The 57,671-nt window shown below is 41.7% G+C and carries 53 protein-coding genes and 1 pseudogene (1 of these 54 running past the window's edge); 30 read left to right on the forward strand and 24 right to left on the reverse strand.

What is annotated here, in order from left to right; genetic code table 11:
• Nucleotides 1-436: 436 nt before the first annotated feature.
• From RMY00_RS20710 to cysS, 3 genes are all read right to left on the reverse strand, one after another.
• Nucleotides 437-1,783: a TldD/PmbA family protein gene (locus RMY00_RS20710; protein ID WP_322649340.1), complete on the reverse strand. Its 1,347-nt coding sequence runs from the start codon at nt 1,781-1,783 to the stop codon at nt 437-439.
• An 89-nt stretch (nt 1,784-1,872) separates the two neighbouring features.
• Nucleotides 1,873-3,312: a TldD/PmbA family protein gene (locus tag RMY00_RS20715; protein ID WP_322649341.1), complete on the reverse strand. Its 1,440-nt coding sequence runs from the start codon at nt 3,310-3,312 to the stop codon at nt 1,873-1,875.
• A 169-nt stretch (nt 3,313-3,481) separates the two neighbouring features.
• Nucleotides 3,482-4,948 carry a cysteine--tRNA ligase gene (cysS, locus tag RMY00_RS20720; protein WP_322649342.1) on the reverse strand — a complete coding sequence of 489 codons (1,467 nt, stop codon included), beginning with the start codon at nt 4,946-4,948 and terminating at the stop codon, nt 3,482-3,484.
• 356 nt (nt 4,949-5,304) lie between these two features.
• Between cysS and RMY00_RS20725 the strand changes: the two genes are divergently transcribed.
• The 5 genes from RMY00_RS20725 to RMY00_RS20745 all read left to right on the forward strand — a co-directional run bounded on the left by RMY00_RS20725 (nt 5,305) and on the right by RMY00_RS20745 (nt 10,333).
• Entirely contained in the window at nt 5,305-6,423 is a 1,119-nt protein-coding gene (locus tag RMY00_RS20725) for a GTP-binding protein (protein WP_322649343.1), read from the forward strand.
• A gap of 343 nt (nt 6,424-6,766) precedes the next feature.
• On the forward strand, nt 6,767-7,219 hold the full coding sequence (gene dtd, locus RMY00_RS20730; RefSeq protein ID WP_322649344.1) for a D-aminoacyl-tRNA deacylase: 453 nt from the start codon (nt 6,767-6,769) through the stop codon (nt 7,217-7,219).
• A 104-nt stretch (nt 7,220-7,323) separates the two neighbouring features.
• Nucleotides 7,324-7,665 carry a photosystem II reaction center protein Psb28 gene (psb28, locus tag RMY00_RS20735; protein WP_229454856.1) on the forward strand — a complete coding sequence of 114 codons (342 nt, stop codon included), beginning with the start codon at nt 7,324-7,326 and terminating at the stop codon, nt 7,663-7,665.
• Between the two features lie 156 nt (nt 7,666-7,821).
• On the forward strand, nt 7,822-8,322 hold the full coding sequence (locus tag RMY00_RS20740) for a MogA/MoaB family molybdenum cofactor biosynthesis protein (RefSeq protein WP_416212086.1): 501 nt from the start codon (nt 7,822-7,824) through the stop codon (nt 8,320-8,322).
• 259 nt (nt 8,323-8,581) lie between these two features.
• Nucleotides 8,582-10,333, forward strand: coding sequence for a diguanylate cyclase (locus tag RMY00_RS20745; protein ID WP_322649345.1), 1,752 nt, complete (start codon nt 8,582-8,584; stop codon nt 10,331-10,333).
• Nucleotides 10,334-10,523: 190 nt separating this feature from the next.
• On the opposite strand, the gene mraY is transcribed toward RMY00_RS20745, so the two are convergent.
• Both mraY and RMY00_RS20755 read right to left on the reverse strand, forming a co-directional pair.
• The gene (gene mraY / locus RMY00_RS20750; protein ID WP_322649346.1) at nt 10,524-11,615 is read right to left on the reverse strand and encodes a phospho-N-acetylmuramoyl-pentapeptide-transferase; all 1,092 of its coding nucleotides are present in this window, start codon (nt 11,613-11,615) and stop codon (nt 10,524-10,526) included.
• A 255-nt stretch (nt 11,616-11,870) separates the two neighbouring features.
• Entirely contained in the window at nt 11,871-12,107 is a 237-nt protein-coding gene (locus RMY00_RS20755) for a DUF3134 domain-containing protein (protein ID WP_109011289.1), read from the reverse strand.
• 242 nt (nt 12,108-12,349) lie between these two features.
• Here RMY00_RS20755 and RMY00_RS20760 point away from each other — a divergent pair, with 242 nt between their 5' ends.
• The 5 genes and pseudogenes from RMY00_RS20760 (at nt 12,350) to mdh (ending at nt 16,123) form a co-directional block, all read left to right on the forward strand.
• Nucleotides 12,350-12,934 (forward strand): PAP/fibrillin family protein, encoded by a 585-nt coding sequence (locus RMY00_RS20760; RefSeq protein WP_322649347.1) that lies wholly within the window; start codon nt 12,350-12,352, stop codon nt 12,932-12,934.
• 355 nt (nt 12,935-13,289) lie between these two features.
• Nucleotides 13,290-13,505 carry a photosystem I reaction center subunit IV gene (locus tag RMY00_RS20765; protein ID WP_109011287.1) on the forward strand — a complete coding sequence of 72 codons (216 nt, stop codon included), beginning with the start codon at nt 13,290-13,292 and terminating at the stop codon, nt 13,503-13,505.
• A gap of 250 nt (nt 13,506-13,755) precedes the next feature.
• Nucleotides 13,756-14,610 (forward strand): DNA-formamidopyrimidine glycosylase, encoded by an 855-nt coding sequence (locus RMY00_RS20770; RefSeq protein ID WP_322649348.1) that lies wholly within the window; start codon nt 13,756-13,758, stop codon nt 14,608-14,610.
• Nucleotides 14,611-14,742: 132 nt separating this feature from the next.
• Nucleotides 14,743-14,958 carry an NAD(P)H-quinone oxidoreductase subunit O gene (locus RMY00_RS20775; RefSeq protein ID WP_100899786.1) on the forward strand — a complete coding sequence of 72 codons (216 nt, stop codon included), beginning with the start codon at nt 14,743-14,745 and terminating at the stop codon, nt 14,956-14,958.
• A gap of 172 nt (nt 14,959-15,130) precedes the next feature.
• Nucleotides 15,131-16,123: pseudogene (gene mdh / locus RMY00_RS20780) on the forward strand (malate dehydrogenase).
• Nucleotides 16,124-16,203: 80 nt separating this feature from the next.
• Here the strand turns inward: mdh and RMY00_RS20785 are convergent.
• Nucleotides 16,204-16,593 carry a translation initiation factor gene (locus RMY00_RS20785; RefSeq protein WP_322649349.1) on the reverse strand — a complete coding sequence of 130 codons (390 nt, stop codon included), beginning with the start codon at nt 16,591-16,593 and terminating at the stop codon, nt 16,204-16,206.
• A gap of 94 nt (nt 16,594-16,687) precedes the next feature.
• The gene (locus RMY00_RS20790) at nt 16,688-17,173 is read right to left on the reverse strand and encodes a hypothetical protein (protein ID WP_322649350.1); all 486 of its coding nucleotides are present in this window, start codon (nt 17,171-17,173) and stop codon (nt 16,688-16,690) included.
• Nucleotides 17,174-17,513: 340 nt separating this feature from the next.
• Between RMY00_RS20790 and RMY00_RS20795 the strand changes: the two genes are divergently transcribed.
• Genes RMY00_RS20795 through RMY00_RS20805 form a run of 3 tightly spaced genes read left to right on the forward strand, consistent with a single transcriptional unit; the run spans nt 17,514 to nt 21,617 of the window.
• Nucleotides 17,514-18,197 carry a hypothetical protein gene (locus tag RMY00_RS20795; protein WP_322649351.1) on the forward strand — a complete coding sequence of 228 codons (684 nt, stop codon included), beginning with the start codon at nt 17,514-17,516 and terminating at the stop codon, nt 18,195-18,197.
• Nucleotides 18,198-18,234: 37 nt separating this feature from the next.
• Nucleotides 18,235-20,163 (forward strand): ATP-binding protein, encoded by a 1,929-nt coding sequence (locus RMY00_RS20800; protein ID WP_322649352.1) that lies wholly within the window; start codon nt 18,235-18,237, stop codon nt 20,161-20,163.
• A 2-nt stretch (nt 20,164-20,165) separates the two neighbouring features.
• Nucleotides 20,166-21,617, forward strand: coding sequence for a DUF1802 family protein (locus tag RMY00_RS20805; protein WP_322649353.1), 1,452 nt, complete (start codon nt 20,166-20,168; stop codon nt 21,615-21,617).
• A gap of 188 nt (nt 21,618-21,805) precedes the next feature.
• Here the strand turns inward: RMY00_RS20805 and RMY00_RS20810 are convergent, their stop codons facing one another.
• From RMY00_RS20810 to RMY00_RS20840, 7 genes are all read right to left on the reverse strand, one after another.
• On the reverse strand, nt 21,806-22,048 hold the full coding sequence (locus tag RMY00_RS20810) for a type II toxin-antitoxin system RelE/ParE family toxin (RefSeq protein WP_322649434.1): 243 nt from the start codon (nt 22,046-22,048) through the stop codon (nt 21,806-21,808).
• Between the two features lie 44 nt (nt 22,049-22,092).
• Nucleotides 22,093-22,359, reverse strand: coding sequence for a ribbon-helix-helix domain-containing protein (locus RMY00_RS20815; RefSeq protein WP_322649354.1), 267 nt, complete (start codon nt 22,357-22,359; stop codon nt 22,093-22,095).
• Nucleotides 22,360-22,577: 218 nt separating this feature from the next.
• The gene (locus tag RMY00_RS20820; protein WP_322649355.1) at nt 22,578-22,940 is read right to left on the reverse strand and encodes an aspartyl protease; all 363 of its coding nucleotides are present in this window, start codon (nt 22,938-22,940) and stop codon (nt 22,578-22,580) included.
• The gene (locus RMY00_RS20825; RefSeq protein ID WP_322649356.1) at nt 22,937-23,254 is read right to left on the reverse strand and encodes a hypothetical protein; all 318 of its coding nucleotides are present in this window, start codon (nt 23,252-23,254) and stop codon (nt 22,937-22,939) included. The genes RMY00_RS20820 and RMY00_RS20825 overlap by 4 nt, the downstream gene beginning before the upstream one ends.
• Nucleotides 23,255-23,457: 203 nt before the next feature.
• Complete coding sequence (locus RMY00_RS20830; protein ID WP_322649357.1) at nt 23,458-25,044, reverse strand: glucose-6-phosphate isomerase; 1,587 nt, start codon at nt 25,042-25,044, stop codon at nt 23,458-23,460.
• Nucleotides 25,045-25,315: 271 nt separating this feature from the next.
• A complete protein-coding gene (locus RMY00_RS20835) occupies nt 25,316-25,573 on the reverse strand; it encodes a cytotoxic translational repressor of toxin-antitoxin stability system (RefSeq protein WP_109011274.1) in 258 nt (85 codons plus the stop codon).
• A 68-nt stretch (nt 25,574-25,641) separates the two neighbouring features.
• Nucleotides 25,642-25,839, reverse strand: coding sequence for a hypothetical protein (locus RMY00_RS20840; protein ID WP_109011273.1), 198 nt, complete (start codon nt 25,837-25,839; stop codon nt 25,642-25,644).
• A gap of 208 nt (nt 25,840-26,047) precedes the next feature.
• Between RMY00_RS20840 and RMY00_RS20845 the strand changes: the two genes are divergently transcribed.
• From RMY00_RS20845 to RMY00_RS20855, 3 genes are all read left to right on the forward strand, one after another.
• Nucleotides 26,048-27,181 carry a branched-chain amino acid ABC transporter permease gene (locus RMY00_RS20845; protein ID WP_322649358.1) on the forward strand — a complete coding sequence of 378 codons (1,134 nt, stop codon included), beginning with the start codon at nt 26,048-26,050 and terminating at the stop codon, nt 27,179-27,181.
• Nucleotides 27,171-27,953, forward strand: coding sequence for an ABC transporter ATP-binding protein (locus RMY00_RS20850; protein WP_322649359.1), 783 nt, complete (start codon nt 27,171-27,173; stop codon nt 27,951-27,953). The genes RMY00_RS20845 and RMY00_RS20850 overlap by 11 nt, the downstream gene beginning before the upstream one ends.
• A 100-nt stretch (nt 27,954-28,053) precedes the next feature.
• Complete coding sequence (locus RMY00_RS20855; RefSeq protein WP_322649360.1) at nt 28,054-28,629, forward strand: Uma2 family endonuclease; 576 nt, start codon at nt 28,054-28,056, stop codon at nt 28,627-28,629.
• Between the two features lie 93 nt (nt 28,630-28,722).
• Here the strand turns inward: RMY00_RS20855 and RMY00_RS20860 are convergent, their stop codons facing one another.
• Nucleotides 28,723-29,313: a Uma2 family endonuclease gene (locus RMY00_RS20860; RefSeq protein WP_322649361.1), complete on the reverse strand. Its 591-nt coding sequence runs from the start codon at nt 29,311-29,313 to the stop codon at nt 28,723-28,725.
• Between the two features lie 1,027 nt (nt 29,314-30,340).
• Between RMY00_RS20860 and RMY00_RS20865 the strand changes: the two genes are divergently transcribed.
• The 3 genes from RMY00_RS20865 (at nt 30,341) to RMY00_RS20875 (ending at nt 33,789) form a co-directional block, all read left to right on the forward strand.
• Nucleotides 30,341-31,393, forward strand: a complete 1,053-nt coding sequence (locus tag RMY00_RS20865; protein ID WP_322649362.1) for a permease — start codon at nt 30,341-30,343, stop codon at nt 31,391-31,393.
• 77 nt (nt 31,394-31,470) lie between these two features.
• Entirely contained in the window at nt 31,471-32,244 is a 774-nt protein-coding gene (locus RMY00_RS20870) for a TIGR03943 family putative permease subunit (protein ID WP_322649363.1), read from the forward strand.
• 45 nt (nt 32,245-32,289) lie between these two features.
• Nucleotides 32,290-33,789 (forward strand): Ig-like domain-containing protein, encoded by a 1,500-nt coding sequence (locus tag RMY00_RS20875; protein WP_322649364.1) that lies wholly within the window; start codon nt 32,290-32,292, stop codon nt 33,787-33,789.
• Nucleotides 33,790-33,858: 69 nt separating this feature from the next.
• Here the strand turns inward: RMY00_RS20875 and RMY00_RS20880 are convergent, their stop codons facing one another.
• The gene (locus tag RMY00_RS20880) at nt 33,859-34,917 is read right to left on the reverse strand and encodes a threonine aldolase family protein (protein WP_322649365.1); all 1,059 of its coding nucleotides are present in this window, start codon (nt 34,915-34,917) and stop codon (nt 33,859-33,861) included.
• 192 nt (nt 34,918-35,109) lie between these two features.
• Nucleotides 35,110-35,895, reverse strand: a complete 786-nt coding sequence (locus RMY00_RS20885) for a cupin domain-containing protein (RefSeq protein WP_322649366.1) — start codon at nt 35,893-35,895, stop codon at nt 35,110-35,112.
• A gap of 1,119 nt (nt 35,896-37,014) precedes the next feature.
• On the opposite strand from RMY00_RS20885, the gene RMY00_RS20890 reads away from it, so the two are divergent.
• Complete coding sequence (locus RMY00_RS20890) at nt 37,015-38,565, forward strand: hypothetical protein (RefSeq protein ID WP_322649435.1); 1,551 nt, start codon at nt 37,015-37,017, stop codon at nt 38,563-38,565.
• A 7-nt stretch (nt 38,566-38,572) separates the two neighbouring features.
• Here RMY00_RS20890 and RMY00_RS20895 read toward each other — a convergent pair whose 3' ends face one another.
• Nucleotides 38,573-40,714, reverse strand: coding sequence for a flavin-dependent dehydrogenase (locus RMY00_RS20895; protein WP_322649367.1), 2,142 nt, complete (start codon nt 40,712-40,714; stop codon nt 38,573-38,575).
• A 160-nt stretch (nt 40,715-40,874) separates the two neighbouring features.
• Here RMY00_RS20895 and RMY00_RS20900 point away from each other — a divergent pair, with 160 nt between their 5' ends.
• The gene (locus tag RMY00_RS20900; RefSeq protein ID WP_322649368.1) at nt 40,875-41,108 is read left to right on the forward strand and encodes a hypothetical protein; all 234 of its coding nucleotides are present in this window, start codon (nt 40,875-40,877) and stop codon (nt 41,106-41,108) included.
• Nucleotides 41,109-41,440: 332 nt separating this feature from the next.
• Here the strand turns inward: RMY00_RS20900 and RMY00_RS20905 are convergent, their stop codons facing one another.
• From RMY00_RS20905 to RMY00_RS20915, 3 genes are all read right to left on the reverse strand, one after another.
• Nucleotides 41,441-41,587 carry a hypothetical protein gene (locus tag RMY00_RS20905; protein ID WP_322649369.1) on the reverse strand — a complete coding sequence of 49 codons (147 nt, stop codon included), beginning with the start codon at nt 41,585-41,587 and terminating at the stop codon, nt 41,441-41,443.
• Nucleotides 41,588-41,623: 36 nt separating this feature from the next.
• Complete coding sequence (gene hemB, locus RMY00_RS20910; protein WP_322649370.1) at nt 41,624-42,604, reverse strand: porphobilinogen synthase; 981 nt, start codon at nt 42,602-42,604, stop codon at nt 41,624-41,626.
• 443 nt (nt 42,605-43,047) lie between these two features.
• Nucleotides 43,048-43,407 carry a DUF4870 domain-containing protein gene (locus RMY00_RS20915; RefSeq protein WP_322649371.1) on the reverse strand — a complete coding sequence of 120 codons (360 nt, stop codon included), beginning with the start codon at nt 43,405-43,407 and terminating at the stop codon, nt 43,048-43,050.
• Nucleotides 43,408-43,530: 123 nt separating this feature from the next.
• Here RMY00_RS20915 and prfC point away from each other — a divergent pair, with 123 nt between their 5' ends.
• From prfC to RMY00_RS20940, 5 genes are all read left to right on the forward strand, one after another.
• Complete coding sequence (gene prfC / locus RMY00_RS20920) at nt 43,531-45,159, forward strand: peptide chain release factor 3 (RefSeq protein ID WP_322649372.1); 1,629 nt, start codon at nt 43,531-43,533, stop codon at nt 45,157-45,159.
• Between the two features lie 204 nt (nt 45,160-45,363).
• Complete coding sequence (locus RMY00_RS20925; RefSeq protein WP_322649373.1) at nt 45,364-47,649, forward strand: M48 family metalloprotease; 2,286 nt, start codon at nt 45,364-45,366, stop codon at nt 47,647-47,649.
• Between the two features lie 661 nt (nt 47,650-48,310).
• Nucleotides 48,311-48,817, forward strand: a complete 507-nt coding sequence (locus RMY00_RS20930) for an RNA-binding protein (RefSeq protein WP_322649374.1) — start codon at nt 48,311-48,313, stop codon at nt 48,815-48,817.
• Nucleotides 48,818-49,221: 404 nt separating this feature from the next.
• On the forward strand, nt 49,222-49,662 hold the full coding sequence (locus RMY00_RS20935) for a SufE family protein (protein ID WP_109011258.1): 441 nt from the start codon (nt 49,222-49,224) through the stop codon (nt 49,660-49,662).
• A gap of 88 nt (nt 49,663-49,750) precedes the next feature.
• Nucleotides 49,751-50,659: an alpha/beta hydrolase gene (locus tag RMY00_RS20940; RefSeq protein WP_322649375.1), complete on the forward strand. Its 909-nt coding sequence runs from the start codon at nt 49,751-49,753 to the stop codon at nt 50,657-50,659.
• Between the two features lie 83 nt (nt 50,660-50,742).
• Here RMY00_RS20940 and RMY00_RS20945 read toward each other — a convergent pair whose 3' ends face one another.
• The gene (locus RMY00_RS20945) at nt 50,743-51,057 is read right to left on the reverse strand and encodes a hypothetical protein (protein WP_322649376.1); all 315 of its coding nucleotides are present in this window, start codon (nt 51,055-51,057) and stop codon (nt 50,743-50,745) included.
• A 301-nt stretch (nt 51,058-51,358) separates the two neighbouring features.
• Between RMY00_RS20945 and RMY00_RS20950 the strand changes: the two genes are divergently transcribed.
• The 4 genes from RMY00_RS20950 to RMY00_RS20965 all read left to right on the forward strand — a co-directional run bounded on the left by RMY00_RS20950 (nt 51,359) and on the right by RMY00_RS20965 (nt 55,766).
• Nucleotides 51,359-52,330, forward strand: a complete 972-nt coding sequence (locus RMY00_RS20950; protein WP_322649377.1) for a GTP-binding protein — start codon at nt 51,359-51,361, stop codon at nt 52,328-52,330.
• Nucleotides 52,331-52,410: 80 nt separating this feature from the next.
• Entirely contained in the window at nt 52,411-53,472 is a 1,062-nt protein-coding gene (locus tag RMY00_RS20955) for a hypothetical protein (protein ID WP_322649378.1), read from the forward strand.
• A gap of 79 nt (nt 53,473-53,551) precedes the next feature.
• The gene (locus RMY00_RS20960) at nt 53,552-53,824 is read left to right on the forward strand and encodes a hypothetical protein (protein ID WP_322649379.1); all 273 of its coding nucleotides are present in this window, start codon (nt 53,552-53,554) and stop codon (nt 53,822-53,824) included.
• A gap of 340 nt (nt 53,825-54,164) precedes the next feature.
• Nucleotides 54,165-55,766 carry an NAD(P)H-quinone oxidoreductase subunit N gene (locus tag RMY00_RS20965; protein WP_322649380.1) on the forward strand — a complete coding sequence of 534 codons (1,602 nt, stop codon included), beginning with the start codon at nt 54,165-54,167 and terminating at the stop codon, nt 55,764-55,766.
• A 206-nt stretch (nt 55,767-55,972) separates the two neighbouring features.
• Here RMY00_RS20965 and RMY00_RS20970 read toward each other — a convergent pair whose 3' ends face one another.
• On the reverse strand, nt 55,973-57,355 hold the full coding sequence (locus RMY00_RS20970) for an ATP-binding protein (RefSeq protein WP_322649381.1): 1,383 nt from the start codon (nt 57,353-57,355) through the stop codon (nt 55,973-55,975).
• A gap of 83 nt (nt 57,356-57,438) precedes the next feature.
• Nucleotides 57,439-57,671 carry the end of a methanogen output domain 1-containing protein gene (locus RMY00_RS20975; protein ID WP_322649382.1) on the reverse strand. The gene runs 310 nt beyond the window's last position, so 233 of the gene's 543 nt are visible here — the last part of the coding sequence; its start codon lies beyond the right edge, outside the window — the gene reads right to left on this strand; it ends in the stop codon at nt 57,439-57,441.

Consider the following 57,671-nt stretch of genomic DNA (forward strand, 5'->3'; position numbering starts at 1 on the left):
AAAGCGATGGCACTTTCGGTCAGTATTCTGTAGCTCTGAACAATGCTTTTACTGTCAATGATGGCGGATGGAATACCTTTAACCAATATCCACGTCAGCTTGGTGATATCAACGGTGATGGTCGCAATGATATTGTCGGTTTTGGATTAGATAATGTCTACGTTTCTCTAGCTTAATAGGATGAGACTTCTCATAAATAATAGTTTGTTATTGGCTCCAATATTACCTCCCTGTTAGGGTAGATTTCTAGGTTCTATCGCGCCCCTTATGCTAAAGTGACTTACGCTATTATTAAATACCAAGCTATAAAACTGCAAAACCCTTTCTGCGTAAGGATAATAGGTTTAAAAAAGCATGGATTTAATATTAGGAACCATAAAGGGAGCGATAGAGCTTATTTCTATTTGTTGGCTTTTCAATTACTGTCAAAACTTAATTACAAAGTATATGTAAAATCATTTACCAGCATACCGGGAACTAAACTACCTCCTAGTTGGCGGCTTTCATAAGTTCCTACTTCGGGAATGAATTCTTGAAAATTGGTTAAATCTACTAACTTATCTCCCCAGAAGCGATAGAGACTTTCGTCAAAACGTAAGTTTTCAATGGGGGCAATAATTTCTCCGTTTTCTACCCAAAAACAAGCATAACGAGTCATACCTGTGATTCTACCAGTGTGGCGATCGCTCCAATTCAGGTAATGTAAATTAGATACATATAATCCCGTATCTAAACTTGGAAGAATCTGCTCAAATATCAAATTTCCCGAACTCACTTCTGGCGCTCGTAAAGTCTCTGAGCCATTAGCACCGTTGGCAATTTTTTGATATTCCTTAGCAGTCCGAGAATTCACTAAAGTATTTACCAATTGTCCTTTTTCTATTACAGGTAACTCTGGCGCTGCTATTTCTCCTAATTCATTAAATCGCGGCACTAATCCTCGTTGAAAGTTTTCTTTCAAACTAAATCTTGGAGAAAGTTGTTTTTCTTGACGCGATAAAGCCGCTAAAGCACTGTTTCCTTGTTGGATATCAGCTTCGCTGACTGCTCCCCAAGAAAGCATTGCTAATAAATCTCCAACAGCAGCAGGTGCAAAATAAGTTTTGTATTGTCCCCTTGGTAATTCTTTAGCTGGACGAGCAAGCAATTCAAGTTGCTTTTTAGCTTCGCTAATTTTGGCTATATAAGCAGATATATCCCAATTACTCCCTGCAAATGTACCCTTAACTGCTTGTCCAGAGGAGGAAAATAGAGAATAATCTAAGGTAAAAGAATCAGTAGCAAACCAGTGTTTTTGCCCGTTAGAATCACCATAAGCTTTAACTACCAATCCCCCGGCATATATCCCTGTGAAATCTAATTCAGCAACTAGTTGTAGCAAAGTTGCTACTACTGCCTCATCTGCCAATAAATTTCCGGAATGTATTTCCCGACTGGTATTATTTCCTGATGGCAAAACTAGATACGGATCGATGGGTAATAGACTAAGTTCGTCACGTAACTCCTGCAAAGCAGTATATGCTAATTGCCAATCTATATCCCAATTTCCAGTAAATGGGAATTGCCGAATACTACTGCGCTGGTCTGCCATCAAAGTCAGTTCGATCCAACCATCAGCAACACAACCAGTTTGTCGCACTTTGGCATGATTGAAACGAGTAAATTGGCTTCTTTCACTGCTGAGTTTCACAGTGAATTGTTCAGTTTCAGATTTTTTAATCAGTAAAGTTTCAATCAGTTGATTAAAGCTGACTTCTAACGCAGATAATTCCTCAATTTTCATAGATATTAAATATTAATAGGGAGTGGGGAGTGGGGAATAGGGAGTGGGGACGCGGAGAATGAAAATATCTCTGTGTCCCCGTGTCCTTTTCAAGTTCCTCCACCAAAAATTTCGACATTAGCAAATACACAAACAGGTGAACCATGTCCTACCCAAATAGCCTGATTTGGTTCTCCTTTACCACAATAAGGAGTACCATACATTTGCCAGTTGTCAGCATTTCCTACTTGAATTAGGCTGTGCCAAAACTCTGGTGTTGTGGCGCGATAGTTGGGATTGCGGAGGGTTTTGGTGAGTTTACCGTTTTCAATTAATTTAGCGTACTCGCAACCAAATTGGAATTTGTAGCGGCGATCGTCAATTGACCAAGAACGGTTAGATTCCATATAAACGCCGTGTTCTATGCCGCCAATAATGTCTTCAAAGCTAGCATTTAGAGGTTCTAAATTTAAGTTTGCCATGCGATCGATCGCAGGCCGATTCCATGAGGAAGCACGCGCACAGGCAACTCCTGCTACACCTGCTCTTGCTTGACTCTCTAGACTGCCTAAACCCCGTTGGAGTACTCCTTCTTTAACCAAATATTCTTTTGTTGCTACAGCACCCGTATCATCAAAGCCATAGCTAGAAAATTCACCAGGCACGGTGGGATCAAAGGTAATGTTCATCAGTGGCGAACCATATACTAGGTTGCCAAAATCACTTTTATTAACGAAGCTGCCTCCAGCATAGTTACGCTCATCTCCCAAAATTCGGTCAATTTCTAGGGGATGCCCGACACTTTCATGGATTTGCAGCATCATTTGGTCTGGGGCTAAAACTAAATTGGTACGGGTGGTTGGGCATTCCTCTGCTGTCAATAGTTCTACTGCTTGTTCGCCTATTTGCCGCACCCGATGCAATAAGTTTTCTTGTTTTAAAAGTTCTAGTCCACCTTGGTAATAGTTTGCGTGAGAACCGTTGTGACTGCGCTGCTGTACAACTGCACCATCTTGGGCGGTGGCTCCATAATGAGTGCCTATAGATAAAGTTTTTTGATAGACTTCTGAGCCGTTGCTGCTAATAAACCAAGACTCTCTCTCAATGGTGCTAGCACTGGCTATGGTTTGCACAATCTTGTCGTCAACTTTCAGTGTTTGGCAAATCCGAACCAGTAAATCGTTGATTTCTCCCGGACTCAGAGCATCCAATGGCTCAAGGTATGGAGATTTATATTCACCAACGACTTTAGGCCGCTCACTTTCACGGAAGGGATGTATCCACCATTCACTGGCTGCTAGCGCCTGTTTATAGGCTGTTTCGGCAGCAGCTTGTAGAGAAGACAGTTCCAGAGAGTTAGTTGCTGCATAACCCAGACAGCCATTTACCAAAACCTCTAGCATGGCTCCAACAGTGAAGGATTTGCCGTTTAGTTGGGGTAAGCCGTCACGGACTGAACGGGTTGTAGAAGTTTCCTTTACGGCTCTAATACCAATCCAATCAGCAGGAATGTTGAAACTAGCGATCGCTTTTTTGAGTTCAGACCACATAATTTAAGGGAATGGGGAATGGGGAATGGGGAATGGGGAATGGGGAATGGGGAATGGGGAATGGGGAATGGGAATTGAAAAGAGGCAGAGGGGCGGAGGGCAGAGGGGAATATTCTTCTCCCTTGCTCCCTGCTCCCCTGCTTCTTCCCCACTCCCTACTCCCTAATTCCTAATTCCGATGCCAGCGCGTGCCATCACGGCTATCAATTAGCGTAATACCTTCTGCTTGGAGTTCGTCACGAATGCGATCGCTTTCGGCAAAATTCTTGGCTTTACGTGCTTCTTGCCTTTGCTGAATTTTCGTTTCAATTTCCGCATCGCTTAAACCATCATTCTTGTCAGGTTCTGCTTCTATCTCGGCTTCTAAACCTAAAACTTCAGCCAATGTGACGAGAGTTTGCCATTGACGCTTTAACTCATCAGGGGAAGTTTCGGTTTTCCCTTCATGCACAATAATATTTCCTTCACGGCGCAGTTCTTTGGCTAATTCAAACAGCACTGTTAACCCACCAGGAAAATTAAAGTCGTTATTTACAACTTCTTGAAAGCGTTCAATAGTTTCAGGAAGTAGTGAGTCAGTTCCTACTCCCCACTCCCCACTCCCCACTCCCCAACCTAGTTTTTTACCGTATTGGTAGCCGAAGAGTAAACCTTCTTTAATCGTGTGCCAACCGTTGGTTGCTGCGGCGATCGCTTCGTCTGTAAAATCTATGGGTGTACGATATTGGGCGGTTAGGACAAATAACCGCACTGCCATCGGGTCAACTCCTCGATCCAGTAATTCTCGAATAGTGATAAAGTTGCCCAAAGATTTGGACATTTTTTCACCATCTACTTTTACCATGCCGTTATGTAACCAATAACGCGCTAAGGGTTTTCCTGTTACAGCCTCAGATTGGGCAATTTCGTTTTCGTGATGAGGAAAAATTAAGTCAGCACCACCAGCATGAATATCTATGGTATCACCCAGGCGATCGCGCACCATTGCCGAGCATTCAATGTGCCACCCCGGACGACCTGCGCCCCACGGTGACTCCCAAGCTGGTTCTCCTGGTTTTGCTGCCTTCCATAAAGCAAAATCGAAGGGGTCTTTCTTTTTCTGGTATTCTGCATCTTCTATGTTGACGCGATCGCTTTTCCCGGCTTGCATATCTTCTAACTTGCGTCCTGAAAGCTTGCCATACTCAGCAAACTGTCGCACTGCATAATACACATCGCCGTCAGCAGGGTAAGCAAAACCTTTATTTTCCAACTCATGAATTAACCGTTGAATGCCATTCATGGTATGGGTAGCACGGGGATATTCATCAGCTTCTTTGATTCCCAATCGCGCCATATCCTCAAAATATGCTTTGATAAAGCGATCGGCTACAGCTTCCATTGAGGAATGTTCAACACAGGCTCGATTGAGAATTTTATCGTCAATATCAGTAAAATTTTGGATATATCGCACTTCATAGCCGATAAACTGGAGGTATCGGCGGATTACATCCCAAACGATGCAAGCTCTCGCATGACCCAAATGGCAGTAGTCGTACACCGTCACGCCGCAGTAATACATCTTAACTTTGCTTGCTTCGACTGTTTCAAACGGTTCTTGACGACGGGTGAGAGTATTGTAAAGGGTTAGGGTCATAACAGAGTAATGCTGAAATAAGAAGATACGTAATAATAGGGTAAAGCAGATGGGATGACAGTCCAGCATCCCTATGCTAGTACGTCATGGTGGAAATCAACATACTATTGGACAAAATCTCGAAAGCTCAGAAATCAAGGGTTTTTGACTTTTGAACGCCAGTTGCTTCTCCCTTGGCGGTAGCTTCTCCCTTTGGGAGAAGGGGAGACGCTGCGCGTAGCTTGCTTCCCCGAAGGGGTACAACGCGGGGAACCCGCGCAATGCACTGGCTCCTTTTAACTTCCGCCTTGCGGTGCTAGTGTTTTCTGGACTATCTGCGCTACATTACTATTTTTTGACTATTAGATAACAGCGCTATGCAATCAGCAGTTACATCCGAATCTTCGGCAATGGATACGCCCAAACAAGGAATGCCAGTAACAATTATTACGGGTTTCCTCGGCAGTGGCAAGACGACTTTACTCAATCATATCCTTAACAATCAACAGGGTTTGAAAACCGCCGTTCTTGTAAATGAATTTGGCGAAATTGGCATCGATAACGAGCTAATTGTTTCCACTGGTGAGAACATGGTGGAGCTAAATAATGGTTGTATTTGCTGCACTATTAATAATGATTTGGTAGATGCAGTTTACAAAGTTTTAGAACGGCAAGAAAATCTAGATTATCTAGTAGTGGAAACAACTGGATTGGCAGATCCACTACCAGTAGCTTTAACATTTCTAGGTACAGAATTGCGAGATTTAACTCGCTTAGATTCGATTATTACCGTAGTAGACGCGGCAAATTACAGCCTAGATTTATTTAACTCTCAGGCAGCATACAGCCAGATTGCTTATGGTGATGTAATTGTACTGAACAAAAGTGATTTGGTTGATGAAGCCACATTGAATGAGTTAGAAACAAAAATTAACGAAGTTAAAGAAGGAGCGAGAATTCTCCGCACGACGCGATCGCAAGTACCACTTCCGTTAATTCTCAGTGTTGGTCTGTTTGAGTCCGATAAATATTTTGACACAGTGGTGGATGAACACGATCATCACGATCATGAACATCACGATCATCACGATGATCACGATCACTCAACATGCGGTCACGATCATCACAACCATGACCACGATCACCACGATCATCACCATCATTCTGACCATTTAGAAAATGATGGTTTTACTTCCATCTCTTTCCAAAGTGATAAGCCTTTTTCTATTAGGAAGTTTCAGTATTTCTTAGATAACCAGCTACCCTCAAATATCTTCCGAGCGAAGGGGATTATGTGGTTTGATGAAAGTCCGAAACGTCATATTTTCCACCTCTGCGGGAAACGCTTTACCTTGGATGATGATGAATGGCAAGGTCAACTGAAAAACCAGTTAGTGCTGATTGGTCAAAATTTGGATCGTGAGACCTTAATTAGTCAACTTGAAAACTGTATTTGTCTACCTTCAAGCTCTCGCGGTAAAGGGTTTGGCAAATAATTAGAGACGCGATTAATCGCGTCTGTACAAAAGTTTAATATTCGTTCCCAGGTAGAACCTGGGAATGTATTCCCAATGGCTCCACCATCGATTTTGAACAATAAAAATGAGAGAATAGCGTAGCCCTAGCCCGTCGTAGACATCGTACTCCCTTGTATTTACGCGCGAGTGAGTGTTTTCGCCAATAATTACGTTAGCGCAGCGTAAAGCCTTCTCTACGAGAGGCTCCGCCAACGGCATGGCAACTCTTGGAGACGCTACCGCGTAGCTTGCTTCTCCGTAGGAGTACGCTTAGAGCGACGTAGGAGCGCCATTAAGAATTACGAATTACGAATTAGTTAAAATGCGCGTTGTTATCCAGCGAGTCAAATCATCTCAAGTTACAGTTAACGGTGAAATTGTCGGCAAAATTGGGCGGGGGCTAAATTTACTCGTAGGCATAGCCAATACCGATACTGATGCCGAAATTGACTGGATAGTGCGTAAGTGCTTGGAATTACGGCTGTTTCCTGACGAGGAAGGAGACGATCGCTGGCAAAAATCTGTACAAGAAATTGGCGGCGATTTGTTAGTAGTTAGTCAGTTTACCCTTTATGGTGACTGTCGCAAAGGTCGCCGTCCTTCTTTTGATCGTTCAGCTGCTCCCCAATCAGCAGCAGATTTATATAATCGTTTTGTTACCAAGTTAAAAGCTAGCGGTTTGCAGGTGGAAACAGGCCAATTTGGTGCAATGATGAATGTTACAATTGAAAATGATGGGCCAGTAACTTTGTTACTTGAAAAAGAAGCAATTTAAGTATTTACACTAAAAAGAATAATAACAGTAGCCTCTAGACCGTGGTGTTCTAATTGATGAGAGAATATTAGATTAACCATCACAAAAGTTTAAATTCAGTCATCATGGCGAAAATCCAGTTTTCTAGAGGTCTTGACGAAGAAGTAATTCCAGAGGTGCGCTTGACGCGATCGCGCACTGGTGACAGTGGCACAGCAACGTTTATTTTTACCAATCCAAAGATTTTAGATCAAGGTAGCACCGAAGATATTACCGGGATGTACCTGATTGACCAAGAAGGAGAGATAATTACCCGTGAAGTTAAAGCTAAATTTATCAACGGGAAACCTGAAGCATTAGAAGCACTTTACGTGATGAAATCTGCCCAAGAATGGGATCGCTTTATGCGCTTTATGGAACGGTACGCTGAAGAAAACGATCTAGGACTGAGCAAAAATGAGGCATAGGATATAGGGCATTGGGTATGGGGGAGCCACTGCGGTCTTGGGGTCTCCCCAAGTGGAGCAAGTGGCGTCATGGAGCATGGGGAATTGTCATGTTCAATAAGTGCGCCATTTACCATGCCCAATTATCCGTTAGTCAAAATTTATGACTGAGCTATAATGTCACAACCGCACCCAGACTCGCCTAGAATGACGGTAACTTGTGCTGTGGTTACTGTTAGCGATACACGCACTTTTGAAACAGACAAAAGTGGCCAGCTAATTCAACAGCTACTCCTTAGTGCTAACCATGCTGTAGGAGTCTACACAATTATCAAAGATGAACCAACACAAATTCAAGAGCAGATAGAAAATCTAGGTAAAAGCTCAAATTTGAATGCTGTAATTTTCAGTGGTGGTACAGGTATTGCACCAAGAGATACTACTTATGATGCCATTGAAAAGTTACTAGAGAAAACTTTACCAGGATTTGGTGAGTTATTCCGTTTTTTAAGTTATCAAGAAATTGGTTCGCGGGCGATCGCTTCTCGCGCTGTTGCTGGTGTTTATCAAGATAAATTAATTTTCTCGCTTCCTGGTTCCAGTAATGCTGTGCAACTGGCAATGGAAAAATTAATTTTACCCGAACTCACTCACTTGGTAAGTCAGGTTTGTAGTTAGTCATTGATCATTAGTCATTAGTATAAGAAAATTACTTAGGATTTCGTAATACTACTAATGACTTCGATTTCCTCATATTTAAAGCTATTAGCTCTCCACCGCGCAAATACTTTGGTGAAATGAGCAGCCTTTGAGAAACTGACTATAAAAACTTTTGTAAACCTAAGACATAAGTTACTAAAATCATCCTTTGTCTACTTACATTTTGAAGATACGAGAATTATAGTGAAACGAATAAAATTTTAATATTAGATTAACAATGAAGCCTATTTACTGGAATTGCATAATTGCTCACGGCATCACTGCATTTTCATACTTTGGCATCCCTATACTAATAGGGGTTTTCTTTGCCAAAACTAAGGCAACCATCCCTTCTAAGTTTTGGCTAGCCTTTTTCTTATCAGGTGGATTCGTACTATCTTGCGGATTTCATCACCTTCTAGCGATCTTTGAGCCACAGATGGCAGTGTCGCTGCTGCACTTAGGCGTACTTGATCTAATGGCGTTTATTTCTTTGTGTGCCTTACTCTACCTGATACCAACTGCTTATCAAATTCTAGAGATGATCGTCAAACATCAAGAAGACACCCGCGAACTTCAACGCAGTCAGCAGATACAACGGCTATTTCTAGATCAGGGCCCGTTTCTAGCCTATATCAAAGATGAGCAATCTAGAGTGCTTTATTACAACCAGGGGATACAGTCTACATTTTCGGTAGATTCACAAGAATGGTTAGGGAAAACCGATAATGAATACTTGCCAGATCCAGAAGAAGGACGGCGGGTTATGGAAAACGATCAAGTCGTTTTAAAGACTCTACGCCCCTTAAAGTTGATTGAAGAGGTAAAAATACCTGGTAAAGATCAGCCGTACTATTGGTTATCGTTTAAGTTTCCCTTTAGCGATGGCGCAACGGGCGCTTGCCGCATCGGTGGCATTAGTATTGATATTACAGAATCTATTGAAGCACAGCGATCGCTCACCGATCTAAATCGGCAGCTAGAAGAAAAAACACTGAAATTAGAGGCAAAAAAACAGGAACTTATATATCTCTCAGATATGGCGGATATGCTTTATTGCTGCGAATCTGAAGATGAGGTGTATCAAGTGGTTGCTTTAACCTGTTCTAAGCTATTTCCTAAGATGAGTGGTTGTATATTTATAATTGCTAATTCTAAGAATTATGTTCAGATGAATAGTTTTTGGGGAGATGAAAGAACTAGTAAAGAAATATTTTCAGCATGTGATTGTTGGGCATTGCGGAGAGGAAAATCAAACCTTTTATTACCTCGTAATTCTGGACTAATATGCAATCACTTAATAGAATCTGTTAGCGGCACACATTTATGTGTTCCATTGTTTGGACAAGGCGAAGTAATTGGGATTTTACATATCTATGCCCTTGAAGAAGTCAGTCCAGAAGATCAACAAATTACTGAGATTATTGCTAGAACTTTAGCTATTGCACTAAATAATCTCTCGATAAAACAACGTCTAGCCTATGATAACTTGCGGGATGGGATGACCCAACTATTCAATCAAAGCTATTTGCAAACCATAACGGAACAGAGGCTAGCAGAGGCTGAACGTTCAAGGCAATCAGTTAGTGTTATTTTCCTTGATATCGATAACTTCAAATCTTACAACTCGCGCTACGGGCATTTGACTGCCAACATTGTTCTCCAGGGATTAGCACAACTACTATTAAAATCTATTCGCTCCTTTGACATTGCTTGCAGATGGGGTGGTGAAGAATTTGTGATTGTAATGCCTAATATGACACTGGAAAACCTGAGAAAGCGAGTAGAACAACTCAGGATAGATGTTGAACAAATGCAAGTCAAGGACGGCGATCGCATTCTCCAAAGCATTACCGCTTCTTTTGGAATAGCTGTATCAGAACCAGGAATTACAGTTAAAGATTTTCTGAATCGGGCAAATCAAGCGATGCTTGAAGCAAAGCGAACAGGCAAGAATCGGGTTATGGAGTATGTAAATAGGTACAATTAATTCATAATTAATAAAATGAGCATTTCTTCAGTCGGCATCAAGGGTCAGACTTTCTAGCATCGAAATCAAAACCTTATTAATTTCTTATATAAAAAACAACTCCCTGGATATGTGGGAGTTGTCATTTTGTATTCGATTGATTTTCTCAAAACATGATTCAGAATGGAGCGATGCCTGCGGCGGGCTGCGCCTACGCCAAACAAATGGCAGCCAAAATAGCAGCGATGACATAAAATACTCCAACCACTTGCAATTCTGACCACCCAGTGAGTTCTAAATGATGGTGCAAGGGTGCCATTTTAAAGAGGCGCTTGCCTTTGCCATCAGGGCCTTTGGTGGCTTTGTAATAACTTACCTGTGCCATCACCGAAAGGGTTTCTACAAAGAAGATACCACTGAGAATAAACAGAGCTACTAGGGTGTTTGTCAATAGCGCTACAGCCGCTAAAGCGCCGCCCAATGCTAAAGAACCGGTATCTCCCATGAAAACGCGGGCTGGATTACGGTTATGGGCTAAGAAACCTAAGCATCCACCACTTAAAGCAGCACAGAAAACCATTAACCCAGGTGCTGTAGGTGCAACTAAAGCCCCTAATGCTAAAAGTGCGATCGCTACTGTTCCTGCTGCCAAGCCATCAATACCATCTGTTAAATTAGTCGCATTACTTTCTGCAACTAGTACAAAACCTGCTAATGGCCAAAATAGAAATCCTAACGGAAGTGTAAAGCTCACCCAAGGCAAAGCAATATTTGTAATATTAGAAGGTTGATTAAACATCAGCCATAGACAAAACACTGCCGCAAAACCCACCTGCAAAGCCAGTTTCGTTCCGGGAGATATGCCTTTATTTGATTTACGGCGCAGAATTTGCCAATCGTCGAGCCAGCCAATCAATCCGTAGCTGATTGTCAATGCCGAAACTGCAAGCACCTCTTTAGAAAAGTTAGATAATATACAGGCAATTATCACGCCTACGGGGATAAAAAATATACCTCCCATAGTTGGCGTGCCTGCCTTTTTTAGATGGGCTTGGGGGCCATCTTCACGAATTATTTGTCCAGTTTTGAGCGATTGAAGTAGGGGTATTACCCAATAGCCAAGTACACCTGAACCCAACGCACACAATATTAGTGGCAGGGTTAAAGACATACTTTGCCAAGGTAGCCTATTGGCCATCGAATCCAAGAAAAATGCTGTTGTAGCTAGCCCTACGGTTAATAAAGAGGCTAGAGCGATTCCAGAAATATTTAAACCTTGCTCAGGAGATAATTTAGCGTCCACAAAAGTTTCCCTTCACTCCACACATATAAAATTCAATATCAGCAACTAAGGATACTACCAAGTCCTTAGCACAGCACGTCGGAAATAAACATACCATTTCAAATGGTGCAAAAGCGCAGAATATAATTCTTTGACTTTTGACTTTTGAACGCCAGTTGCTACCCTGCGGGTTCCGCTTTAGCGGTACAAGTCGGCAGAGCCGCCCAACGCACTGGCTCCTTTTAACTTCCGCCTTGCGGTACTAGCCTAAAAAGGCTAATCTTCGGCGATTCCTATATCGTCATCATCATCCAGGTCGTAGCCAATCCCATCTTCTACACCCATTAGGGAGTCTATTTCTTCTTCGTCATCTTGAAAATCCGGTTCGTGAACGTCACGCGCGATGATCCGGCCGTTGGTTTGCAACCAGTCCAATAAAGAGGATTCTTGCTTTAAGGGGATAACATCGGCTCGCTGATTACGGGGTACTTCACGTAATGGAGAGTTCAACATATCGAGGAGGACAAGAAAATGTATACGTAAGTTGACATTTAGAGTCTATCACTTGGCACGGATTAATTTAGTTATCTTTTCAACCCTTTTGTTGATAAATCCGCATTCAGATAGAAATTTTTTATTTAATAGGCGTATTGCTTACGCAAAGCCTTTATTTAGTAATTTTTATGGTTCTACACATAGGTTATGAATATGTTGTTTATGCTGATGGTAAGGACTGATTTTTTAGGTGACAGGCGATGATCAAAAAAGCGGCTCTAATGGATGCGATCGCTGGGACAAATCGCGGTCTACTGGCGACTCAAGCACAGAAACAGGCTATCTTAGCAGCGATCTCCAATTTAGAAGATTTTAATCCTACACCCCGTCCGGTAGAAGCTAGTAATTTGCTAGATGGTAATTGGCGATTACTATACACCACTAGCAAGGCTCTTTTAAACTTAGATGGTCTACCTTTTTGCAAACTGGGTCAAATCTATCAATGTATCCGGGTTGATACTGCCAGTGTTTACAACATAGCTGAGATTTATGGCTTACCTTATTTGGAAGGATTAGTTAGCGTTGCTGCTAAATTTGAGCCAGTTTCAGATCGGCGTGTCCAAGTTAAATTTGAGCGGTCTATTATCGGCTTACAACGTTTAATAGAATACAATTCTCCGGTAACTTTTATCCAACAAATTGAAGCAGGTAGAAAATTTCCCGCAATTGATTTTCCAATCAAGAGTGATAATCAGCAAGGCTGGTTAGATATCACCTATATAGATAACGATCTGCGGATTGGCAGAGGTAACGAGGGAAGTGTGTTTGTCTTAACTAAAACATAAGCTTTTACAAAATAACCGCTTGCGAACGAAGGTACGCTATAATGTTTGCCTTGTCAAGTATGTTCTAATACCATTTTCAATTTTGGTTAAGAAGTGGGGGAGATGAGGAAGCAGGGGAAGCAGGGGAGGCAGGGGAGCAGAGGGGACAAGGGGACAAGGTGACAAAAGTTTAGAACTTCCAACAAGTCTTTCCCCTTGTCCCTAATTCTCAAGAGTCCCCAAGTCTTCTTTCCCCCGCCCAATGCCCAATTCAGACAAATAACTTAACAAAGACTCTTGCTGCTACCTTCAGGTTGTAGAGTGAAATCAATTAGCCCTCTAGATTGGCGATTGATAACTAAAAGGGAAAATAATCATGGTTCAACGTGGTTCTAAAGTACGTATTCTCCGCCCTGAATCCTACTGGTTTCAGGATCTAGGAACTGTGGCTTCCATTGACCAAAGCGGCATCAAATACCCTGTAATTGTCCGCTTTGAAAAGGTCAATTACGCTGGTATCAATACCAACAACTTTGCTCAGGATGAATTAGTCGAGGTTGAAGCACCAAAGGCTAAAGCACCTAAAAAATAGCAGCAAAGCTACAAAGGGCTTGTTTGATGCGATGATGAAGGGTAGTCTTAAGTCTGAAGTATGAAGTCTGAAAATTTCAGTTCATTCATCTTTCACCCAAGCCTACCCTAATCATGAGAAGCTGACCTGCGGGTATTTACGGTTTCTCTTGGGTAGTAGTACAAGCCATATAAGGCTGTGTAAGTTACTACTCCATCTCTTCTTTATTCAACGCCCAAGTATATCAAAATTGCCTGCTTAATCAGTTTGAATGCCTGAACTGCCTGAAGTTGAAACAGTCCGAAGGGGTCTAAATCAATTGACCCTTAACCAAGAAATTACGGGTGGAGATGTGTTGCTCGATCGCACCATCGCCTACCCGTTTTCTGTTGGTGAGTTTGTTGATGGAATTAAAAAGAATGCGATCGCTACTTGGCATCGTCGCGGTAAATATCTCGTGGCTGAACTCTCTTCCACAGGTTGGTTAGGGGTTCATCTGCGAATGACCGGTCAACTACTATGGCTGCATCGAGATGAACCATTACATAAGCACACGCGGGTTAGATTATTCTTTGGAGAACAGCAGGAATTACGCTTTGTTGATCAGCGTACCTTCGGGAAAATTTGGTGGGTTCCACCTGGTGTTGCTGTAGAAAGTATTATGACTGGTTTGGCAACACTGGCAGCAGATCCATTTTCACCGGAATTCACTGTTGAGTATTTAGCAAGCAAACTCCAAAACCGCCGTCGTCCAATTAAGACTGCACTACTCGATCAATCGGTAGTGGCGGGATTAGGTAACATTTATGCCGATGAAGCCCTGTTTAAGAGTGGAATTTTACCTGAAACTTTGTGTATAGATTTGCAGCTAAAGCAAATTGAGCGTTTGCGAACAGCGATAATTCAAGTTTTAGAAACCAGCATTGAGGCTGGCGGCACGACTTTTAGTAATTTCTTAAGTGTTAAGGGTGTCAATGGCAATTATGGTGGTGTTGCCTGGGTTTATAACCGTGCTGGAGAACCCTGTCGAGTTTGTGACACTCCAATTATGCGGATTAGGTTAGCTGGGCGATCTAGTCATTTTTGCCCCCAGTGTCAAATAGGAGAGACAGGAGAGACGCGATGAATCCAGGAGAGACGCGATGAATCGCGTCTGTACAAGAGAGACGTGATTAATCGTACACGAGTTAGGAGTTTTTAGCTCGGAAGTCTTTTAAAATGCGGATAAGTCTAATTTAGAAATTTGAGAGGGGAATTCATGGCAGTCAAAAAAGGAGATATGGTTCGCGCTATCCGCGAGAAACTGGAAAACAGTCTGGAAGCAAAGGCCAGTGATACTCGATTTCCTCCCTATTTGTTTGACAGTAAGGGCGAAATTGTAGATATCAAAGGTGATTATGCCCTTGTTAAGTTCGGGAAGGTGCCAACGCCAAATGTTTGGTTGCGTGTGGATCAGCTTGAAGAGTTTAAATAATAATAAGAATTCAGGAGTTAGAATTCAGGAGTCAGAATGAATTAGCGGGGATTTGGCAGATAGATTTGGTGTAATGTTTCACCGTTTATTTTCTGCTAGTCATACAGAGTTCTTACTGAATTCTGACTCCTAGATTCTAAATTCTGGTTGATAAAATTGCAATTTAATAATTATGTCTTCTTTGCCTAACTCCCCAATTGTATGTAGTTTACCTCGTGTCACCATCGTGGGTGCGGGTAGGGTTGGCAGTACTTTAGCCCAACGCGTTGCGGAGAAAAACCTGGCTGATGTAGTTTTATTAGATATTATTGCGGGAATGCCTCAAGGTTTGGCGCTGGATTTGATGGAAGCCAGGGGAATTGAAATACATAATCGCCAAATTATCGGCACAAATAATTATGCTGATACATCTGGTTCTCAAATTGTGGTGATTACCGCAGGACTTCCGCGCAAACCAGGGATGAGTCGGGATGATTTGCTGAAAACTAATGCCAATATTGTGGTGGAAGCGGCAAAAAATGCGTAGGCGCAGCCCGCCGTAGGCATCGCTCATTCTCCCAATGCTATTTTTATTGTCGTCACCAATCCGTTGGATGTGATGACTTATTTAGCTTGGCAAGCAACAGGTTTACCACGCGATCGCATTATGGGTATGGCTGGCGTGTTAGATTCCGCCCGTTTTGAAACCTTTATTGCCCTAGAATTGGGGGTTTTACCTGCTGATGTCAAAGCAATGGTATTGGGTAGCCACGGCGATTTAATGGTTCCCTTGTCTCGTTATGCTACCGTTAACGGCATTCCCATCACGGAATTGCTGGATGCAGCCACAATTGAACGCTTGGTAGAAAGAACTCGCAACGGTGGCGCAGAAATTGTGGAATTGATGCAGACGGGAGGTGCTTTTTTTGCTCCGGCATCGGCTACTAGCGTGATGGTAGAATCGATTTTGCTAAATCAGTCGCGGTTATTGCCTGTGGCGGCGTATCTGCAAGGTGAATACGGTTTAGAAGATGTTGTGATTGGTGTTCCCTGTCGGTTGGGATGCGGTGGAATTGAAAGTATTTTGGAATTAAATCTGACCGATCGCGAAAGAGAGGGTTTGCATACTTCAGCCGAATCTGTGCGTAAAAGTATTGAGCGATCGCAAGAAATTTTGGCTGAGTAGATCCTCTTAAATTAAATCCCCCTTTAAAAAAGGGGGACTTTGACTCAGTTACCCCTTTTTTAAGGGGGTTAAGTTTCGCATTAACGGCGGTAATCGTTATCTGCGGGATCGCCGTAGGGATCTTCGCTGGCTGGACGGACGTTACCAAATTCCCCTTGGTCTGCGGGGTCGCCGTAAGGGTCTTCACTGGCTGGACGTACATTACCGTAAGACGCTATATCTCCGGGGTCGCCGTATGGATCTTGGCTGGCTGGAGTAAGGTTGCCGTAAGAGGATATATCTGCGGGGTCACCGTAGGGGTCTTCACTGGCTGGACGTACATCACCGTAGGAAGATATATCTGCGGGGTCGCCGTAGGGGTCTTCGCTGGCTGGGCGGACATTGCGATCGCGATATTCAGCATCTTCAGCTTGATCGCCGTTATTTCCCAACAAGAGATCCTTCGCCTTTCGGAAAAATTCATCTACCATAATCTGTCTCCTGATTTAAGTTCGTGTTTCCGACGTGCGTGATCGGCGTTATCCTCCGGGAAACCCGCTTTCTTATTTACACACGCTTCGCTATCTAGAGTGCTGGAGCTGCGGATGAAGTTATGCCAGTTAGATCGCGACCTGAAGTATTCCCGTTATAGCCTTGGAATTGGCGATATTGTTGGGCTTCAGATTCCGGTACTCGAATTCCTTCTGATGGTGGAGTTACCCAATGAGCGCGATGTTCAGCATCGCGGTAGTATACACGCCCGTTTTTAGAAAGATAGTACTTACCTTGCGCTCCATCTTGTGAAGCATTCTTATGTTGGTTGTACATGTAGTAAAGTGCGGCAGCTCCTGCCAAAAGGGCCACTTTTTGTCCTGTACCCAATCCCTTCTTAGCTTGGGTTTGGGTTTGGCGATCACTGACTGTTCTACCAGCAGTATCATCAACTGGTGGTGGTACTGAAGCGTTTCGGGAACCTCCGCAGCTACTGAGCAAGGGTACGGTCAGCAATGCGGAAAGCACAACTGCTAATAGACGCGAAACTATTTTACGTTCTTTATATACTGTGTTCATCGGATTTCGTCATCACCTGTATTTACTAAAAGCCTTGCTGTTGCAAATACAAAGTTGGAATTCCTGTTATTTCACCTGGAATTGAAAGAACATATACCACTCAAATTTACAACTGCACAGCTACAGCGTTTCACTGTTATGATGATCGATTTTCTCAAGTATTCCATCCTGCCTTCGAGAGAAACTGCATTCATCCGAAGGAAATATATTGTTGATTTTTTATTAATCAATTTAGCCCAAACGCGGAAATATTCAGCAATTTCTCGGTTATGTTTTCGGGACAAATAATTTAGAAAGATACAGTTACTATCATGATCTTTGCCAAATAAATACACTCAATATGACATCACAAAATACAGCCCAAACTAGAACTCGTCTACTTTTGGCTTTGTGGGATTTGGGAGGAACGCAGCAGGAAGTTAAGAAGGGTCAACTCACTAAGCGAATTGTATCCAAAAGTCAGAAGGTAGCAGATTATCAGGGTTCATTTGAAGAATTGCAGAATCAAGGTGCGATCGCAATCTCCAAAAAAGGATATTCTCTGACATCTGGCAAAGGTTTAGAGGTATTGGGTGAGGGTTTGAGAAGTTCTGATTTTAAGTTTGAAGGGACGATTGTCGGTACTTGGGCTGCTAATGCGTTGTTGCGGTGGATTAATCAGATTGATGTTGCGGTAAGTGGTGCAGATGTACCAGTTAATGGGAAGAGTGCGATCGCGGAGCTTTCCAAAGGAATCGCATCTTACGACGAATTTAAATCTGTGGCGTTGGAAGTCTACGACAAGCTGAACCAAAACTACAACCTAGATGATCTTGTACCAATTTATCAGATTAGAAGGGAAGTAGGCGATCAGATCACTCGTGAAGATTTCAATGAATGGCTACTGGAAATGCAGAAGAACGACATTGTTCAGTTAATAGGCGGAGAGATGACAGATATCACTCCTGATAAAGCTGAAGACTCAATCACAACTAAATTAAGTGGATTACGCTATTACGCCAAGCGCCTCAGTTCTGCAAATTAATCTAAATCCTGTTGTTTCTTCTTGCACACAAACCACTATGACTAGTTCTCCCATTTCCTCTATTGAGGATATTAACGCAGCTTTACAAAATCACAATCCCTTTGCACTACCTCCATACGTAGGAAGCCAAGAAGTTTGGGGCAAAGAATTTCCTGATGTAACAACTCTCAATGCTCATGCTTCTGATGCTGTGTTTCAAGCAATTAATCAAATTCGTACTGGTCAGTACCAAAGAACTTCAATTGCTATCACAGCCGAATCGGGTACTGGTAAAACACATATTATCAGCCGTATTCGCCATCGTCTTCAGACTGAGGGTGGTGCTTTATTTATTTACGCCACTGAATTTAGTGATTTAAATAATATTAAGCACGGATTCCAGCGTACTTTGGGAGATAGTCTAGGGAAAACTGGCAGCCAAGGAGTAACGCAGTGGCAAGAACTTGCTTCAGCAATCGCTAATCAAGCTGTCAAGTCTATTCATCCTAACGCTCAAACTTTGTTATCTAAAGATTTAGTACAAAAACTTAGTCGAAATGAATTAAGTAAAAACCGAACTTTAGTTAATCAGCTAACAGAAGCATTCCGTAAGACTAAACCGAATCTTAAAAATCCTGATATTATCCGGGCTATTCTGTGGACACTTGTTGATTCTGAGGCGCTTTATGCGGTCAAATGGTTATCTGGTGATGAACTTGCTCAATATAAAGCTAATGAACTTTGTCTACCGAGTATTAATGGTCAATCTTTTGATGTAATTCAGCAAATTTTGGATCTTATTAGTGACTATTATCAACTGGTAATTTGTTTTGATGAACTAGAATCTACTGACATCAACAATGCCGGGTTTACAAAATCACAGGTTGTTGCTGGGTTGGTTAAAGAGTTGTTTGAAAATCTGAGTAGGGGCGTAATTCTAACCGTAATGATGCCTGCTATATGGACTTATAAAATTAAGCAACTACCTGGTGGTATTCCTAGCAAAGTTTCTGCTTATGGAAATCCTATTGATTTAAAGTACATGAATGGAGATTCAATTATTGAGCTAGTTACTTTATGGTTAACAGAATTCTATGGTAGCAGAAATTTTGTACCACCTCACCGACTTTATCCATTTACTGAACTTCAACTCAGAGACCTAAGTAGCGAAGAGAAACCACCAGTTAGAAAAGTTTTACAATGGTGTCGAGATAATTGTAAACCTGCTGATATTCCCATTGATGAAGGATATCCACTTATAATTCTAAAGGAAGATCCAGTTGAACAAGCTTTCAAAAAAGAGCTTAGTCAAGAATTCACTAATTATTTAGATGATAATTATCTACTGGCTGATGCAATTTTATTTAGCTTTCAGACCTTAATAAATAAAACAGTAGAGCGAGTAAAAATTGAGCAAGTTACAGAAAAAGTAAAACAACGGGGTGGTAAAGACGATTACCTCAATTTCAAGATTATTGGTAAAGAAGATGGGAAATACGTAAGTATTGGCGTTGCTGTTCTCCAGTATGCAGGTGGCAAAGCTTTAGGAGCAGGATTGAGAAGATTAATAGATTACAAAACCTTTGGTCTGACTCGTGGTTGTTTAATTCGCTCTAAATCCAAGGATAAAAAAATTAGTCCTCATTTGCATAAGACTTATATTGAAGTACTGATAGTACAAGGAGGCGAATTTGCAGAACTTAAAGAAGAGGAGATTAGACCGTTACTAGCTATTCGATCTGTCTATAAAAAGCGTGAAATAGACTATGGCTTTACCGAGGAGCAAATTCTTAATTTTATCAATGAAAAGGGTGTTGTATATCAGCTAGGAGCTAGTAACGCTCTACTAAAAGAAATTCTGAGTGACCCATCATATCAAGTACCTGAAGACATTCTTGAAAGCGATGCAGAAATTCTAGATGTAAATAGCTACTCTGAATCATCTGAACTTGCTAACATTAGTGAGTTGGCTGTAGCGGTGGATTAAATATGAGTGAATCAGTGTTAATTGACCAAGCTATATGTCTACCTGCTCAAGAAGTTGAAGCTTTAATACAAGGACGAACTATTGCAATAATAGCCCGAATGTTTATTGATTTGGGGCGACAATTTGCCTTATATCCGACTAATGCCTCAACTCTCCTATTACCACTTGAGCGTTATTACAATGCAAATTTAAACCAAATTGCTATAAATAACGTGGCAAATGTTAATTCTGAAAAAGTTTTAATTAAAGCATGGGCTAAGTGCGAACTATGTCAAATACTGGATGATACTGAACATTTAGATATCTTATCAAAATCCACAGTTTGGAGTATTGAAGCACTAAAGGAGATATTATCACAACATAATTATATTTTTCTGTCATACTTACGGGTTTATGAGTTAGATGAACCAATTGAAGTTAGCATCACTGCTAAAAACCAATTTATCCCTTTATCACGGCCCACAATAATTATTGAGCCTAAGCCGATTTTAAACGATCGCACCTTCGCCCACCGCAAACACCAATTAGAAAAGCTAGAACCCCCTCTGCATCCTGAATTGGAAGAATTGCAGAGTGCGATCGCATCTTTAACCATTAGCCAACCAGCAGCCAAACAATTAGACGACGATATCAAAGTATTCTTAGGTTGGAGTAATGACAAGCTAATTAAGCAACCCGATCCAAATTTAGCTTGGATAAATGATATTGCAAAATTGGGCGATCGCAGCATTGAGCTAGAGAATAAAAAGACTAACCATGAAGCTGGTACAGATTTTGAAATTATCGCACGCCGTAGTCTTGATTTTTTAGGATTCAAAGTTGAAGAAAACTACAAAGGCGGTGCAGGTGGCTTAGACTTATATTGCTCACAACCTTATCCTCTTGTTTGTGAATGCAAAGCAGGTAAAAGCATTCCCGATCGTGCAGTAGAAGAATTAGATAGGATTGGTAGAAGGCATCTAAAAGAAAATTATCTTCAAGCTGTAAGGTTAATTATTGGCCCAGGTAAACCGACTAAAAATTTGAAAGAATCTGCTGAAATATCGAAAATCAGTATTATAAATGTAATGACTCTGCAAAAACTCGTTGAATTAAAAGCAAAATATCCAGGTGCTATTAACTTAGTAGAATTAAAACAATATCTAGAACCTGGGCAAATTGACTATAAAATCGGTGAATATATTGATAAAGCGGACAGAGATATTAAGTTGCGATCGCATCTTATTCAGCTTGTCAAAAATTATTTAGAAAACTCAGGTATAAAATCTGCTGGTGTTGAAGCTCTACATGGTGCGTATTTCGGATCACATCCACCACAGCCAATAAAAACAGCAGAAATGCACGAAATTCTGATTGAACTTTCTTCACCTTTAACAGGCTATTTAGGACGAATAAAAGGTAGTGATTGGAATAGTGATCGATTTTACTTTTTACGCGATTTGCCTACTAACTAAAGATAGCAAAATATCTCTCTTTTATACCCTCTGCGCTCTCTACGCCTCTGCGGCAAGCCACTTTGTGTTTACGTTTAAAAATAACTTAAGTGCGTAGGCGTAGCAAGCGTTAGACATTGCTTTTACCTTCTGAGTTATTTATCAATAGATAATTGGAAGTTAATTAAAACACCAACTTACTCATCTGATTATAAAAATAAAGATTCCAAATTTTGATAACCACTGACTACACGGACAATTTCAATTCCACTATTTACAACTCGATAAAGGATAATATAATTATCCAAAGGAACACCACGCAAATCAGCTTTAATATTTCCGTAGCTGCGTCCCATATTGGGGAAATTAGCTAAATATTTACATTTTTTATCAAATTTCTCAACAAAATGCTCCCCAGCATCAATATTTATCCTAACAAAATAGTCAATAATTTATGATAAATCCTGACTGGCTTTTGGAGAGATAATATGTTGCTTCATGCTTGTAATTTTCTCGCTTTCCGCAATTTATCTCGCAATTGTTCAACTACAACTTCTCCATCAATACCTTCCCCTCTATCCAGTTGTTCAATAGCAACTTCAACTTTTTCGCGTGTTTCTTCAACCCACTGTTGATAACCTTTTTCCCACTCTAATAGCAACTTCAATGCTTTACTAATAACTTCTTCAGGATTCGCATATCTACCTGTAGCAATTTGCGCTTGGATAATTTGCTCTAGTTCAGGTTTAATTTGGATATTCATGATTGATATTCTAGTTTATTGACACCTTTAAGCTCATTTTAACAACATTTAAAGTTAAAGAAATTGAATGGCGTAGGCGTAGCCAGCCGCAGGCATCGCTTTTACTTTCTACGCAATTTGCCTATTAACTAAAAATAAGACAAAATCTCTTTTCTCACCTTCGCGCTCTTTGCGTTCTTTGCGGTTCGTTTAAAAATAACTGAAGTGCGATCGCGCAGTTATCCCAAAGTTAATATACCAGCCTGATAATTTACCACCAACGGCAGAATTTTTAGCCACTCTGAACCTAACAAAAATTCTGTAATTTCATCTCCTGCATAAACAGGGATTTCAAACTCTTGTTCGTTTAATATCAACTTGCCTAAATATATTTTAAACAAGGTTTCACCCTGTGCAGTTCGCAAAGTTTCCTTACCAATATAAAACCAGTCTAGACTATCTAAATCTTGTTTGTTAATAGCCAGAAAACCTGTGAAACCAGTATCTAACATGGCATCTACAGGCAAATTTAATCCATCATTAGTTATTAAATCAATTTCAAAAAATAGTTGACCCTTTTCCCCAAATTTACCCTGAATCATATTGTGCCAGTGGTTCCCGTTTCATTAAAACAAAAAACACAGTGGTCAGTATTTGGGTATTTTTCAAGCGCTTTTTTATGAGCTTGCATTCTATCTGCATCAATCAAGTAATCACCACTATTTGGCTCCACTGCAATATACCAGCCGTAGTGTTCCTTAATCAAATCTGGACGCACACGCTCAAAAATTACTCGACAACGCCGATAAAATACTTCATCTTCAGCTTTGCGTCTAGCAAGTTCTTCAGGGGATAAAGTGCGTTCTGGAAAGATTCTACCCCGACGTGCAGGTTGTTTTGCTCTTGATTCAGTCATAGTATTAATCCTACTTATGGATGCTGCCTTAACTTTATTTTACGGGAAGCAATTAGTTCCTCTGTCCTTAAATTAGGAATTACGAATATACAGTGAAGCATCCTAGACTGAAGATATATCTTCTATCTAGGATGCTTCACAATAAAAAAATTGTTGCTGATACAACAATTAATGAACAAAATGTGATGTTTAGACTAGAACTATCAGCTAGCAGAAACGGTTAAACTGCCGGGTTTGTGAAGATCACCTTGCAAAACCACACCTCTCTGATTGGCATGGATATGACGCAAAATCTTGTAAATTGCCTCAACTTGCTCTGATGCGCCTGCTTTCTTTGCGAGTTCATCAAGAGAAATGGGAGCTTTTTCTTTTTGCAGCACTGCTACCACTCGTGTTTGCAAATCGAGAATAGAGGCGGCTGCTTTTTTGCCAGCTTCTACGCCTGGTTGATGGTAGGCATTGACGTTGACTAAGCTAGCGTATAAACCAACAGCGCGTTCATACAAAGCAATTAATGCCCCTACAGTTCGGGGATTAACTTGGGGAATCGTGACTGTAATCGAATCCCGGTGATTTTCATAAAGCGCTTGTCGGGTTCCTTGGAGAAAACCAGAAAGATAATCGCCTGATGTAACTCCCGGATCTATTTCAGTAGATGGGCCCTGCCGATCTTCCAAGACTTCGATGAAGGTAGCAAAGAAATTTGCTACACCCTCACGCAACTGCTGGACATAAGCGTGCTGATCTGTTGAGCCTTTGTTGCCATAAACAGCAATTCCTTGATGGACAACATTACCGTCTAAGTCTTTTTCCTTACCCAAGGATTCCATCACCAGCTGTTGCAAATAGCGACTGAATAAAAATAAGCTGTCCTTGTAAGGTAGGACAACCATATCTTTTTGGCCCTTTCCGTTACCAGCAAAGTACCAAGACAAAGCAAGTAAGGCTGCTGGGTTCTTTTTCACATCTGGGGCGCGGGTAGCGTCATCCATTTCTTTTGCGCCATCTAGCATGGCACGAACATCAATGCCCTGTAATGCGGCTGGTACTAGCCCCACAGCAGACATTTCTGAGGTGCGTCCTCCTACCCAGTCATACATGGGGAATCTAGCTAGCCAGCCTTCGTCTTTGGCTAGTTTATCGAGGTTGCTGTCAACGCTGGTAATTGCTACCGCATATTGAGCAAATTCCAAATTGTGTCCGGCGTAGGCTTTTTTAACCTCAATCATGCCGTTGCGAGGTTCTGGTGTTCCTCCAGATTTGGAGATTACCAAAACCAAAGTGCTGGCGAGGCTATTTCGTAGATGATTGAGAACGCGATCAATGCCTGCTGGATCGTTATTATCGATAAAGTGAATTTTCAGGGGCGGGAAATCAGGAGCAAGAGCTTCCGCGACGAATTGGGGGCCGAGGGCGGAACCACCAATGCCAATGGAGATAATATCCGTGAAGCGGCTTGCTCTGGGAGGATGAATAGCACCTGTTTGGACTTTTTCCGCAAAAGCTTCGATTTGTTCTAGGGTTTGGACAATTTCTTGTGTAAGTTCTGGAGTTGGCGCTAAATCAGGATTTCGCAGCCAGTAGTGTCCAACCATGCGATTCTCGTCAGGATTTGCGATCGCACCCTTCTCCAGTTGAGCCATATCCGCAAACGCCTTGTCAAACTTCGGCTGCAACGAATCCACAAAGGCATCATCGAACCGTATTCGACTCACATCTAAGTACAGTCCCAATCCCTCGTGGAAATATAACCAGTTTTGGTATCGTTGCCAAAGTGCCCTAGCATCCATAGGGAAATCTCAAATAAAGTGTTTTTCAAAACCAGTTTAATGTAAGGTTATAGCGATCCCTGCCTAGCCTTATACAGTTTACAGTTTTAAGTGTTCTCTTGACCGTGCCAATTTTAGATTTTAGATTTTAGATTTTAGATTAAAAATTATTTCGGTTGATGCCTCGCACTTCTTTACCAGACGCTACCGCGAACGTGCCAACAAAGCGAACGTAGGTGGAACAAATCCAAAATCCGCAATTCCAAAATCCAAAATTGATTGACTCTTCACTTTAAACATCTGGCATAGGGATGACACGCAGAAATTTCACAATTTCACCCCTGATTTCTATACCAATCAAGTAATTATCGAGGGTAAAGCGGTGAAAAATGCCTTCACTATCAAGCTGTCGTAGTTCTTTTAAATCGCTCAACTGCCACTTTTGAGCTAACTCAGTAAACACAAAATCATACACCCGCTCGTAGGCGGCAGGTTCTAAATTCTTCAGGTCTAGCAAAAAAGACCTTGCATAGCGCATTTCCAGAGTCACTAGGCGTTACCTTAACCAAAACTTGAGGGGGGCCACCAAAAGAGTGCTGAGTTGAAAGCGCTGCTGAATCAGAAAAACATCAACAGTCTTACCGCTTCTTCATGGGTTAAGATATCCCACGGTTGCTGCGATCGCTTGACTTGTTGTATCGCTTTAAGCATATAAAAGTCACAATGTAAAGCTTCGAGAACATCCCAAATGTTTTGCAAATCCTCATCGGCTAACTGCTCGATTAAATGATGCATTCTCAGTCGCAGCAAATTCATACGCGTCAACTACTCCCTACCAGCAAACATCAACAATAAATAGTATTCCCATAAAATTAGCTCCGCTCAAGCTACGCTAAAATTTATTCGCTTAGTGAGTGGGAGTAGGGAGTAGGGGCACAAGCGAAAATAACGATTCCCCATTCCCACTTCCCCATTCCCCCTTTCCCATTCCCCATTCCCCCTTTCCCATTCCCCATTCCAAAACATGGTTGACTATCTCATTTTCTTAGCAATTTCTTCAGCACTTTTTGCTCTATTCGCACTAGGACTCAATTTACAGTGGGGCTTTACGGGGTTAATTAACTTTGGTCATATTGCTTTCATGACCCTTGGAGCATATACAACTGTATTGTTAAGTTTAAAGGGCGTACCCCTACCAATCTCGGCACTCGCTGGGTCAATTGTCGCTGCCTTGTTGGGTTTGATAATTGGCTTTGTAACTCTACGCTTACGGGAAGATTATCTAGGAATTGTCACTATTGGTACGGGCGAATTAATTCGTTTGGTAGTAAATAATCAGGAATTACCTGTGGGTGACACCTGGACTTCTGGGGCGTTTGGTGTGCAAAGTTATCCTATACCCCTATCCACAGAGCCGAATTTGTTTGTCAGATTAGTGATGATTGGGCTTTTGACACTGTTGGCTGTTGTAACTTTCTTTACATTGTGGCGATGGATTCGCACCACCCAAATATCTCGGACTACTGATTTAGGCAAAAGGACAACTAGCAAACAAGAATTTGCGTCACGTTTGGGTGTGGGAATTGTTTTAGCAGTTTTGGCAGCAGCAATTTATATTTCTGGGGTAATCGGATTGTATAATTACAACCCAAAAGCAGGTTTAATGCTGGTGTTGCTGTTGGTTTTGGCGTTTGTATACTGGCGCTTAGAAATTTTGGTGCGATCGCCTTGGGGTAGAATTCTCAAAGCCATCCGAGAAGATGAAGAAATTCCCAAGGCACTGGGAAAAAATGTCTTTTGGTATAAATTACAATCTCTCATGTTAGGAGGTGCGATCGCAGGTATCGCTGGTGCATTCTTCGCTTGGCAACTGGCCGCCATTTACCCTGATAATTTCCAACCGCAGATTACCTTTGATACTTGGATTATGGTGATTTTAGGTGGTTCTGGAAATAATATTGGCACAATCTTAGGTGCGGTAATTTTCTTTGCTTACGATGCACTGACGCGGGAAGTCTTACCCAGAATAGTCTCACTTGATGAAGCCCGTTTGGGTGCATTTCGGATCATGGTAATCGGACTAATTTTGATGATACTGATGATTTGGCGACCTCAAGGTATTCTAGGGAAAAAGGAGGAACTTACTCTTGGTAAATAACCAGCCATCGCCACTTCCCCTTTTGGTAGCCACTGGTCTTTCTAAAAGCTTTGGTGGTGTCAAAGCAGTTAACGAAGCAAAAATCGAAGTTGCTAAAGGCAGCATTACGGGCTTAATTGGCCCTAATGGTGCTGGTAAAACCACTTTATTTAACTTACTTTCAAACTTCATTCGCCCAGATAAGGGACGAGTGATTTTTGACGGCGAACCGATTCACAACTTGCAACCATATCAAATCGCCCAGCAGGGAGTAATCCGCACTTTTCAGGTTGCACGGACTCTCTCTCGGTTGTCGGTGTTAGAAAATATGCTGCTGGCGGCGCAAAAACAAACTGGTGAAAATTTCTGGCAAGTGCAATTGCAGCCGCACATCGTAGCTAAGGAAGAAAAGGAACTCGAAGAACGAGCAATGTTTCTATTAGAATCAGTAGGGTTGGCAAAAAAAGCCCACGATTATGCTGGTGGCTTGTCTGGTGGACAACGCAAGCTGCTGGAAATGGGACGGGCGCTGATGACTAATCCCAAGTTAATTTTGTTGGATGAACCAGCTGCTGGTGTGAATCCAAAACTGATTGATGATATTTGCGATCGCATTCTCACTTGGAACCGTCAAGATGGGATGACTTTTTTGATTATCGAACACAATATGGATGTAATTATGTCATTGTGCGATCGTGTTTGGGTACTTGCTGAAGGACAGAATTTGGCTGATGGTACACCCGCAGAAATTCAAACTAATCCCAAAGTTCTAGAAGCTTATTTGGGAAAATAGAGTGGCTTAAGTTTGAGAAAAATTCGCACACCGTGTCAAATCTTCGGAAATTTGTCTCTTGTTAAAATCGAGTTGCACCTCATAGTGGAAAAAGCTTTTTATGTCAATGATGACAGTCAGAGATTTAGAGCAAGTTCAAACAGCTTTTACCGAAGCAGGTTTAGATTACCAGTTGGAACTCGAAAATGGGAAAATTTCAATCATGGGGCCGTCAGATATTGTATCCAGCGAAATCAGTAGTCGTCTCATTGCTTTCCTCTTTGCTTGGATAAATCCTCGTCGCTGGGGAAGAGTATTTGATTCTGCTGGCGGTTTCATCATGCCAGATACAAACCTCAAAGCACCCGATGTTTCCTTTGTTCGCGCTTCCCGACTTCTCCAAAGTCCTCGTTACTTTGGAGAACTTGTCCCTGACTTGGTGGTAGAAATTAAATCTCAGAGCGATAAAATTAAACTTATAGCAGCCAAAATTCTGAAATTTATAGAACTAGGAGCAGTTGTCGGGATTTTGATTGATCCTGATGAAGAGACAGTTACAATTTATCGCTCTACAGGCAAACCTACAGTTTTAGAGAATGGTGATATTTTAACGATACCAGAGCTTTTTCCCGGTTGGGAATTGCCCGTTACTGAATTGTGGCCTCCTATCTTTACCGAGGAAGAAACACAAATTTAGTGAAGAACTTTGGTAGCAAATAAACCGCATTATCACTTGGAACCGTCAAGATTGGATAGACTTTTGTAGGCAAATTAGGAATTATGAATTATTTTAGTCTTCGTTATTTTCTATAAAATTGATTTGTTCGTAAAGGTCGCGCAATTCAATTTGAAAATCAACTGTTTGCAGTGATAAAATTGCGGATTCATGTTCAAGTTCAGCAAATGACCATTGACTTTCCGCAGTTTTTACATACTGCATTACATGATACTGATATTGGTCAATCAAAATATATTCCTTGAATTCTGGAATAGAGCGATAATAAAGAAACTTATCGCCTTGGTCATAATTTTTAGTCGATTTAGATAAAACTTCAGCAATTAACATCGGGTTCATAACCGTTGTTGTGCTGGTTCCCGTATAAATAGGCTGTCCCCCAATCACCATTACATCGGGATAAGTATGCTGCCGATAACGGGGTATCCACAAACGCACATCACCAATATAAACATCATAATTTTTACGCCTTAAAGCAATTTTTAAGGATGCAGCTAAATTCAAAGCAATTTTATTATGATTTGTAGTACCACCCATCATCGGTACAATTTCTCCATCACGATATTCACTTTTATATTCTGCCTTTTCTTCAATTTCTAAATATTCTTCAGGTGTGTAATAGAATTTTTGTGTTTCTAATTGCATAAAAAGACAACTTATAATTGTGCGGTTATTGTGCGACTAAAGCAGTAAGTATTAATTGTACTTCTGCTAAAATCGCTCCTCGAAAGATCAAGTTGCGACCTCGTGACGAATATATGGCACTTGTTGAACGTCGTCACCAACAATAAACTTCATTTGGGTAAAACTACGCACGTCGAGCTAATGTTGAGGGTAATATTTTTCAAGGTGTAGTTAGGTTTGGACTGGCAAAAACACATTTACAGCATATTGCTATTGCTTGTGCTATTAATTTAACGCGGTTTTTTGCCTGCTCAAACAGGAATATACTTGCCTCACTCCGATTTTGATGCTCCTTCCAAGGGGTAGTGACCGAAGAGGCAGGGGACAATTTAATAAGTCCAAGTTTTCAAAGCAAATAAATTTATAGGGTTTCCCCCTTGCTCCCTGCTCTCTGCCCCTTTTCCTCTTCTTTGACTCGCTATCGCTCGACTTTTTACGTCATCTAGACATTCAGGCGATCGCTAACGCCGAAAGATTCACTCAATCAAATACCTGTGTTTGCTAAACTTTAATCTTGCATATTTAGAGTTTTTATAGTAAAAAATCAACCAGAGCTTAGATTATATTTTGCCAGAACTAGCCAAAATCAATGATGCTAGCAACCAAGAGCGATGTCTATGACGGGCTACGCCTACCCCAAATTGTGAATCCTTGATGAAAATACGCCGAGCTAATATCTTCTCCAGCAAATTACTGTAAGTATAAACATAGGTAACTTCAAATCATCTATGCAGCTACTTGCCATCTAGATCGGAACAATTCCTGAACTTAGACAATCTTAGAAATGGTCATCGTCAACAAATGCACTCAGGTAAATATCACTATCTTGGCTGAAGCAAAGGTTTATAGCGCGTAAATGCTACTTGAAACGTAGGATAATTTGCTACTTAAATAATGTTTAATTTTCCCGAACTGCTTTTGATCCCCATTTCGATAGAATGACTAGGCAGAACCCTAAAACTAAAAACCGCTTTTGACTGCGACGCCCATGAATCAACTGAACAATGGTTTTACGATATTTCTAAGTCTGCTAGTCGAGGCGATGCCTTTTTTGCTTCTTGGGGTTTTATTCTCCAGTTTGCTGCTGTTTTTTGTTGATGAGCGCAAATTAGTAGAAAAAATGCCCAAAAATCCATTGCTGGGTGCTTTAGTTGGCAGCATGATCGGCTTTTTATTTCCGGTGTGTGAGTGCGGGAATGTACCTGTAGCGCGGCGGTTCCTAATTCAGGGAGTACCCATGCCAGTAGCAATTGGCTTTTTGCTAGCAGCACCAACAATTAACCCAATTGTAATTTGGTCAACTTGGACAGCATTTCGAGATCAGCCAGAAATAGTAGTCTTACGAGTCGTATTTTCTCTTGCAATTGCCACAATTATCGGGTTTGTTTTCAGTTTTCAAAAGGACTTAAATCCGATACTTCAACCTGCGATCGCTCGGTATATGAAGTTTAATCCACCCGCACAGCCAGAAACCAAGCGCCGTGGTAAACGTTCCCAAGTACAACAGGAAGCAACAGTACCGAATCTGTTACAATCCGGGACTTATATCTTAGGAGGAAAAGCAGGTATACCTCTGCGAATAGATGCGAATTTAGTACCGCCTACCTTAATTTCTACCTCCGATAAACCGCTTGCAGCTAAACTGCGCTTAGTTGTGGATAATAGCGTCCAAGAATTACGAGAATTAGGCGGAGTGATGATTGTAGGAAGTGCGATCGCGGCTGCTATTCAAGTGCTAGCTCCCCGTGAATTAATTCTCAGTTTGGGTGCTGGCCCTATTACTTCAATTGTGGTCATGCTGATACTAGCAGTAGTGGTGTCAATCTGTTCTACAGTCGATTCTTTCTTTGCACTATCTTTTGCATCAACCTTTAGCAGTGGTTCATTGTTGGCATTTCTGGTTTTTGGCCCAATGATTGACATCAAAAGTGTTGGTTTGATGTTATCTATTTTTAAACCCAAAACTATCTTTTACTTATTTGCTTTAGCAGCACAGTTGACATTTGTATTCACCCTGTTTCTGAATTTGCACGTCTTTTAAAAAAATATTAGTCATTTGTCATTTGTCCTTTGTTAATGACTAATGAGCAATGACTAACGACCAACGACTAATAATTAATGACTAACAAAAATCCCAAATTTAAAATTCCTAATCTGTTATTTCCTTGGCTGGATGCTCTAGCAATTACAGCTTGGGGAATTTTGATGTTGAGGTATTGGCTAACTAACAAGCTGAACCTATTAATTCACCCAAATTACATTTGGTTGGCGGTCGTGACTGGTATCAGCTTCATCATTATTGGTTTATTTAAGATGCAGGAACTTTGGCAACGGCGTCGCCGTGATGTTATGTCAAATACCCAGCATATTAGTTTATTTCCCCCTGGTTGGGGCAGTACTTTGTTGTTAACTACAGCGATTCTAGGTTTTATCATTACACCGCAAGTTTTTGCTAGTGACAAAGCACTTCAAAGGGGTGTAACGGCTGATTTATTGGGAAGTACACGCGTCAAACCCCAAGCCTTTCGAGCTACTGTTCTTCCAGAGGAGCGATCGCTTGTAGACTGGGTACGCACTGTCAATGTCTATCCAGAACCAGATACATATACAGGACAAAAAGTCAAAGTGCAGGGATTTGTTATCCACCCCCCAGATATCGGCAAAGAATATTTGTTCTTAGCGCGATTTGTTTTAACTTGTTGTGCAGCAGATGCTTACCCTGTAGGATTACCTGTCAAACTCCCAAATAATCAAGAAGCTTATTCCCCTGATAGCTGGCTGGAAGTAGAAGGACAAATGGTAACAGAAAATTTGGCAGGTAAACGCCAACTCACCATTGCCGCTACCTCTCTCAAAAAGATTCCTCAACCCCAAAATCCTTATAGTTATTAATTATTTGTTGATAACAAATGACTAATGACAAATGACTAATAACAAATGACAAAATCTAAAGCATTTATCCAACCACTAGATCGGATAGCGATCGCACTAATGCTACTGCTAAGTGTGCTGATTGGGTTAATTATATTGCAAGGTGATGTAGTAACTGCTCGTGTCCGGGAATTTACCTGGCAAAATCAACAAATTGGGGCAGAAGATAACTCCTTCACCCTCACCTTCAGCCGCCCAATGGAAGTAAAAAGCGTAGAGGATAACTTAAAAATCGAGCCACCCCTAGCAGGTAAATTCAGTTGGGCTGGGCGGCGGATGGTTTATACACTGTTGACACCAGCACCTTATGGCACGAATTATAAAGTGCAGTTACAGGGAGCCAAAGATAAATTTACCGAGCAAGAAGGTAAAAATCGGGTGATACAGCCCTTTGTTGGTAGCTTTCGTACACGCGATCGCGTCATCCTTTACATAGGAACCGATAAAGAAGAACAGGGACGATTAGTTCTTTACAACTTAACCCAAGAGCAAAAAAGACTACTTACCCCTCAAGACCTGATAGTAATAGACTTTGAGTCCTTTCCTGATGGGGGAAAAATTTTATTTTCGGCTCGCGCGGCTAAAAACCAAGACTTACTTTCAGCCCAACTGTACACAGTGACAACAGGCGTTCCTGGTAAATCTGGACAAGAAGTAGAACCAACAGGCAAAGTTGACTTAGTTTTAGATAGTAAAGATTATCAAAACCTGAAATTTGACTTATCACCTGATGGACAAACTATTGTCATCCAGCGAGGCAATAAAAGTAATCCCGGCGACTTTGGACTATGGTTTATGCCAGCAACTAGTAACAGTTCAGCAGAAAAACCCACACCTAAACGTCTGCAAAGCCAACCTGGGGGAGACTTTATGATCACACCAGATAGTCAAGCTGTTGCAGTTGCCCAAGGACAGGGAGCAGCCATCCTACCACTGCAAGGTGATGCCAGGAAACCCCTAGATTTTCTGCCGCAGTTTGGTTTAGTACAAGCTTTCTCTAAAGATGGCTCTCAAGCAGCGATGGTAAAATTTAATACAGATTACACACGAGATTTGTTTTTAGTGACAAACCAAGGTGTGCAGAAACAACTATTAAAAACAACAGGCTCAATTCTCAGCTGCCAATTTGATATCGCCTCACCCACCCTCTATTGCTTGCTGACACAGCTAGTATCCAAGGAACAATATATAGAACAGCCTTATGTAGTGGCAATTGATCTAAAAACCGGGCAACAGAAACCACTTCTAGTACTGCCTCCCGCTCAACGGAATGTGCAAATGAGTTTATCATCTGATGGTTTGGGCTTATTATTTGATCAAGTAGTACCGCAGGCAAACCCCCCAGCATCATTACCTACAAACACTTTGAAAACTGACGATGGAGATGTTATTGCTACAAGTAGTCTGTGGTTAATGCCTCTGTTGCCCATCGCTGATGCTGCGACTGTTGAAATTAGACCAGAACAACTCCCCTTAGCCGGATTTCATCCCCGGTGGCTACCTTGAAAGAGAGGCAAGGGAGCAGGGAGCAAGGGAGATAAAACAGAATGGTTAAGAATTTTGAGTAGGGGAATGCTACTTCATTATCTTGTGCCATGAGGATTTCGCAATTTTGGAAATAGCATCAACCGCCAAATCGATATCAGCCCGCGAAACATCTAAATGAGTGACTGCCCGAATAGAATGACCAACGGCTCCCATTTTCACACCATGCTCCTGTAACAGAGTGAGAAACATGGCTTTGTCGAGTCCTAATTTTGAAACATCAAAGAAAACAATGTTTGTCTCAGGTTTTGGATCTCGAACTATAATTCCTTCAATTTCACTCAGTCGTTGAGCTAGATAAGTTGCGTTGTCGTGGTCTTCTTGTAGACGTTCAACATGATGGTCAAGGGCATAGAGACAACCTGCTGCGACAATGCCAGCTTGACGCATTGCGCCACCAAAAATGTGTTTATATCGACGTGCTTCAGCAATGAATTCCCGTGTACCTGCAAGAACAGCACCGATTGGTGCGCCTAGCCCTTTAGTAAAGTCAATCCAGACAGAATCAACACAGGCAGCAAAATCTTTGGCTGGAGTTTGAGATGCAACAACTGCATTTAAAAGTCGTGCCCCGTCCATGTGGGTCGCTAAACCTTTTTGACGAGAGAATTCGCAAACCTCACGTAGTTCATTGAGCCGCCAAACCGAACCCCCCCCAAAATTGTGGGTTTGCTCTACACACAATAAGCGGGGAATTGCAGAGTAAAGGTAAGGAGCAGTTGCGACTCTTTCAAGTGATTGAGCCAGAGCATTGATTGTAAAAATTCCTCTATCGCTGGCGATTGGTTCCATCAGCACACCAGAAGTCATCGCTGCACCCCCCGATTCAGCTCGAATAATGTGTGCCATCTGCTCTACTAGCACTACATCAGCAGGGCGAGTATGGGTCTTGATTGCTACAAAGTTACAAATGGTTCCACAGGCAAAGAAAAGAGCGGCTTCTTTGCCTAGTAAATCTGCAACCCGTTCTTGCAATTGATTAACGGTCGGATCTTCTCCTTTTTGCTCATCTCCAACTTCAGCCGTGGCGATCGCTTGTCGCATTGCCTGTGTCGGCTTTGTTTCAGTATCGCTTGTTAGCAGAATCATCGGCACTCCTAGAGCAGGTAAGTAGGTCGGCGTAAATAATTATTGTTGCAATAAGACAGGGGGCAGGGGAGCAGAGGGGACAAGGGAACAAGGTGACAAAAGTTTAGAACTTCCAACAAGTCTTTCCCCTTGTCCCCAATTCTCAAGAGTCCCCAAGTCCTCTTCCCCATGCTCAATGCCCAATGCCCGTGGTTATTTGGTTCTAATCGCATCCAGAACTTTGGCTGACTCTTTCCCAACAAAAGTATTATTTAGCATTGTATGAGAATCATCAGTTGGGCCTACATCAGAATCTGGATGATAGATAATAATTCTTAAGGAATCATCAATTGCACTAAAGCTATGTAACTTGTTTTCTGGAAGACAGAAGACCGTTCCCGCCTCCATTTTGAATGTTCCTTCGTCCACCTGACAAGTTCCACTACCCGCAGCGACAAGCCCGATTCGTAATGAGGGATGGGTATGGGGAGTTTGCGATACACCTGGAGGAACGTAGAGGAAATTCAAGCAGGGTTCTCCACGTCTTAAAGGATTAATCAGAACCGTTGAAGAGCAGCCATCAATATAATTCAATCGCCCTAATGGTTCAATAGGCCCCCCAATTGTAAAAAGTCCAGTGTAGTTGAGTCGCGTTGCGACTAACACTTTTCCTATACCATCTAAAGAAAAGTTCCCTGGAACTGCGGCAAAGCAGTTTTTTCGCAATAAGAACTCTCCGTTACTGCTGTTGAGGGTAACTTCGCCCTCTGAAACAAATAGAAAGTGTGTATCTTTTTTACTCTCATTAACTTTGATCGAATTGATAACCCAACAACCACTTGATGGATGATCCGCCATCGTGTAGTCAAGTTTTGTCGCCTCTAGGAATCGCTGACAGTAAAACTTTTGGTAGTTCCCTATAGGAATGCTAAATAGTTCGGACTCCAGAGAAACATTTTGGGCTTGTTTTTGTAATAGTGTTTCGCTTAAGTGTTGCATAATTTATATTGTTATTTATGTTGCCTTACGTAGTAGAAAACTCGGTTATTCCAATTATTATTTAATAGATGAATTAAAAACTGTATCCGTTTAATTACTTAAGTATTTTTTAATTTTAGTTATTTTTATACAGTGTGATTTTTAATATAAGTAATAAAGTATACTTTAAACAATTTTCTTGTAGTCATTAAAAAAGCTTGACACATTGAAATAAATGGTTAGAAAAAGCCTCTTGCTAAATAAGCTTGAAATTGTTTGCTAGGACTGTATTTACTCAGAAAAACCCCCCTATCAAGTTGAGGTTATTCTTTATAAAAATTTTATTGTATTACTTAAGTGAAATGCTACCTCTTTAATAAACTTTTATAAGTATTTATTCTTAATTATCATGATTTTCTGATATTTAAGTTCTAGCAGAAGCTCTTAGTTGTTTGCTGACATGAAATAGCGATCGCCCAAAATCACAGAATAATACTTAAGTACTTTACATATTGCCCATCATGCAAATTACAAGCTTGTTAAGCTAAAAGTCTTACTCTACCTTGTTCACAGGCTTTACTCTTGTTAAACCGCGAGGCTCTACCTCCTACAAGAGATTACAAAGCTCTGCCTTTTAACTAGATGTAAGTCACAGTTGATTGTCTCTGCCAATACGTAAGTACTAAAAAATTAGCTCACAACAATAAATACTTGTACTGACATCTATCGTAAGTAATAAAAAACTTAGCGTAAAAAAGTGTTGAGGAATACATTTTTAATTTAGATATTAAGGGGGATGCAATTTTAGACAATAATTTATGTGATGAGGCAGTTTTTCCATGTAGAAAAACTTCATCAGCCAATATAGTTTAGTTTTTAAGCATCGGGTTTCTCTTCTCTGCCGCCTATCCCCAAGGCGGCTTGAATTCCGCTTCCGTCTCTTCTTGACGGGTAAGAGCATCGTAGTGTTATAACGGCATCAGTCTAGATACAAAATGGGGAACACCAATTGATAATTAATTGCTGGTGCTTGGAGAGAGTTAAACTTAGCTTCTAGAGCAAACCCTGATTAGACACAGTTAATAAGCAATGCTAATGCCAGCACTGCTGAATATTTTTAAGCAGGTGAGTCAAGTAGTGATGAATGAAGCTAACACCTCAAACAAGGGGGTTGTGATGGAATCCCTAAATTCTGCTAATTCGCCACAATCAGAGCAGGCGAGTTGTCCGTTTTACTCAGTTGTGCCTAATGACAATATGACAGTCAGCAAACTGCCACTCCTCATGCCAGCTGATGATACACAATTTTCAAAAGATACCACCCAGCAAGACTGGGTTGCAGAGCCTGAAAGCGGTAAACAAGCACTTATTGACTCAGAATTTCAGAACCTGCTGGCATTGAACGAAGAATTGCGTGCAGCTAACAATAACTTGTATGAACAAGTAGAGCAGCTAAAAGATAATCTAGCTGAGTCAGAAAAGGTTTTGCAGTGGCAGAAAACTCGTTCTAGCGTTAGTGAGTCGATGCTCAACCAACACGCTCAAGAACTGGCTGCGGCTCAAGAACAAATAAAATCGCTATTTCAAACATTAGAAACTGCTGTACAAACTGCTCAACAGCAGGAAATTCTCGCTGAAAGTTATAAAGCACAGCTACAAATCAGCCAACAACGCCTTGCCCAGCTAGAGCGAGAATGTACGTTGTTACACACTAACAGCAGCGAACAGTCTCAGCAGTTATTGCAATCAGAAACTGTTTGTCGAGAGTTACGTACTAGACTGATGCGACAACAACGCCAGACGCTGCAATTTAAAGCAGCTTTAGAAAAATGTTTAGATACATCAGTTCCTAACTATGACTCGCTAGAAGATACTGCAAAACATCCCAAAGACATAACTAGTAAGCAAGGAAGATTCTCTAGAAAAGCTCGATCTTTGTTTCCTAACGCCCAGCCAATTCAACCTTGGTCAGCAGAACCTGAATCCTTGACTGATGATCTAGATAATTCTTGGGGGGAACCGTCAGCACCAATCCCATTCCAAAGAAATGAACCGACTCCGACGCCATCATCTTCTTGGAACTGGTCAGTTAAGCAAGATTCTTCAACACCAGCAGAATCAGCCCCTCCTCCAAAAATTGATGATCCCCCAGAGACACCGGAAGCTGTTTCAACGTCAGGGTCATCAAATTTAGATCAGCAATTAGATAGTCTCATCCAAATGTTTTTTACCTCCCAGTCAGCATCTGCATCACCACCACCTGCGCCAAAAACGAATGTGGATAATAATCAGGGTGATGCACCTATTTGGGAGACTTTAGCAACAATCCTAGAAGACAATGAGGAATTAGAAAATCCACAGGAGAAGCAGTTGGCAGCAGAAACTAATTCTCCTACAACTACCTCCACTTCTTGGACAATAGATTCTGTAGTCTCACCAGCCAATGAGTTAGCAGTTTCTTTTACTTCACCTCACACTGAGACGCCGCCTGAAGGAACTGAAGATTACTGGTCAGAATCACAATTGACCCAGTTGGAATTGTCGGCAACTGATTTATCTCCAGAGTCATTAGGTGATAACACCAATGATACAAGTTCACCTTCACCAGTGGTTTATCCCCAACGTCCACCCAAGGGGCGTAAGTCATTGGCATCTGTGGAACTGCCAAATTTCCGCCCCAAGAGTCAATAGTTAGTTGTCATTTGTCTAATACTAATGACTTCGGAATTATGGCTTCTGGGTTGGCTTTTACTACTTGAGCGCGCGATCGCGGTTTGCCTGTGGCGATCGCATAATTAATCGCTAGCAGCCACAGCCACAAACTTGGATTCCGGGGTTCTAGCCACAAACCTACTCGGTTTAAGAAGCGTGGGAACCACGGACTCAGCAAAGCACCTACTAGGGCATGACGACCGAAGTTGAAATAACTACCAAGCCATCGCCCTAAATCTCTAGGGCCAGCAAGTTCCCAAATCCATAAAAGTAAGGCAGGATTTCTTCTAGCTGCTTTAAGTGCTAGCCGATTAAAGGTTAACCAATCACACCTATCTTTAATGAAGTTATCTGCTACTTCTTGGGGTTCGTCTGCTAACAGTCCAAAAAAGGTGTTGAGCATAGAGTTAATCCGTTGGGGTGGTAAAAATTTTCCAGTGGGTACCATCATGCCTTTGGAAAATAGCCAAGTCACGGAAACGTTGCTTTGGTAAGCGCGAATTCGGTTCAAGTGGCGGAAACTCAACAAGTCATGTTTGAGAGCAGTATCCAACAGAGTTGTTAAACGCTCTAAGTTACGAACTAGCGAACCAAAACCGGTAAAGACTAGGGGAGACTGGAGTGATGCTGCATCACCGATCGCAATCAATCGATCAAAGGCAACTGTGCGATCGCTACTTCCGACACTAAAATGCCCCGGTATATACCCAAATGTCGGTTTTTTCCACACCAATTTGTCCATATCGCACCTGCGATACTCTGGCAAAATCGTGAAAAAGTCCTCATACATCTCTAGCAAGGAACCGGGATTTTCAGCATTGACCTCATGGTAATGAAATAAATAAATCGTTAGTTCATCATCTGCCCCAGGAAACAGTTCCCAAATCAACTGCCTTCCTCGCGAAATATCTCCATGACTGTAAAGCACGTCTCCATATTGGGAATCCCATACTTCCGGCTCAAATCCACTCTCAATTGCCGCTCCCACCGTCGGACATACACTATCAAAAGCACGACCACCATTTAATTGCCAAGCGATGGGGGATGCAGTTCCCATTGCATCAATTAACAGTCGTCCACTTACTTGCTTTTCAACCTGACTGGGTAAATGCTTGACTTTCAAAAGTACTTGTGATATATCAATATCTGCACGGATAAACTCTGTCTCATCCCAGATTTCACCGCCTGCCGCTTGCAATTTTTGCCCACACATTTCGAGCAATTTTTCGGAATCTAAGCCTATATTTAGCACTGTGGGTGTGTGGAGGACGGGCGATCGCAGTTTAGCTGGATTATTAGCATCAAAAAACTTATTGAATCCGTCTTTGTATTCCCTGGCAATGATGGTTTCTAACTCAGCGGGGGTGAGTAAACCCAGGTTAATTAAGCTTTGAATCTCATCGCGGGAAATATTCCATTCTCGGTTCATCCTCCCAAAGGGCATTCGTTCCACCAGCAGGACTTTATATCCGAGTTTGGCCATCAGTGCTGCATGAATTGCGCCTAGTGCGCCACCGATGTAGATGATGTCGAAGTGGGGATTAGGGATTAGGGATTGGGTATTGGGATTATCTTTTCCCCAGTCCCCAGTCTCCTGTCCCCTATCCCCTCGACTGGAAAAAACCACCTGACGCGGCTGTTGCGGATTCCGTACTCCTTCGCGCCATCGTTGTTCCCACCAGTAGGCACGCGTTAGGTCATATTCACCGTTGGGCATTTTCTGAAAATACTTGACGGTGAGGGGGTAAGCAGAGCCTAGTGCTGCAAATATTGATTGCTTAGATAAATCAATTGCTGGCGGTTCTGGGTAATGATGCGGAAAACGGCTTCTGATTTCTTTGGTTAGGCGTTGCAAAATCTGTCCCTCTTTGGGAAAGGGTTGTTCTGCCCAACGAAACACTTTCAGATAGGTAGTTCGTTGCACCGACCAGACAAATACCGAAAGTTCCGCAGGTAAGTTTTCGGAAATAGTCCCGGTAGCAGTTGTAGTTGCAGTGGGGATTTTGAGGCGAAAACCTTCCGAGGTAAGCACTTTTTCTCCATTTCCGGGTTCAAAATCTGTTTGTAACCAGCTACGCACAGTTGCTATATCCGAAGTTGGAACTTCTAAATAAAGAATTTCTCTCATCGTTTCCTGATATCTCCGATCAATCTACTCACTAAGACAGATTTTATGAAGGCACAAAGTAAGGTAAACTCCGCCCTATTACTTTCGTAAAGATTCAGTGAAGAAATTTTAAGAATGTGTCAAATTTATTGTTCATTTTGTATTTCTGTAAACCCACGCCATGAATTATCCCATTCCAGACAGTCCCCAGGAAATTGTTGCCTTACAACAACAGCCAATTGATGAAGAACTAGTTGCCAGTGCGATCGCTGGAGTAATAAAAATTGTCCGCGCTCAGGGTCAATCTTTGGAAGAATTAACCGCTCAGTTGCTAGCAGACGATCCACTGTTGGATCAGCAACAACGTCGCTGGTTGAGCCAATTAGTTGCCCAATGTTGGGAAAATTTCTCCTAAAACCTTGCATAATAAGATAAAGTTTTTGTAGCAGCATTAGATTTCTAGGTGCAGACCTAAATGTTAGCGATGCCTGAGACGGGCTGCGCCTACGCATTTTAGGTATAGGAGTAACATAAAGTCAGGAATTAGTTATCCTTGCTGTAATTAGGTATCAAAAGTAAATAGTAAATGTGTTCTCTACAAGATATTGAAAGATAGTTTTAGCCAAGAAGAAATTGAAATTTGCGGTTTTTCTAAAACTTGATATACACACAAGTCATTGAATTAGCTAAAAATCTTGAAGAACCTCACCCTATCTTAAGAGCATGTTGGATATGAATAAGAACCTGCTATCCGCAAGTATAAGCGGATAGCAGGTCATGGGTGGCGGTTGTTAAGAGATTGAGCGATCGCTTTCTTACGGTTTGAGTGTTCCCATAAATCCATTGGTCATCTTGCAGCAGATGTTCAAGATATCCACCCCGTCTCTCAACCAAAGTTTGACCCGCTTGTAAGGTTAGCTGGCGTTTGTCCTACTTTAACCATCGCGCTGCATCTTTGGCATGGTAGGTCAAAATCAAATCTGCCCCAGCTCGTTTAAACCCAGTTAAAGTTTCCATAACCACGCGTTCCTCATCAATCCAACCATTGAGAGCCGCAGCTTTTACCATCGCATACTCACCAGAAACATTGTAAGCCGCAACTGGTAAGTTACTTGCTTCTTTCACCCGCCAGATAATGTCCATGTATGCCAAGGCTGGCTTAACCATGAGCATATCCGCACCTTCAGCAATATCCAGTTCAATTTCTTTAATCGCTTCGCGGGCATTACCTGGATCCATTTGGTAAGTTCTTCTGTCCCCAAATTGCGGTGTCGAGTCTGCTGCATCCCGAAATGGGCCATAATAACCCGAAGCATACTTAGCAGCATAAGACAAAATCGGCGTATCTTGAAATCCGGCTTCATCCAAACCCTGACGAATTGCCTGGACAAAGCCATCCATCATTCCCGAAGGTGCGATGATATCAGCACCGGCTTTTGCTTGAGAAACTGCTGTTTTTTTCAACAATTCTAGAGTTGGATCATTTAAAACTCGTCCTGTTAAATCACCAGTTTGTAAATAACCACAATGACCGTGACTGGTATACTCACATAAACAAGTATCAGCAATTACAATCAAATCTGGAACTGCTGCTTTTACCGCAGTCGCAGCTTTTTGGACGATACCGCAATCATGCCAAGCGCCAGTGGCATCCACATCTTTATCAGCCGGAATACCAAATAAAATAATAGAAGGAATTCCTAAGTCGTAAACTTCTTTTGCCTCTTCGATAATTTTATCTACCGAAAGTTGGTAGACTCCGGGCATCGATTTTACTTCGTTAGCGATTCCCTCACCCGGTACAGCAAATAGTGGGTAAATTAAATCGCTTGTTGTCAAAACATTTTCACGAACCATCCGGCGCAGTTGAGGATGAGTACGCAGACGACGGGGGCGATGTGTAGGAAACATAAACTTTTATGAAGAAAAACAACGCAAATGGACACAAAATAAAGCGTCACAAAAGCAGGCTAAAATTTTCCTGCCGTCAGACAGACTACAAACAGTGCTTAACTGTCCTTTGCCCTACTCTTAATCAAGTTGTAGGGCAATTTTGTATTCTACAGCCTGGTTGCATCTATCCGACGGGCTGGAAAAAAAACAACATAGTAAGCAATTCAAAATTCAAAATCGTAAAACCCTCTCAAAAATCCTGGAGAATTGAGGGGTGAAATTTAAACGCATAGGCGCTTCTCTACGAGACGCACTCGCGTTCGCCTTCCCGCAGGGTAGTGGTGTAGAGGTAAACGCAGAGGCACGCAGAGAATTCGCTAGTAATTCATGAAATGTTGTACTTAGTAGCAATAACTGACAATTACCAATGCCCAATACCCCATACCCAACAATAATCTGTATTAAAAAACTCGGAAAATATAGGGATAACGGAAGGGTATATCAGGATTGCTGAAAACTTTTACGAGGGCCCAAATTGTTAATCCCCAGTGCAATATATATCCCAGACCGGCTAATGGCCCGAGCAATAATAGAGGTAACACTAACCAACCGAATAGAAAAAACAGCGCTCCTAGAATTCCTCCATAAAGCCAAACGTTAAAGTGGAAATTAATGGATTCTTTGGCGTTTTCTTTAACAACAGGATCATCAGATACAAAGAAGATGGCGATAGGTATACCTACAGATACCACTGCTGTGCTGAAAAAAATCGCTCCATGCGACAAGGCGGATAGAAGCTTTCGCTTATCTGTGTCGTACATTGCTTTCTCCTATTTAGTCAGATTGTTGCTTATATTACGACCCTATCACGAGCATCGTTGTCTTAAGATTAAAAGACTTACTAGAGTCAAAAAAATTAAGTTAACTAACAAACAAATACACTTATGTCTACTGAACTTCAGTCTGAACTTATTCAAGCAGTTGAACTTCGCCGCAACTTTGCAATTATTTCTCACCCTGATGCGGGTAAAACTACACTAACAGAAAAGCTGCTCCTATACGGAGGTGCAATTCACGAAGCTGGGGCGGTTAAGGCGCGACGGGCACAGCGCAAAGCGACCTCTGATTGGATGGCGATGGAACAACAACGGGGTATTTCTATTACTTCCACTGTGTTGCAATTTGAATACCAGGACTGTCAGATAAATTTATTAGACACTCCCGGACACCAAGACTTCAGTGAAGATACTTATCGCACCCTTGCGGCCGCCGATAATGCAGTGATGTTGATTGATGCAGCAAAAGGTCTGGAACCCCAAACCCGCAAATTGTTTGAAGTATGTAAGTTGCGGGGTATCCCAATTTTTACATTTATCAACAAGCTCGATCGCCCAGGAAGAGAACCTCTGGAACTTTTGGATGAAATTGAGCAAGAATTGGGATTGCAAACCTATGCGGTCAACTGGCCGATTGGGATGGGCGATCGCTTTAAAGGGGTTTTTGATCGGCACAAGCAACAAATTCACCTGTTTGAACGCAGCGCCCACGGCAGCCGAGAAGCCCGTGATACGATTGTGGAATTAGGCGATCCGAGAATAGAAGAACAGCTAGAACAAAGCTTGTACTACCAACTAAAAAATGATTTGGAACTGTTAGATGGAGTTGGGCCAGAGTTGGATTTGCAGCTGATACACCTCGGCAAAATGACGCCTGTGTTCTTTGGTAGCGCCATGACTAACTTTGGTGTAGAGTTATTCCTAAAGTATTTCCTCGACTATGCCCTCAAACCCGGTTCTCACTACAGTAGTGTTGGCGAAGTTCCCCCTACATATCCAGAATTTTCGGGTTTTGTCTTCAAGCTGCAAGCGAATATGGATCCAAAACACCGCGATCGCGTCGCATTTATCCGGGTTTGCACTGGTAAGTTTGAAAAAGATATGATGGTGAATCACGCCCGTATTGGTAAACCCATCCGTCTGTCTCGCCCGCAAAAACTCTTTGCTCAAGAGCGAGAATCGATTGATGTGGCTTATCCTGGCGATGTGATCGGTTTGAATAATCCTGGTGTTTTTGCGATCGGAGATACAATTTACACGGGACAAAAGCTCGAATATGAAGGGATTCCGTATTTTTCGCCAGAACTGTTTGCATCTTTGAGGAATCCCAACCCCTCGAAGTCTAAACAATTCCAAAAAGGCGTTGCGGAATTGCGAGAAGAAGGTGCTGTGCAAATTATGTATTCAACTGATGAAGCCAAGCGCGATCCAATTTTAGCGGCGGTAGGTCAGTTGCAATTCGAGGTAGTGCAGTTTCGCTTACAAAACGAGTATGGTGTAGAAACCATATTAGAGTTATTGCCCTACAGTGTCGCCCGTTGGGTTGAGGGTGGTTGGGAAGCATTAGAAAAAGTGGGACGAATATTCAATACCACTACAGTTAAAGACAGTATGGGACGACCAGTGTTGCTATTCCGCAACGAATGGAATTGTCAACAATTACTGGGCGACCATCCAGAGTTAAAATTAAGCGCGATCGCTCCAGTTTTTTCTAGTCAACAACCAGTGGAGGAATGAAGAAGAATACAGAATACAGAATTCTGAATTCAGAATTAGTCCTACAAAATAGCTAACTGAATTCTGACTCCTGACTCCTGGATTCAATCTTTATCATTCACTTGACAGGCAAAACTTGGGCGCGGTTGATTTCCACGGCATCCGAGGTTCGCGCTTTTGCACAAACGTGGATCACTTAGAAGAGATTGGAGTGCCAGAATTTGTATGCCTTCACATGCCAAACCGTCTTTGGAGGCTGGTTTAGTTGCCCTCAAGCAGGGAAATTACCAAACAGCGATCGCTCAACTAGAACCTATTGCTAGCAGCCAAAGTAATGGTACTGCTAGCTTACAAGCCCAGGTTGGTTTAGTGATGGCTTATGCACGGATTGGAGAAGCCTCCAAAGCGATCGCTATTTCTCAGAATCTCATTGAGAGTAACAATCCGCAAGTTCAAGAGTGGGCAACACGCGCTCTCGAACACCTAACAAAACGCCAAAAACGCGACCAAGAATCAAAAAATGTCGAAACTGGATTTGTTGCTTTAGATAATTCAACTCCAAATTCAACGCCAGATTCAGCCCCAGTTACTCCCCCGGAAACTCCGACATTAGAGGAACCAAAAGACCAAGTAATAGAAACTAAGAGCAACGACACCCCGTCAATGGTGCCACTAGCTAAACTCAAAGCTACAGTCGCGACACCATTGCCAGCAGCAGGAGGATCTGTACCCTTAAGCGGCTTTATGGGTTCTGTTACCCGCACCCAAGCTAAATTATTCGGCGTTATTTATTGGCGGCAAGCACAACGCGCTAGAGCATGGCAACCCCTACGCAAACCGAAATTAATTCCTTTGCGGCTGTTGACAGCAGGAACGTTCATCGCTCTGTTTTGGGTGATGCGAGAAATGCTCAAGTTCGTAATGGGATTTATCAACCAGACTTTAGTCAAACTCCCTTATCTGGAGCCGTTGCAGCTTTTATACCGCGACCCTACTAAATTGCTGCTAATAGTATTGGTGATTTTGATCGGAGTATCACCTTGGTTGCTGGATCTGCTACTAACTAAATTGTATGGTCAGCGAGAATTTTCTAAAGATGTATTGAATGCCCATAGCCGCGAAGCTGTTCGGGTGCTACAACGTTGTTGCCAACAGAGGCACTGGCCGTTACCCAAACTGCGGATTTTACCAATGGCTGCACCAATTATCCTGACTTATGGTAGTTTACCACGTAATGCCAGGATTGTTGTAAGTCAGGGGTTATTAGAACAACTAGCTGATGATGAAATCGCCATTATCTACGCTACACAGCTAGGGCATATTGCTCACTGGGATTTTGCTGTGATGTCTTTGTTGCTGCTGGTGACACTACCAATTCATCGGCTATATCAGCAAGTATCGAATTGGGGAGACAAAATATCAGGGAAGATTTGGCGATCGCCGATGGCAATTCTGGCTAGTATTGTTTATGGAGTTTGGTGTTTGCTGACTGGGACTGCATTATGGTTGTCGCGGTTGCGGCTTTATTATAGCGATCGCGTCGCCTCTGAAATTACTGGTAATCCCAATGCTCTGATTCGCGCTTTACTCAAAATCGCCATTGGCATTGCCGCTGATATCCAAAAAGAGGAAGAAACCAGTTGGCAACTAGAAAGCTTAAATCTCCTGACACCAGTCAGCCATCAACAGAGCCTTTCTTTGGGCACTATTGCCAGTAATTTATCTTTTGAATCCTTTTTGAAGTGGGATATTGCTAATCCCTATCGCCGATGGTTTACTATTAATAATAGTCATCCCTTGATGGGCGATCGCATCGAACGCCTCTGCCAAATAGCCCGTCACTGGCATCTAGACACTGAACTACATTTTGCTAACGAACCATCAAAAGTTAAGCGTCAGTCTTTCTTATTACAAATTGCTCCCTGGTTGGGAATTCCTTTAGGGGTTCTGTTTGCAGCTTTCTTCTACCTAGCCTGGCAATTAGTATTCGCACTCAAGTTGTTTTTAAATTTAAAGTGGGGATACGATGCTTCGTCTTTAATTACAGGCTCCCTTCTAATTGGCTTTAGCATCGGTACACTGATACGGATTAATTCTTTCTTCCCCGATATTAAGCCTGCCACTGTGCAAACTGACGATTATCTACCCAACCTGTTAGCTGACCCTTCTGCCTTACCAATTGATAGTATCAGCGTGTGTCTTGTAGGTAAATTATTAGGTCGTCAAGGCACTAGCAACTCCTTAGCGCAAGATTTAATCTTTCAATCGAGCGCAGGTTTAGTGAAATTACACCATGTTTCTTGGTTAGGACAGCGAGTTAATCACCAGGATTTAATTGGTAGGCAAATTATCGTCACAGGTTGGTTCCGCCGAGGAGCAACACCTTGGATCGATATCCAAACCCTAGAAACTCAAAGTGGTAAAACCATTCATAGCCCTCATCCCATTTGGTCTACTTTTTTAGCAGTTGCAGCACAGGCTTGGGGCGCATACATTTTTCTCACTAGTTAGTTATTGGGCATTGGGCATTAGTCATTAATCATTTGTCATTAGTCATTAGCAAAGGACAAAGGCCAAATTGGAATGTAAACAAAAGTTGCAGGTTTTCTTGAAAAATGTTACATTTATTTACACAAGCGATAGTAAGCGACATAACTCAGCACTACAGCTTATTTGTGGATTCGGATGTTTTTCCCCCGCTCCATACCTTTTATCTTTCCAACACAGCAGTAAATTAACCAGCCAGTGGCTGGTTTTTGTTTCAAAATATGCTCCCTTGAATAAAAAAATGTGTTTTATGTTACGATGCAGTAATACTAATGTCAGAAATGTATGCGCTAAACTAGCTACGTAGAAAATACCGTGGTAATGTTAGGAATGGTATTTGATTCTGCGAAAAAAGGCATGGAAGAAAGCGTGTACTTTAGCAGGCAATAGGCTATTAAATTTATAATTCTTAGAATTAAGGTGTTATTAGCTCACCATAGTGTGAGCCTTTAGATTAAACAAGCTTGATCCCGACGAAAAACTGTATTGTTGTATAGGTTGACAGTTTCGAGCAAAAAATTGGTTGATGGCAGTCTTGGTCAATAGCATCTATTTAATTAAAAGCCAAAGCCAAATGATTGTTTTCTTGCCTTGCCATGTTCATTTAACTCTGGAGGTATAGTTCATGTCCATTCGCCTATATATAGGTAATTTGCCTAAAGAAGAAATAGATCGTCAGGATCTGCAAGCAGTTTTTGCAGCAGAAGGTGATGCTGTAACTACTAAATTAATTAAAGACCGTAAAACTGGCAAATGCCGTGGTTTCGGTTTTCTTACAGTCAACAACGACGATCAAGCTGACGAAATTATTGAAAAATATAATGGTCAGATGTTTAAAGACACTCCGATTAAGCTAGAGAAGGCATTACCTCGGACAAAAGGTGATGAGGGCGAGGAGCAAGCTCCAAAACCAGTTACTGCTGCTAGTAGTACTCCCACTCCTAGCCCTAATAGAGAAGGTAGCCGCCGCGAGAAAAGCTCTAAGAAGCCTCGTCGTGGCTCAGGTGGCGGCGGCGGTTCTCGTGAAAACAGCACCACAACCACCGATTCAGACGCTATTCGTCCAGATCCTCGTTGGGCTTCGGAATTAGAAAAGTTGAAGCAGATGCTAGCTGCACAAACTACCAATTAATCCTTAAGGGAGAAAAATTAAAAATTAAAAATCAGAATTTTTTTTGATTTTTAATTTTTAATTATTTATTGATAGGTTTGATGCGTTACGCTGTCGCTAACACATCCTACGTATATTTTCAGAAATCAAACCGGATTCATACAGTAAGCTTATAGTGATACAACAGTAACTTCCATAGAATTACTGTTAGAACTTGTTTATAAAAAAAATTAAGTTTTTGTGATTAGGCAAATTAAAAAAACTGACTGAAAATGAATGCGATGCCTACGGGGGGCTGCGCCTACGCAGTAATTGTCTAGATTTGATAGGTTATAGCTAGTTGATATGCCAAGGTGAACGGTCGGCGCGATTGCTCTAAAGATAATCTACACTCAAAGTGATACCGATCATTTGCAGCTTCTGTTATGTCCTCAACTCTAGATTCTTTGCCACCTGCGCTCGCTAAAATTGTCCAGCGCTTTCAACGCGCTTCCGAACCGAAGCGACGCTACGAACAGCTAATCTGGTATGCTCAGAAGCTCAATGAGTTCCCAGAAGCTGATAAATTACCTGAAAATAAAGTTCCTGGTTGCGTGTCTCAAGTTTATATCACCGCAGCCTTGGATGACGGTAAGGTTGTGTTTCAGGGCGATTCCGATTCTCAGTTAACCAAAGGATTAGTAGGGCTTCTGGTTGAAGGATTACATGGATTAACGCCAAGTGAGATTGTCCAGCTTACTCCAGATTTTATTCAAGAAACAGGTTTAAACGTTAGCCTGACACCTTCCCGTGCTAATGGATTTTACAATATTTTTAAAACCATGCAAAAAAAAGCATTGGAATGTAAGTTAGATTTGCCTAGCTAAACTTGGTCATTTGTCATTGGTCATTAGCAAAAGACTACTGACAAAAAACAACTGACAAATAAGGTTACAACTACCAAAATTTAGTCTAATGTCAACAAATTTATTATCTACCTCTGCTGCTACTGGCTTTGGTGGAGTAGTTCAAGAATATCTCTGGAATTGGGAAAATCAGCAATTACGCGTTGTTTATGAAACCCTCGGTAAAGGTTCACCGTTATTGCTGCTACCATCTTTCAGCAGTGTTTCAACGCGTTTGGAAGTAGGCGAACTTGCCAAGTTACTAGCTGCCAATTTTCAAGTTATAGCAATAGACTGGCCTGGATTTGGTGAATCTTCTCGCCCTAGTTTGAATTATCGACCGGAAATATATCAGCAATTTCTGGAAGATTTTGTCAAAGCTATTTTTAATACTCCCATTACTGTGGTGGCGGCTGGTCATGCTGCTAGCTACGTTTTACAATTAGCTGTCAAAAAACCTGATACTTTCTCACGAATTGTGTTGTTAGCTCCTACTTGGCGTGGGCCTTTGCCGACAATGGGGGCCAGTCAACAGATAGCTGGCTTTGTGAGAGAATTGGTGCGATCGCCTATACTTGGTCAAGCTCTCTACAAACTCAACACTACCCCATCCTTCTTAAGTTTGATGTATCGCCGTCATGTCTTTACTGACGCGGCTAAAATTACACCCAGTTTCATTGAGAAGAAGTGGCACACGACTCAACAACCAGGAGCGCGATTTGCTTCTGCTGCCTTTGTAACTGGTAATCTCGATGCTGTACACGAACAGTCTGATTTTCTGAAACTTGTGCAGTCTTTAACCGTACCGCTTATGGTAGTAATTGGGGAATCCAGCCCGCCCAAATCACGAGAAGAAATGAACGCTTTGATAGCCTTACCAGGAGTGAGAAGCGTTGTTATTCCTGGTTCTTTGGGACTGCATGAAGAATACCCAGCAGTTGTTTTAGAAGCAGTTCAAGATTTTTTGTTATCCCGATAAAATTCAATCCTCATACCAAGACGCAAAGAATCATTTTGCGCCTTGGTGCGAGATTAAAATTAGTTTAAGCTACTGCTGCTTCCCTACCTTGGCCGGGTTTTAGAAAACAAGCGGGAATCTTTTTCTTTTTTGAGGAAATTAAGAGAGCGGCGCAAACGTTTTTTTCCTTCTGCAAATCCAAATAAATTTGCATACTCAGACTTGGGATTTTCTGCAATATTTAAAGCCGTTTCTAAGTAAGATATGGCGAGATCCACTTCTTGATTAAATAGCTTATTTGTGTTACATTGGCAGCTTTCAGCGATGCGTCCCAAAGCTTCTTCTGCATTATAGCTAAACTCCGGTTTCTTCAAAGCTTCAATAAGCACCGGGACGGCTGTTGCTGCTTTTTCTCCCATGCTTCTCCATCAAAGTATATTTTTATGTGATGACTATCATAGATTTTCTCATATTGTCAAGCTACTAACCTGCAACTTACGGTAGAGTGGACTAGCTTAGATGCAATATTCCTATCAAGCTATGCCAACTTATAAATATTTATTACTTATTACAGATGCACAAAAATAAAGTGCTTCTTGATTAAATTATGTGATTATTTTGCTGAAACTCAAAATAACAGCAAGTTCGCACAAAAATATAAAAAGATTTATCATGGGCGATAATGATTATCCATAAGGTGAGACAAGAGGAATTTAGAGTATGGTGGCTGACGTAATCAACAATTCAGTTCCCGTTACTGTTCTTACAGGCTATTTGGGAGCAGGTAAAACGACTCTACTCAATCACATCCTCACCTACGAACACGGCAAAAAAGTTGCTGTGATTGTTAATGAATTTGGGGAAGTGGGTATTGATAATCAATTGATTATCGATGCAGATGAAGAAATATTTGAAATGAACAATGGCTGTATCTGTTGTACAGTACGCGGCGATTTAATTCGCATCATTGGCAATTTGATGAAGCGGCGCGATAAATTTGACCATTTAGTAATTGAAACAACTGGATTAGCCGATCCTGCACCAGTAATCCAGACGTTTTTTGTTGATGAAGATTTGCAAAGCCAACTGTCTTTAGATGCGGTGGTGACAGTTGTCGATGCCAAGCATATTTGGCAGCACTGGGATGCAGACGAAGCACAAGAACAGATTGCTTTTGCCGATGTAATTTTACTTAATAAAACAGATTTGGTAGCGCCAGAAGAGTTGAATGAATTGGAAAAACGGATTCGGGCGATGAATGCGATCGCAAAAATCTACCGTACCCAAAATTCTGAACTCGGAATGGATGCTTTATTAGGTGTAAAAGCCTTTGATTTAGAACGTGCATTAGAAATTGATCCAGATTTCTTAGGCGAAGATGCCCACGTACACGATGAAACTGTTTATTCTGTGGCTTTAGTAGAAGCAGGTGCAGTCGATGGAGAAAAATTAAACACTTGGCTTTCAGAATTACTGCGTACTCAAGGCCCCGATATTTTTCGGATGAAAGGCATTTTAAATATTGCTGGAGAAGATAATCGATTTGTATTCCAAGGAGTACACATGATATTTGATGGCAAACCCGATCGCCCCTGGAAACCAAGCGAAACCCCCAAAAACGAACTAGTATTCATCGGCCGCAACCTTGATGCAGCCCAACTCAAGCAAGATTTTCTCGCCTGTTTAGCTTAAATAGGGAGTGGGGAGTAGGGAGTAGGGAATTTACCATTCTCCATCCCCTATTCCCCATTCCCCACTCCCCCTTTACAAATATGAACTCCACAACCAGTAAATCTAAGGAATTTGAACAACACTATTCGGGGACACTTTCAGATTATGTAACTGCGATCGCTTGGTCGCCACTAGGAAAAACTTTAGCAGCAACTTCTGCCGCCGGGGAAGTAGTTCTGTGGAATGATGGCGAACTCACAACTTTACAAACTGGTAACGGTAAATCAGTAGATTGTCTCGCTTTTTCGCCAGATGGAAAATTTTTAGCCATTGGTGGACAAGATGGACAGGTGAAAATTTGGTACGACACTGAATTAATCGCCACATTGTCAAATGCCCCTGCATGGGTTGACAAGTTAGCTTGGAATTACACTAGTAACCAACTAGCTTTTAGTTTGGGGCGTTACGTTCAAGTTTGGGATGCAGATACTCGTGAAATTGTTGTAACGCTGAATTTCGACAACTCTTCAGTATTGGGTATAGATTGGCGCATTGACGGACAATACTTAGCGATTAGTGGTTACAAAGGAGTCAAGATTTGGCATAGTCAAAACTGGGATGAAGAACCATACAACCTAGATATGACTACTGTTAGTTTAGCTATGGCTTGGTCGCCCGATGGTAAATTCCTCGCTTCTGGCAACATGGATCGTAGTGTCACCGTTTTAGAATGGAACAATCCCGACCCTTGGGTAATGCGTGGCTTCCCTGGTAAAATTCGCCAATTGGCATGGTCAGAAGCTATGACGAAAGTGGGTGCGCCAATATTGGCATCTTCTAGCGTTGAAGGTATTGTGGTTTGGGAAAAGCTAGAGGATGATTCGTTAGGCTGGGAAGCACGAGTATTAACTAATCATGTGGGCGTGATCAATGCGATCGCCTTTGCACCTAAAAGCTTCCTTCTCGCTTCTGCTGCTGCTGATGGCTGGTTGTGTTTGTGGAACAAAGCTAAGGAAGTATCCCAAATTATCACAGGTGTCTCAGCAGGTTTTTCCACCCTCGCTTGGCATCCCCAAGGTAACTTACTGGCCGCAGGCGGTGAACAGGGCGAATTACTTGTATGGTCAAAGGTTTTGCGGGGTCAAGGATTCGGGCGTAGTTAAGCAATACTCAGTAACTAAAGTTGAACATGATCAAGTTATTAGCTATGCTATATCAGCAAAGGTCTCTTTGTGTAAATTTATGAACATAGTCAAACTGATTTTACTTGCCTGTCCCGCATTTTTGGTATCCATGCTGCTGGTAGTCAATCCAGCACACGCATCCAGCCTGAAATCTCCTTATGCTACCCAAATTATGACGGTAGTATCTACACAACAAATTCCTGATCTGGCAATACCACACTTGATTCAAACATCTAATCCGATTGTGGATCAACTTGGTTGCAATTGTGCCAACTGTGTTCAGTCTAAATTTCAGTTGCTACAAGGCAAGCTACCATCAGTAGGTTTTTAATAAACTTAGGAATTATGAATATTGTAGGGGCACAGCATTGCTGTGCCCTTATTAACTTTATGAGCTTTTTGTCCGTGGCGATCGCCCACAGCACACACTTGTTGCGGCATGATTATTTATGATATTCGCTAAAGGTTACGCCTGAAAAACGAAGTAGGGAAATTGTTAGGTGAATTCCTAAGTACGGAGAAAGCTGTTGGTAAGTTAGTAAAGTTGGTGCAATCGCCATCTGCACCCAAGCTGTTAAGCTCTTGTTAAAAGAGCTAGTCTGGGGATTAGAAAACTTGCTAGAGTGAACAGAGTTAGCCTTAATGTCTAATCCCCAAAACCTATACATCTCATGGATTTTGCTAATATTGCATCCCAGCTAAACGCTGGAACTATTTTGCCAGAGGGGATTGTTATTCTCACCCTCTTGGGGGTTTTGATTGTTGATTTGATTTTGGGGCGTACATCTGGACGCTGGATTGGATATCTAGCGATCGCAGGTTTATTTGCCTCGATTATCGCCCTATATTTTCAATGGGATTCTCCTAATCCCATTGGTTTTACTGGTAGCTTTAACAGTGATGACCTGAGTATCGTCTTTCGCGGTATTATTGCCTTGTCTGCGATCGCCACTATACTGATGTCAGTTCGCTACGTTGAACAGAGCGGCACTGCTTTAGGAGAATTTCTCGCTATTTTGCTGAGTGCTACTTTGGGGGGGATGTTTTTATCCGGGGCTAGTGAGTTGGTGATGATTTTCATCTCCTTAGAAACCCTGAGTATTTCCTCTTATCTGTTGACAGGTTATACCAAGCGCGACCCACGCTCTAATGAAGCGGCGCTGAAATACTTGTTAATTGGCGCTTCCAGCACAGCAGTATTTTTGTACGGTGTATCACTCCTGTATGGACTATCTGGAGGACAAACTGAACTAAGTGCGATCGCTAATGGCATTGCCACAGCTAAAGTCGGTCAATCTTTAGGTTTAGTGATTGCGTTGGTTTTTGCGATCGCAGGTATTGGCTTCAAAATCTCCGCAGCACCCTTCCACCAGTGGACACCAGACGTTTACGAAGGCGCTCCCACCCCAGTCATCGCCTTTTTATCTGTCGGTTCCAAAGCAGCTGGGTTTGCCCTAGCCATCCGCTTGTTGACAACAGCCTTCCCCCTTGTTGCTGAAGAGTGGAGGTTTGTCTTCACTGCTCTAGCCGTTCTGAGTATGATCTTGGGTAACGTAGTTGCCCTAGCCCAAACCAGTATGAAACGGATGCTAGCTTATTCATCTATTGCCCAAGCTGGGTTTGTGATGATTGGCTTAATTGCTGGTACACAAGCAGGCTATGCCAGTATGATATTCTACCTACTGGTTTACTTGTTCATGAACCTGTGCGGCTTTACCTGCATCATCCTGTTCTCACTGCGGACGGGAACTGACCAGATTGCTGAGTACTCTGGTTTATATCAGAAAGACCCACTCTTAACACTGGGGTTGAGTGTATCACTGCTTTCCTTGGGTGGTATTCCGCCATTGGCTGGGTTTTTCGGTAAGATTTACTTATTCTGGGCTGGTTGGCAAGCAGGTCTTTATTGGTTAGTCTTGCTGGGCTTAGTTACCACCGTCGTCTCTATCTACTACTACATTCGTGTAGTTAAGATGATGGTAGTTAAAGAACCCCATGAAATGTCCGATTCGGTGAAGAATTATCCACAAGTGCGTTGGGATTTGCCTGGACTAAGACCTTTGCAGGTCGGGTTGGTGGTAACATTAATTGCCACATCTATAGCAGGGATTTTGTCAAATCCATTGTTTACATTGGCGAATAATTCCATCTCCAATACCCCAATTTTGCAAGCAACAATCAACACTAATGTAAAAGCAGAAAATTCCCTGCTTTTACCAAAGTTAGATTCGGTTAGTCAGTCTCAACCCTCAGTTGATACCACTAAGATTTAACCGAGTCTCAACCAAACTTTTTACGTAAAGAAACGCCTGTCTGCTCAGTAGCAGACAGGCGTTTCTGATATCTTTTAACACAAATTCATACAGAATTGTTATTAGGTTGAGTTGAGTAACGAAACCCAACATTTTTGGTGCTAATAACTGATAATTATATTAATTTTTCGTAAAACTATTAAATTAGTAATTAAATTTTATGAGACTTAGTAAATAGGTATCTTAATTACAAACTCTGAACCTTCTCCTGGAGCAGAAAAACAGCTAATTTGTCCCTTATGTGTTTCAACTATAATCTGATAGCTTATAAATAGTCCTAATCCAGTACCTTTGCCCACAGCTTTAGTGGTAAAAAACGGATCAAAAAGCTTTGAGTGAACTTCTTGATTTATTCCCAAACCATTATCAGCAATACTAACAGTTATCCATTTTTCATCGATTAACTCAGTTTTAATTTCAATTTGGGGATTATTCTTTATAAGTGTTTGATTGTAAGTAGTTTTTGGATTGACTTTTGACCACTGATCATTGACCACCAAAGCCTCGAGCGCATCGATGGCATTAACAATAATATTCATAAATACCTGATTAAGTTGACCAGGGTAGCAAGTGACATTCGGTAATTGACTATATTTTTTGATGACTTTGATTTCTGGATATTCATGCCTAGATTGCAGCCGATGCTCCAAAATCATTAAAGTATTATCAATACCTTCATGGATATTAACTTGCTTAAGTTCTGCTTCATCCAGTCTGGAAAAGTTGCGTAGAGATTGAACAATTTCCTGAATACGCTCTGTTCCTACTTTCATTGACTGGAAGAGTTTACTTATATCTTGAATCAGAAAATCTAAGTCTATTTCTTCTACATATTTTTGGATTTCTAGAGGAGTATTTGAACAAAAACGTTGATAAATTTGCACCAACTTTAGTAGATCCTGACTATATTTCTGGGCGTAGTGAAGGTTTCCATGAATAAAACTGACGGGATTATTAATTTCATGGGCAATACCAGCGACCATCTGTCCTAAACTAGACATTTTCTCAGCTTGGATAAGCTGAGTTTGGGTAAGTTGTAATTTATTTAGTGTTTCTTGTAAAGCAGTTGTACGTTCCTCAACCCGAATTTCTAGCTCTTGATTTGCTTTCAAGAGTGCTTCCTCTGCCTGTTTACGTTTCTGAACTTCTTTTGCTAACTCATCAATTTTTTCGTTCAGGAGGACAAAATTACTGCTAGCTAAAGTTCTATTTTCCAAGCGTAAGAGAATTAAAGCTAAAGATTCAGGTGACCAAGGTTGAATAACTGCTCCTTGACTACGACATATTAACGTTTGTCCATCATTCTTTCGTAAAGTCAAGGAGCCAATAACCATTGCCCTGCTACTTGAACAAGCTTGCAGGTATCTTATAACATCATTAGCAGACTCAGCTACAAGTTCAAAGAGGGTTTTTCCACGCAGTTCTTGACGCCGTAACCCTAGCATATCTGCTACTGGTTGATTGGTAGCTAACACCTGACCATCACTACTCACTAAAAGTAAAGGTTCTGGTAAAACTCTAGCAAGTTCAAGAAATTGTTCAGGAGTCATGGGCTTCCAATTTCACCGTTCGGCTCTACTTTACATATCTGCGCTCAAGCTTATATCTTGAGGCTAGTTTAGTGGTGAAGGGTTTACACAGATTCTAGTCCTTTAAAGTATTCTCGACCTTCTGCATCTTCTGCCTCTTCTGTAAGTTTTAAGTAAATAATAACTCTACATCCAGAAGCACCCTGCGCTATGGTTTCTTGCAATTCTACTTTCGCATATCCCAGATTATTAGCTGCGATCGTTCCAAAAACGTTTGAAGTCATCATACACATGGCAGGGCGATTAATCACTTTTTCGGCAAATGGGCAGATGCGGT

Origin of the sequence: Nostoc sp. ChiVER01 (assembly GCF_034531155.1) — a bacterium.
In the GTDB taxonomy this organism is placed as follows: Bacteria; Cyanobacteriota; Cyanobacteriia; order Cyanobacteriales; family Nostocaceae; genus Nostoc.

What these genes read in the sequence shown, in the direction of transcription:
- RMY00_RS20710 (WP_322649340.1), bottom strand. Translation starts at nt 1,783, where the DNA reads ATGAAAATTGAGGAATTATCTGCGTTAGAAGTCAGCTTTAATCAACTG.
- RMY00_RS20715 (WP_322649341.1), bottom strand. Translation starts at nt 3,312, where the DNA reads ATGTGGTCTGAACTCAAAAAAGCGATCGCTAGTTTCAACATTCCTGCT.
- cysS (WP_322649342.1), bottom strand. Translation starts at nt 4,948, where the DNA reads ATGACCCTAACCCTTTACAATACTCTCACCCGTCGTCAAGAACCGTTT.
- RMY00_RS20725 (WP_322649343.1), top strand. Translation starts at nt 5,305, where the DNA reads ATGCAATCAGCAGTTACATCCGAATCTTCGGCAATGGATACGCCCAAA.
- dtd (WP_322649344.1), top strand. Translation starts at nt 6,767, where the DNA reads ATGCGCGTTGTTATCCAGCGAGTCAAATCATCTCAAGTTACAGTTAAC.
- psb28 (WP_229454856.1), top strand. Translation starts at nt 7,324, where the DNA reads ATGGCGAAAATCCAGTTTTCTAGAGGTCTTGACGAAGAAGTAATTCCA.
- RMY00_RS20740 (WP_416212086.1), top strand. Translation starts at nt 7,822, where the DNA reads ATGTCACAACCGCACCCAGACTCGCCTAGAATGACGGTAACTTGTGCT.
- RMY00_RS20745 (WP_322649345.1), top strand. Translation starts at nt 8,582, where the DNA reads ATGAAGCCTATTTACTGGAATTGCATAATTGCTCACGGCATCACTGCA.
- RMY00_RS20755 (WP_109011289.1), bottom strand. Translation starts at nt 12,107, where the DNA reads ATGTTGAACTCTCCATTACGTGAAGTACCCCGTAATCAGCGAGCCGAT.
- RMY00_RS20760 (WP_322649347.1), top strand. Translation starts at nt 12,350, where the DNA reads ATGATCAAAAAAGCGGCTCTAATGGATGCGATCGCTGGGACAAATCGC.
- RMY00_RS20765 (WP_109011287.1), top strand. Translation starts at nt 13,290, where the DNA reads ATGGTTCAACGTGGTTCTAAAGTACGTATTCTCCGCCCTGAATCCTAC.
- RMY00_RS20770 (WP_322649348.1), top strand. Translation starts at nt 13,756, where the DNA reads ATGCCTGAACTGCCTGAAGTTGAAACAGTCCGAAGGGGTCTAAATCAA.
- RMY00_RS20775 (WP_100899786.1), top strand. Translation starts at nt 14,743, where the DNA reads ATGGCAGTCAAAAAAGGAGATATGGTTCGCGCTATCCGCGAGAAACTG.
- RMY00_RS20785 (WP_322649349.1), bottom strand. Translation starts at nt 16,593, where the DNA reads ATGGTAGATGAATTTTTCCGAAAGGCGAAGGATCTCTTGTTGGGAAAT.
- RMY00_RS20790 (WP_322649350.1), bottom strand. Translation starts at nt 17,173, where the DNA reads ATGAACACAGTATATAAAGAACGTAAAATAGTTTCGCGTCTATTAGCA.
- RMY00_RS20795 (WP_322649351.1), top strand. Translation starts at nt 17,514, where the DNA reads ATGACATCACAAAATACAGCCCAAACTAGAACTCGTCTACTTTTGGCT.
- RMY00_RS20800 (WP_322649352.1), top strand. Translation starts at nt 18,235, where the DNA reads ATGACTAGTTCTCCCATTTCCTCTATTGAGGATATTAACGCAGCTTTA.
- RMY00_RS20805 (WP_322649353.1), top strand. Translation starts at nt 20,166, where the DNA reads ATGAGTGAATCAGTGTTAATTGACCAAGCTATATGTCTACCTGCTCAA.
- RMY00_RS20815 (WP_322649354.1), bottom strand. Translation starts at nt 22,359, where the DNA reads ATGAATATCCAAATTAAACCTGAACTAGAGCAAATTATCCAAGCGCAA.
- RMY00_RS20820 (WP_322649355.1), bottom strand. Translation starts at nt 22,940, where the DNA reads ATGATTCAGGGTAAATTTGGGGAAAAGGGTCAACTATTTTTTGAAATT.
- RMY00_RS20825 (WP_322649356.1), bottom strand. Translation starts at nt 23,254, where the DNA reads ATGACTGAATCAAGAGCAAAACAACCTGCACGTCGGGGTAGAATCTTT.
- RMY00_RS20830 (WP_322649357.1), bottom strand. Translation starts at nt 25,044, where the DNA reads ATGGATGCTAGGGCACTTTGGCAACGATACCAAAACTGGTTATATTTC.
- RMY00_RS20840 (WP_109011273.1), bottom strand. Translation starts at nt 25,839, where the DNA reads ATGAATTTGCTGCGACTGAGAATGCATCATTTAATCGAGCAGTTAGCC.
- RMY00_RS20845 (WP_322649358.1), top strand. Translation starts at nt 26,048, where the DNA reads ATGGTTGACTATCTCATTTTCTTAGCAATTTCTTCAGCACTTTTTGCT.
- RMY00_RS20855 (WP_322649360.1), top strand. Translation starts at nt 28,054, where the DNA reads ATGTCAATGATGACAGTCAGAGATTTAGAGCAAGTTCAAACAGCTTTT.
- RMY00_RS20860 (WP_322649361.1), bottom strand. Translation starts at nt 29,313, where the DNA reads ATGCAATTAGAAACACAAAAATTCTATTACACACCTGAAGAATATTTA.
- RMY00_RS20865 (WP_322649362.1), top strand. Translation starts at nt 30,341, where the DNA reads ATGAATCAACTGAACAATGGTTTTACGATATTTCTAAGTCTGCTAGTC.
- RMY00_RS20870 (WP_322649363.1), top strand. Translation starts at nt 31,471, where the DNA reads ATGACTAACAAAAATCCCAAATTTAAAATTCCTAATCTGTTATTTCCT.
- RMY00_RS20875 (WP_322649364.1), top strand. Translation starts at nt 32,290, where the DNA reads ATGACAAAATCTAAAGCATTTATCCAACCACTAGATCGGATAGCGATC.
- RMY00_RS20880 (WP_322649365.1), bottom strand. Translation starts at nt 34,917, where the DNA reads ATGATTCTGCTAACAAGCGATACTGAAACAAAGCCGACACAGGCAATG.
- RMY00_RS20885 (WP_322649366.1), bottom strand. Translation starts at nt 35,895, where the DNA reads ATGCAACACTTAAGCGAAACACTATTACAAAAACAAGCCCAAAATGTT.
- RMY00_RS20890 (WP_322649435.1), top strand. Translation starts at nt 37,015, where the DNA reads ATGAATGAAGCTAACACCTCAAACAAGGGGGTTGTGATGGAATCCCTA.
- RMY00_RS20895 (WP_322649367.1), bottom strand. Translation starts at nt 40,714, where the DNA reads ATGAGAGAAATTCTTTATTTAGAAGTTCCAACTTCGGATATAGCAACT.
- RMY00_RS20900 (WP_322649368.1), top strand. Translation starts at nt 40,875, where the DNA reads ATGAATTATCCCATTCCAGACAGTCCCCAGGAAATTGTTGCCTTACAA.
- hemB (WP_322649370.1), bottom strand. Translation starts at nt 42,604, where the DNA reads ATGTTTCCTACACATCGCCCCCGTCGTCTGCGTACTCATCCTCAACTG.
- RMY00_RS20915 (WP_322649371.1), bottom strand. Translation starts at nt 43,407, where the DNA reads ATGTACGACACAGATAAGCGAAAGCTTCTATCCGCCTTGTCGCATGGA.
- prfC (WP_322649372.1), top strand. Translation starts at nt 43,531, where the DNA reads ATGTCTACTGAACTTCAGTCTGAACTTATTCAAGCAGTTGAACTTCGC.
- RMY00_RS20925 (WP_322649373.1), top strand. Translation starts at nt 45,364, where the DNA reads ATGCCTTCACATGCCAAACCGTCTTTGGAGGCTGGTTTAGTTGCCCTC.
- RMY00_RS20930 (WP_322649374.1), top strand. Translation starts at nt 48,311, where the DNA reads ATGTCCATTCGCCTATATATAGGTAATTTGCCTAAAGAAGAAATAGAT.
- RMY00_RS20935 (WP_109011258.1), top strand. Translation starts at nt 49,222, where the DNA reads ATGTCCTCAACTCTAGATTCTTTGCCACCTGCGCTCGCTAAAATTGTC.
- RMY00_RS20940 (WP_322649375.1), top strand. Translation starts at nt 49,751, where the DNA reads ATGTCAACAAATTTATTATCTACCTCTGCTGCTACTGGCTTTGGTGGA.
- RMY00_RS20945 (WP_322649376.1), bottom strand. Translation starts at nt 51,057, where the DNA reads ATGGGAGAAAAAGCAGCAACAGCCGTCCCGGTGCTTATTGAAGCTTTG.
- RMY00_RS20950 (WP_322649377.1), top strand. Translation starts at nt 51,359, where the DNA reads ATGGTGGCTGACGTAATCAACAATTCAGTTCCCGTTACTGTTCTTACA.
- RMY00_RS20955 (WP_322649378.1), top strand. Translation starts at nt 52,411, where the DNA reads ATGAACTCCACAACCAGTAAATCTAAGGAATTTGAACAACACTATTCG.
- RMY00_RS20960 (WP_322649379.1), top strand. Translation starts at nt 53,552, where the DNA reads ATGAACATAGTCAAACTGATTTTACTTGCCTGTCCCGCATTTTTGGTA.
- RMY00_RS20965 (WP_322649380.1), top strand. Translation starts at nt 54,165, where the DNA reads ATGGATTTTGCTAATATTGCATCCCAGCTAAACGCTGGAACTATTTTG.
- RMY00_RS20970 (WP_322649381.1), bottom strand. Translation starts at nt 57,355, where the DNA reads ATGACTCCTGAACAATTTCTTGAACTTGCTAGAGTTTTACCAGAACCT.